This is a genomic window from Streptomyces sp. NPDC088910 (genome assembly GCF_044749865.1).
Taxonomy (GTDB): Bacteria; Actinomycetota; Actinomycetes; order Streptomycetales; family Streptomycetaceae; genus Actinacidiphila.
In genome coordinates this window covers 112,739-170,409 of record NZ_JBIVIV010000014.1, presented here as the reverse complement: position 1 = coordinate 170,409, position 57,671 = coordinate 112,739, and the positions used below count along the sequence as shown (strand labels likewise).

The 57,671-nt window shown below is 71.2% G+C and carries 47 protein-coding genes (2 of these 47 running past the window's edge); 22 read left to right on the top strand and 25 right to left on the bottom strand.

Features of this window, described 5'->3' with window-relative positions:
- From ACIP4Z_RS28945 to ACIP4Z_RS28930, 4 genes are all read left to right on the top strand, one after another.
- A protein-coding gene (locus ACIP4Z_RS28945; RefSeq protein WP_401313025.1) for an ABC transporter ATP-binding protein crosses the window boundary here: on the top strand, window positions 1–910 show its 3' portion. The gene continues 116 nt to the left of window position 1, outside the view; the window shows 910 of its 1,026 coding nt (coding positions 117–1,026); the start codon falls outside the window, past its left edge; the stop codon is at window positions 908–910.
- 10 nt (window positions 911–920) lie between these two features.
- Window positions 921–1,973 carry a dipeptide ABC transporter ATP-binding protein gene (locus ACIP4Z_RS28940; protein WP_355348357.1) on the top strand — a complete coding sequence of 351 codons (1,053 nt, stop codon included), beginning with the start codon at window positions 921–923 and terminating at the stop codon, window positions 1,971–1,973.
- 90 nt (window positions 1,974–2,063) lie between these two features.
- A complete protein-coding gene (locus tag ACIP4Z_RS28935) occupies window positions 2,064–2,447 on the top strand; it encodes a VOC family protein (RefSeq protein WP_391049273.1) in 384 nt (127 codons plus the stop codon).
- 28 nt (window positions 2,448–2,475) lie between these two features.
- Window positions 2,476–3,273, top strand: coding sequence for a DUF5984 family protein (locus ACIP4Z_RS28930; protein ID WP_401313022.1), 798 nt, complete (start codon window positions 2,476–2,478; stop codon window positions 3,271–3,273).
- A 70-nt stretch (window positions 3,274–3,343) separates the two neighbouring features.
- Here ACIP4Z_RS28930 and ACIP4Z_RS28925 read toward each other — a convergent pair whose 3' ends face one another.
- The 7 genes from ACIP4Z_RS28925 to ACIP4Z_RS28895 all read right to left on the bottom strand — a co-directional run bounded on the left by ACIP4Z_RS28925 (window position 3,344) and on the right by ACIP4Z_RS28895 (window position 13,344).
- Window positions 3,344–4,420, bottom strand: coding sequence for a dipeptide ABC transporter ATP-binding protein (locus ACIP4Z_RS28925; RefSeq protein WP_355348275.1), 1,077 nt, complete (start codon window positions 4,418–4,420; stop codon window positions 3,344–3,346).
- On the bottom strand, window positions 4,383–5,411 hold the full coding sequence (locus ACIP4Z_RS28920; RefSeq protein WP_355348278.1) for an ABC transporter ATP-binding protein: 1,029 nt from the start codon (window positions 5,409–5,411) through the stop codon (window positions 4,383–4,385). The genes ACIP4Z_RS28925 and ACIP4Z_RS28920 overlap by 38 nt, the downstream gene beginning before the upstream one ends.
- 11 nt (window positions 5,412–5,422) lie before the next feature.
- Entirely contained in the window at window positions 5,423–6,394 is a 972-nt protein-coding gene (locus ACIP4Z_RS28915; protein WP_391161663.1) for an ABC transporter permease subunit, read from the bottom strand.
- Entirely contained in the window at window positions 6,387–7,310 is a 924-nt protein-coding gene (locus ACIP4Z_RS28910; RefSeq protein ID WP_188285682.1) for an ABC transporter permease, read from the bottom strand. Before ACIP4Z_RS28910 ends, ACIP4Z_RS28915 begins: the two co-directional genes overlap by 8 nt.
- A 140-nt stretch (window positions 7,311–7,450) precedes the next feature.
- Window positions 7,451–9,094: an ABC transporter substrate-binding protein gene (locus ACIP4Z_RS28905; RefSeq protein ID WP_391049267.1), complete on the bottom strand. Its 1,644-nt coding sequence runs from the start codon at window positions 9,092–9,094 to the stop codon at window positions 7,451–7,453.
- A 440-nt stretch (window positions 9,095–9,534) separates the two neighbouring features.
- Entirely contained in the window at window positions 9,535–11,400 is a 1,866-nt protein-coding gene (gene typA, locus ACIP4Z_RS28900) for a translational GTPase TypA (protein ID WP_391161664.1), read from the bottom strand.
- A gap of 186 nt (window positions 11,401–11,586) precedes the next feature.
- A complete protein-coding gene (locus tag ACIP4Z_RS28895; RefSeq protein WP_355348288.1) occupies window positions 11,587–13,344 on the bottom strand; it encodes an ABC transporter family substrate-binding protein in 1,758 nt (585 codons plus the stop codon).
- A gap of 352 nt (window positions 13,345–13,696) precedes the next feature.
- Between ACIP4Z_RS28895 and ACIP4Z_RS28890 the strand changes: the two genes are divergently transcribed.
- The 6 genes from ACIP4Z_RS28890 (at window position 13,697) to ACIP4Z_RS28865 (ending at window position 20,729) form a co-directional block, all read left to right on the top strand.
- Window positions 13,697–13,984: a hypothetical protein gene (locus ACIP4Z_RS28890; protein WP_355348291.1), complete on the top strand. Its 288-nt coding sequence runs from the start codon at window positions 13,697–13,699 to the stop codon at window positions 13,982–13,984.
- A 94-nt stretch (window positions 13,985–14,078) separates the two neighbouring features.
- Complete coding sequence (locus ACIP4Z_RS28885; protein ID WP_355348294.1) at window positions 14,079–14,903, top strand: hypothetical protein; 825 nt, start codon at window positions 14,079–14,081, stop codon at window positions 14,901–14,903.
- A 1-nt stretch (window position 14,904) separates the two neighbouring features.
- Window positions 14,905–16,890: a fumarate reductase/succinate dehydrogenase flavoprotein subunit gene (locus tag ACIP4Z_RS28880; RefSeq protein WP_391161666.1), complete on the top strand. Its 1,986-nt coding sequence runs from the start codon at window positions 14,905–14,907 to the stop codon at window positions 16,888–16,890.
- The gene (locus tag ACIP4Z_RS28875) at window positions 16,887–17,654 is read left to right on the top strand and encodes a succinate dehydrogenase/fumarate reductase iron-sulfur subunit (protein ID WP_355348299.1); all 768 of its coding nucleotides are present in this window, start codon (window positions 16,887–16,889) and stop codon (window positions 17,652–17,654) included. The genes ACIP4Z_RS28880 and ACIP4Z_RS28875 overlap by 4 nt, the downstream gene beginning before the upstream one ends.
- A gap of 177 nt (window positions 17,655–17,831) precedes the next feature.
- Complete coding sequence (locus ACIP4Z_RS28870; RefSeq protein ID WP_401313012.1) at window positions 17,832–19,886, top strand: TPM domain-containing protein; 2,055 nt, start codon at window positions 17,832–17,834, stop codon at window positions 19,884–19,886.
- A 126-nt stretch (window positions 19,887–20,012) separates the two neighbouring features.
- Entirely contained in the window at window positions 20,013–20,729 is a 717-nt protein-coding gene (locus ACIP4Z_RS28865; RefSeq protein ID WP_391049258.1) for a PspA/IM30 family protein, read from the top strand.
- Window positions 20,730–20,766: 37 nt separating this feature from the next.
- On the opposite strand, the gene ACIP4Z_RS28860 is transcribed toward ACIP4Z_RS28865, so the two are convergent.
- The 8 genes from ACIP4Z_RS28860 to ACIP4Z_RS28825 form a co-directional block, all read right to left on the bottom strand.
- Complete coding sequence (locus ACIP4Z_RS28860; protein ID WP_401313141.1) at window positions 20,767–23,310, bottom strand: SpoIIE family protein phosphatase; 2,544 nt, start codon at window positions 23,308–23,310, stop codon at window positions 20,767–20,769.
- Between the two features lie 212 nt (window positions 23,311–23,522).
- A complete protein-coding gene (locus tag ACIP4Z_RS28855; RefSeq protein WP_401313008.1) occupies window positions 23,523–26,051 on the bottom strand; it encodes a SpoIIE family protein phosphatase in 2,529 nt (842 codons plus the stop codon).
- Between the two features lie 725 nt (window positions 26,052–26,776).
- A complete protein-coding gene (locus tag ACIP4Z_RS28850; protein WP_401313005.1) occupies window positions 26,777–27,607 on the bottom strand; it encodes an alpha/beta fold hydrolase in 831 nt (276 codons plus the stop codon).
- Between the two features lie 23 nt (window positions 27,608–27,630).
- The gene (locus ACIP4Z_RS28845) at window positions 27,631–28,023 is read right to left on the bottom strand and encodes a (deoxy)nucleoside triphosphate pyrophosphohydrolase (RefSeq protein ID WP_401313002.1); all 393 of its coding nucleotides are present in this window, start codon (window positions 28,021–28,023) and stop codon (window positions 27,631–27,633) included.
- A gap of 59 nt (window positions 28,024–28,082) precedes the next feature.
- On the bottom strand, window positions 28,083–28,277 hold the full coding sequence (locus ACIP4Z_RS28840; RefSeq protein WP_355348316.1) for an SPOR domain-containing protein: 195 nt from the start codon (window positions 28,275–28,277) through the stop codon (window positions 28,083–28,085).
- Window positions 28,278–28,281: 4 nt separating this feature from the next.
- Window positions 28,282–28,755, bottom strand: coding sequence for an RpiB/LacA/LacB family sugar-phosphate isomerase (locus tag ACIP4Z_RS28835; RefSeq protein ID WP_401312999.1), 474 nt, complete (start codon window positions 28,753–28,755; stop codon window positions 28,282–28,284).
- A gap of 212 nt (window positions 28,756–28,967) precedes the next feature.
- Entirely contained in the window at window positions 28,968–29,720 is a 753-nt protein-coding gene (locus ACIP4Z_RS28830; protein WP_355348321.1) for a GntR family transcriptional regulator, read from the bottom strand.
- 77 nt (window positions 29,721–29,797) lie between these two features.
- Window positions 29,798–30,901 carry a DUF4190 domain-containing protein gene (locus ACIP4Z_RS28825; RefSeq protein WP_401312996.1) on the bottom strand — a complete coding sequence of 368 codons (1,104 nt, stop codon included), beginning with the start codon at window positions 30,899–30,901 and terminating at the stop codon, window positions 29,798–29,800.
- Window positions 30,902–30,993: 92 nt separating this feature from the next.
- Here ACIP4Z_RS28825 and ACIP4Z_RS28820 point away from each other — a divergent pair, with 92 nt between their 5' ends.
- Window positions 30,994–32,364, top strand: a complete 1,371-nt coding sequence (locus ACIP4Z_RS28820) for a glycoside hydrolase family 18 protein (RefSeq protein WP_355348326.1) — start codon at window positions 30,994–30,996, stop codon at window positions 32,362–32,364.
- A 114-nt stretch (window positions 32,365–32,478) separates the two neighbouring features.
- Here ACIP4Z_RS28820 and ACIP4Z_RS28815 read toward each other — a convergent pair whose 3' ends face one another.
- The gene (locus ACIP4Z_RS28815; protein WP_355348329.1) at window positions 32,479–33,426 is read right to left on the bottom strand and encodes a GntR family transcriptional regulator; all 948 of its coding nucleotides are present in this window, start codon (window positions 33,424–33,426) and stop codon (window positions 32,479–32,481) included.
- A gap of 473 nt (window positions 33,427–33,899) precedes the next feature.
- Between ACIP4Z_RS28815 and ACIP4Z_RS28810 the strand changes: the two genes are divergently transcribed.
- Both ACIP4Z_RS28810 and ACIP4Z_RS28805 read left to right on the top strand, forming a co-directional pair.
- On the top strand, window positions 33,900–35,981 hold the full coding sequence (locus ACIP4Z_RS28810) for a hypothetical protein (protein WP_401312991.1): 2,082 nt from the start codon (window positions 33,900–33,902) through the stop codon (window positions 35,979–35,981).
- Window positions 35,982–36,069: 88 nt separating this feature from the next.
- Window positions 36,070–36,960 carry an RICIN domain-containing protein gene (locus tag ACIP4Z_RS28805; protein WP_391049242.1) on the top strand — a complete coding sequence of 297 codons (891 nt, stop codon included), beginning with the start codon at window positions 36,070–36,072 and terminating at the stop codon, window positions 36,958–36,960.
- A gap of 55 nt (window positions 36,961–37,015) precedes the next feature.
- Here the strand turns inward: ACIP4Z_RS28805 and ACIP4Z_RS28800 are convergent, their stop codons facing one another.
- Both ACIP4Z_RS28800 and ACIP4Z_RS28795 read right to left on the bottom strand, forming a co-directional pair.
- Window positions 37,016–38,428, bottom strand: coding sequence for a hypothetical protein (locus tag ACIP4Z_RS28800; protein ID WP_401312988.1), 1,413 nt, complete (start codon window positions 38,426–38,428; stop codon window positions 37,016–37,018).
- A 92-nt stretch (window positions 38,429–38,520) separates the two neighbouring features.
- Window positions 38,521–41,337: a hypothetical protein gene (locus tag ACIP4Z_RS28795; protein WP_401312985.1), complete on the bottom strand. Its 2,817-nt coding sequence runs from the start codon at window positions 41,335–41,337 to the stop codon at window positions 38,521–38,523.
- Between the two features lie 727 nt (window positions 41,338–42,064).
- Between ACIP4Z_RS28795 and ACIP4Z_RS28790 the strand changes: the two genes are divergently transcribed.
- The gene (locus ACIP4Z_RS28790) at window positions 42,065–42,808 is read left to right on the top strand and encodes a hypothetical protein (RefSeq protein WP_401312982.1); all 744 of its coding nucleotides are present in this window, start codon (window positions 42,065–42,067) and stop codon (window positions 42,806–42,808) included.
- 195 nt (window positions 42,809–43,003) lie between these two features.
- Here ACIP4Z_RS28790 and ACIP4Z_RS28785 read toward each other — a convergent pair whose 3' ends face one another.
- The 4 genes from ACIP4Z_RS28785 to ACIP4Z_RS28770 are packed head-to-tail and all read right to left on the bottom strand — an operon-like array spanning window position 43,004 to window position 44,433.
- Window positions 43,004–43,330 carry a hypothetical protein gene (locus ACIP4Z_RS28785; RefSeq protein WP_401312979.1) on the bottom strand — a complete coding sequence of 109 codons (327 nt, stop codon included), beginning with the start codon at window positions 43,328–43,330 and terminating at the stop codon, window positions 43,004–43,006.
- A gap of 40 nt (window positions 43,331–43,370) precedes the next feature.
- Window positions 43,371–43,778: a hypothetical protein gene (locus ACIP4Z_RS28780; protein WP_391049232.1), complete on the bottom strand. Its 408-nt coding sequence runs from the start codon at window positions 43,776–43,778 to the stop codon at window positions 43,371–43,373.
- A complete protein-coding gene (locus ACIP4Z_RS28775) occupies window positions 43,772–44,002 on the bottom strand; it encodes a hypothetical protein (RefSeq protein WP_401312976.1) in 231 nt (76 codons plus the stop codon). Before ACIP4Z_RS28775 ends, ACIP4Z_RS28780 begins: the two co-directional genes overlap by 7 nt.
- 8 nt (window positions 44,003–44,010) lie before the next feature.
- Window positions 44,011–44,433, bottom strand: coding sequence for a hypothetical protein (locus ACIP4Z_RS28770; protein ID WP_401312973.1), 423 nt, complete (start codon window positions 44,431–44,433; stop codon window positions 44,011–44,013).
- 341 nt (window positions 44,434–44,774) lie between these two features.
- Here ACIP4Z_RS28770 and ACIP4Z_RS28765 point away from each other — a divergent pair, with 341 nt between their 5' ends.
- The 4 genes from ACIP4Z_RS28765 to ACIP4Z_RS28750 all read left to right on the top strand — a co-directional run bounded on the left by ACIP4Z_RS28765 (window position 44,775) and on the right by ACIP4Z_RS28750 (window position 52,065).
- On the top strand, window positions 44,775–50,975 hold the full coding sequence (locus tag ACIP4Z_RS28765) for an RHS repeat-associated core domain-containing protein (protein ID WP_401312971.1): 6,201 nt from the start codon (window positions 44,775–44,777) through the stop codon (window positions 50,973–50,975).
- 1 nt (window position 50,976) lies between these two features.
- Window positions 50,977–51,147 (top strand): hypothetical protein, encoded by a 171-nt coding sequence (locus ACIP4Z_RS28760; protein WP_391161684.1) that lies wholly within the window; start codon window positions 50,977–50,979, stop codon window positions 51,145–51,147.
- 50 nt (window positions 51,148–51,197) lie between these two features.
- Window positions 51,198–51,719, top strand: coding sequence for an RHS repeat-associated core domain-containing protein (locus ACIP4Z_RS28755; RefSeq protein WP_401313138.1), 522 nt, complete (start codon window positions 51,198–51,200; stop codon window positions 51,717–51,719).
- Window positions 51,720–51,936: 217 nt separating this feature from the next.
- Window positions 51,937–52,065 (top strand): hypothetical protein, encoded by a 129-nt coding sequence (locus ACIP4Z_RS28750; protein ID WP_401312967.1) that lies wholly within the window; start codon window positions 51,937–51,939, stop codon window positions 52,063–52,065.
- A gap of 49 nt (window positions 52,066–52,114) precedes the next feature.
- Here the strand turns inward: ACIP4Z_RS28750 and ychF are convergent, their stop codons facing one another.
- Window positions 52,115–53,203, bottom strand: a complete 1,089-nt coding sequence (ychF, locus tag ACIP4Z_RS28745; RefSeq protein ID WP_355347978.1) for a redox-regulated ATPase YchF — start codon at window positions 53,201–53,203, stop codon at window positions 52,115–52,117.
- Between the two features lie 229 nt (window positions 53,204–53,432).
- Between ychF and ACIP4Z_RS28740 the strand changes: the two genes are divergently transcribed.
- Window positions 53,433–53,996, top strand: a complete 564-nt coding sequence (locus ACIP4Z_RS28740; protein WP_391049220.1) for a DUF6542 domain-containing protein — start codon at window positions 53,433–53,435, stop codon at window positions 53,994–53,996.
- On the opposite strand, the gene ppgK is transcribed toward ACIP4Z_RS28740, so the two are convergent.
- Together ppgK and ACIP4Z_RS28730 are read right to left on the bottom strand one after the other, a co-directional pair.
- Window positions 53,917–54,654, bottom strand: a complete 738-nt coding sequence (gene ppgK, locus ACIP4Z_RS28735) for a polyphosphate--glucose phosphotransferase (protein WP_355347972.1) — start codon at window positions 54,652–54,654, stop codon at window positions 53,917–53,919. The genes ACIP4Z_RS28740 and ppgK overlap by 80 nt on opposite strands.
- A gap of 30 nt (window positions 54,655–54,684) precedes the next feature.
- Complete coding sequence (locus ACIP4Z_RS28730) at window positions 54,685–55,683, bottom strand: 4-hydroxy-3-methylbut-2-enyl diphosphate reductase (RefSeq protein WP_355347969.1); 999 nt, start codon at window positions 55,681–55,683, stop codon at window positions 54,685–54,687.
- Window positions 55,684–55,771: 88 nt separating this feature from the next.
- Between ACIP4Z_RS28730 and xseA the strand changes: the two genes are divergently transcribed.
- The 3 genes from xseA to ACIP4Z_RS28715 form a co-directional block, all read left to right on the top strand.
- The gene (gene xseA / locus ACIP4Z_RS28725) at window positions 55,772–56,980 is read left to right on the top strand and encodes an exodeoxyribonuclease VII large subunit (RefSeq protein WP_355347966.1); all 1,209 of its coding nucleotides are present in this window, start codon (window positions 55,772–55,774) and stop codon (window positions 56,978–56,980) included.
- A gap of 133 nt (window positions 56,981–57,113) precedes the next feature.
- Window positions 57,114–57,395: an exodeoxyribonuclease VII small subunit gene (locus ACIP4Z_RS28720; RefSeq protein WP_391049216.1), complete on the top strand. Its 282-nt coding sequence runs from the start codon at window positions 57,114–57,116 to the stop codon at window positions 57,393–57,395.
- Window positions 57,396–57,513: 118 nt separating this feature from the next.
- Window positions 57,514–57,671: the beginning of a malonic semialdehyde reductase gene (locus ACIP4Z_RS28715; RefSeq protein ID WP_391049214.1), read on the top strand. It continues 436 nt past the right edge of the window; only the first 158 of its 594 coding nucleotides appear in the window; it begins with the start codon at window positions 57,514–57,516; the stop codon falls past the right edge of the window.

The following is a 57,671-nucleotide window of genomic DNA, read 5'->3' as shown; positions in this document are numbered from 1 at the left end:
CAACGGCGTCACGTACTCGGTGGCCGAGGGCGAGACGCTGGCCGTGCTCGGCGAGTCCGGCTCCGGCAAGTCCGTGACCGCGCAGGCCATCATGGGCATCCTCGACTCGCCGCCCGGCTTCATCACCAAGGGCGAGATCGTCTTCCAGGGCAAGAACCTGCTGACGATGGTCGGCGAGGAGCGGCGCAAGGTCCGCGGCGCGAAGATGGCGATGGTCTTCCAGGACGCGCTGTCGTCCCTCAACCCCGTGCTCACCGTGGGGGAACAGCTCGGCGAGATGTTCACCACCCACCAGGGCATGTCGAAGAAGGACTCGCGGATCAAGGCCGTCGAGCTGATGGAACGGGTCCGCATCCCCGCCGCCGCCGAACGCGTCAAGCAGTACCCGCACCAGTTCTCCGGCGGTATGCGGCAGCGCGTGATGATCGCCATGGCGATGGCCCTGGAACCCGCGCTGATCATCGCGGACGAGCCGACGACCGCGCTCGACGTGACGGTGCAGGCGCAGGTGATGGACCTGCTGGCCGAGCTCCAGCGGGAGTTCAACATGGGCCTGATCCTCATCACCCACGACCTGGGTGTGGTCGCGGACGTGGCCGACAAGATCGCGGTGATGTACGCGGGCCGGATCGTGGAGACCTCGCCGGTCCACGAGATCTACAAGAACCCGGCGCACCCGTACACCAAGGGCCTGTTGCAGTCGATTCCGCGGCTGGACCAGAAGGGCCAGGAGCTGTACGCGATCAAGGGGCTGCCGCCCAACCTGCTGCACATTCCGCCCGGTTGCGCCTTCAACCCGCGCTGCCCGATGGCCCAGGACATCTGCCGCACCGATGTGCCCCCGCTGGCGAAGGTGAGCCCCGACCGGGCGAGCGCCTGCCACTTCTGGAAGGAGACGCTCGGTGAGTGAACAGCCCGTCATGCACAAGGACCCGGTCAAGGCGGCGCACGAGCCGATCCTCGAAGTACGCGACCTGGTCAAGCACTTCCCGCTGACCCAGGGCATCCTGTTCAAGAAGCAGATCGGCGCGGTCAAGGCCGTCGACGGTGTCTCCTTCGACCTCTTCCCCGGCGAGACGCTGGGCATCGTCGGCGAGTCCGGCTGCGGCAAGTCGACCGTCGCCCGGCTGCTGATGAACCTCGAAGTGCCCACCGCCGGACGCATCCTGTACAAGGGCGACGACATCACCAAGCTGTCGGGGCGGGCCCTGAAGGCCGTCCGGCGCAACATCCAGATGGTGTTCCAGGACCCGTACACCTCGCTGAACCCCCGTATGACCGTCGGCGACATCATCGGTGAGCCGTACGAGATCCACCCCGAGGTCGCGCCCAAGGGCGACCGGCGCAAGCGCGTACAGGACCTGCTCGACGTCGTCGGCCTCAACCCCGAGTACATCAACCGGTATCCGCACCAGTTCTCCGGCGGCCAGCGGCAACGCATCGGCATCGCACGGGGGTTGGCGCTGCGCCCCGAGATCATCGTGGCCGACGAGCCGGTCTCCGCGCTCGACGTGTCGGTGCAGGCCCAGGTGATCAACCTGATGGGCAATCTCCAGAAGGAGTTCAACCTCTCCTACATGTTCATCGCGCACGACCTGTCGATCGTCCGGCACATCTCCGACCGCGTCGGCGTGATGTACCTCGGCAAGATCGTCGAGATCGGCGGCGACGAGGCGATCTACGAGCACCCCACGCACCCGTACACCCAGGCCCTGCTCTCCGCCGTCCCGGTCCCGGACCCGGCCGCCCGCGAGCACCGCGAGCGGATCATCCTCTCCGGCGACGTGCCCTCCCCGGCCAACCCGCCCTCCGGCTGCCGCTTCCGCACCCGCTGCTGGAAGGCCCAGGAGCGCTGCACCCTGGAGGAGCCGCTGCTGGCGGTCCCCCCGGCCTTCCGCGGCACGGCGGGCCCGGCCGAGCACGACTCGGCGTGCCACTTCGCCGAGGAGAAGCAGGTCGTCCCGAACGACTGAGCACCGGCCGACCACGCGTACGACGCCTCCTCGTCAGGGGAGGCGCCGAATGCGGTGGCGCCGGGCGCCGGGATCGGGAAGGCTCGGGCCATGGTCTCGGTAGTGCAGAACGTGGCGATCGACTGTGCGGACGCCTACAGCCTGGCTCTCTTCTGGAGCGGCGTCACCGGCCGTCCGCTGGATCCGGAGGACCGGCCGGGCGACCCGGAGGTCCAAGTGCTCCTCGCGGACGGCCCCCTGCTCCACTTCAACCAGGTGCCCGAGCCCAAGACGGTCAAGAACCGCGTCCACCTGTGCCTGCGGCCCGACACCACCCGCGACGAGGAGGTCGACCGCCTCCTCGCCCTCGGCGCCACCCTCCTCACCGACCGCCGCAACCCCGACGGCACCGGCTGGGCCGTCCTCACCGACCCCGAGGGCAACGAATTCTGCGTCCTGCGCAGCCAAGCCGACCGCGAGGCCGCCCACGCCTGAACGCCGCTTCCGCTGGGACACTGGAGCGGTGATCCACACCGACCGGGCGATCCGGTTCCGTTTCGAGCTGACGCCCCTGACGTCGGTCACGCCGTGGGGCCACGAGCGGCCCGTCCTGCACTGGTTCGGGCTGACCGAGGGCTGGTACTGCGTCGACCTCGACGGCCATGAGGTGCTGCGCTACTCCGATTCCACGGTCCGGGCACTGCGGGACGACGGTGACGGCAGGCGAACGCACCCGTATGTGGACTACTACGTCGTCCGCCTGTGGGAGGACATGATCGCGCTCGTGTCGGCGGCGCTGGAGCCCGTGCCACCGGACCTGGTGGACGTCGCGGCCGACACCTCGCCCGCCTGGACATGGCGCGAAACGCCGGAGGCCGAGGCCGCGTTGGCCTGGCACAGCGCGGGCTATCTGTACACCGACTACCTGCGGATCGCCCCGCACGTCCGCTGCTGGCGCACGGTCGTCGGTGAGGAGGACACGGTGACGGTCGTCTGGGAGCATCAGGCCGACCCGGAGGGCGTGATCGAATTCGTCGGCCCGCGGTCGGGACGGGTGGCCATACCGACGAGCGAGTTCCTCGCGGCGGTCACCGAACTCGACCGGGCGCTGTTGTCCGCGATGGACCAGCGCATCAATGAACTGGAGGAGTCCGGCCCGGTGCCCGGCCTCGAAGCGGACATCGAGCAGCTGCGGCGTGAACACCGGGACCGGGCAACCTGGTTGCGGCGCGCACGGGACCGCGAGCCGGGTACGGACTGGAGCGCCGTACGGACCGGGGTGCGCACCCTCCAGGCCCCCGACACAGCCGCCCACGCCTGACGGCCACGCCTGACGCGCGCGAGAGGGGCGCCCCCCGGGGTGGGGGGCGCCCCTCTGGGGTGGGGGGTTGTCAGGCGGCGCCGACGACGTCCTTTTCTTCGGCGAAGTGGCAGGCCGACTCGTGGGTGGCCGGGGTGGAGCCGCCCTGGAAGCGGGCGGGGATCGCCAGCAGCGGGGTCTCCTCGGCGCAGCGGGACTCGGCCTTCCAGCAGCGGGTGCGGAAGCGGCAGCCGGAGGGCGGGTTGGCCGGGGAGGGCACGTCGCCGGAGAGGATGATCCGCTCGCGGTGCTCGCGGGCGGCCGGGTCGGGGACCGGGACGGCGGAGAGCAGGGCCTGGGTGTAGGGGTGGGTCGGGTGCTCGTAGATCTCGGTGTCGGTGCCGATCTCCGCCATCCGCCCGAGGTACATCACGCCGACGCGGTCGGAGATGTGCCGGACGATCGACAGGTCGTGCGCGATGAAGAGGTAGGAGAGGGTGAACTCGTCCTGGAGCTTCTCCATCAGGTTGATGACCTGGGCCTGCACCGAGACGTCGAGCGCGGAGACCGGCTCGTCGCAGATGATGATCTCCGGGTTGAGCGCCAACCCCCGTGCGATGCCGATGCGTTGCCGCTGGCCGCCGGAGAACTGGTGCGGATACCGGTTGATGTACTCGGGGTTGAGGCCGACCACGTCCAGCAGGTCCTCGACACGCTTGCGGCGCGACCCCTTGGGAGCCACCTCGGGGTGGATGTCGAAGGGTTCACCGATGATGTCGCCGACCGTCATACGGGGGTTCAGCGAGGTGTACGGATCCTGGAACACCATCTGGATGTTGCGCCGGACGGCCTTCAGGGCGCGCCCGGTCAGCTTGGTGATGTCCTCGCCCTTGTAGAACACCTCGCCCGCGGTGGCCTGTTCGAGGTTCATCAGCAGCTTGGCGACCGTGGACTTGCCGCAGCCGGACTCGCCGACGATGCCCAGCGTCTCGCCCCGGTAGAGGTCGAAGGAGATCCCGTCGACCGCCTTGACCGCGCCGACCTGCTTCTTGAACAGGATGCCCTGCGTCAGCGGGAAGTGCTTCACCAGGTTCCGCACCTGGAGGATGGGTTCACCCCGGTTCGAGAGGTCACTCACCGAGCGTCTCCTTCCAGAAGTGGCAGGCACTGCCGCGCCCGTCGCCGATCGTGTGCAGCACGGGCACCTCGGTCCGGCAGATGTCCTGCGCCATCGGGCAGCGCGGGTTGAAGGCGCAGCCCGACGGGATACGCAGCAGGTTGGGCGGCAGCCCCTTGATCGCGTACAGCTCCTGGCCCTTCTGGTCCAGCCGGGGAATCGACTGGAGCAGGCCCTTGGTGTACGGGTGCGCCGGGTTCTTGTAGATCTCGTGGACCGGCGAGCTCTCGACGATCCGGCCCGCGTACATCACCGCGATCTTGTCGGCCACGTCCGCGACCACACCCAGGTCGTGGGTGATCAGGATCAGGCCCATGTTGAACTCCCGCTGGAGTTCGGCCAATAGATCCATCACCTGCGCCTGGACGGTGACGTCGAGCGCGGTCGTCGGCTCGTCCGCGATGATCAGGTCGGGTTCGAGGGCGAGCGCCATCGCGATCATGATGCGCTGCCGCATACCGCCGGAGAACTGGTGCGGGTAGTCGTTCACCCGCTCCTTCGCCGCCGGGATGCGCACCCGGTCCATCAGCTCGACCGCCTTGGCCTTGGCGGCCTTGCGGGACAGGCCCTGGTGCACCCGGAACATCTCGCCGAGCTGGTAGCCCACCGACAGCACCGGGTTGAGGGACGACAGCGCGTCCTGGAAGATCATCGCGATCTTCCGGCCGCGCAGCTTGCGCCGCTCCTCGCCGGACATCGTGAGCATGTCGCGGCCCTGGAACAGGATCTCGCCCTGCGGGATACGGCCGGGCGGCATGTCGAGGATGCCCATGATCGCCTGCGCGGTCACGGACTTGCCCGAGCCGGACTCGCCGAGCACGGCCAGCGTCTCCCCGGCGTTCACCGAGTAGTTGACGCCGTTCACGGCCTTGGCGACACCGTCGCGGGTGTGGAACTCGACGTGCAGGTCCCGTACTTCGAGCAGCGGAGCCGTCGGCACGCCGGGCGCCGGGGCGCTCGCGGTCTCATCGATGACAGTCAACGCCGTACCTCCTAGCGCAGCTTGGGGTCGAGGGCGTCGCGCACCGCGTCGCCGAGCATGATGAACGCCAGCACCGTCACGCTGAGCGCGCCCGCGGGCCACAGCAGCATGTGCGGCGCGTTGCGGATCTGGGTGGACGCCTGGGAGATGTCGATGCCCCAGGAGACGGCCGGCGGCTTGAGGCCCACGCCGAGGAACGACAGCGTCGCCTCCAGCGAGATGTACGTGCCCAGCGCGATCGTCGCGACCACGATGATCGGGGCGAGCGCGTTGGGCGCGATGTGCCGCAGCAGCATCCGCGCGTTGCCCGCGCCGAGTGCCCGCGCCGCCTGCACGTAGTCCTGCTGCTTGGCCGTGATGACCGAGCCGCGCGCGATACGCGCGATCTGCGGCCAGCCCAGCAGGATCATGAAGAGCGAAACGGTGGTGACGCTGCCGCCCTTGACCACGGACAGGAAGACGATGCCGCCGAGCAGGATCGGGATGCCGAAGAAGATGTCGCTGATCCGGGAGAGGATCGAGTCCCACCAGCCGCCGAAGTAACCGGCCAGGCCGCCGAGCAGCGAGCCCAGCACGGTGACGCCGAGGGTCGCGAAGATGCCGACCGACACCGAGGCGCGCGCGCCGTAGACGGTGCGGGTGTAGACGTCGCAGCCCTGCTGGTCGAAGCCGAAGGGGTGCCCGGAGGTCGCCCCGTTCTGCGACTTGGCGAGGTCGCAGGAGAGCGGGCTGCCCCCGGCGATCAGGCTGGGCCAGATCGAGATGACGACCAGGAAGAGGATCAGCAGCCCGGACACGTAGAACATCGGCTTGCGGCTGAGGTCGTGCCAGGCGTCGTTCCACAGGCTGCGCGGCTTCTCGCGCTCCGCGTCACGCGACGGCTTCGACGGCTCCACCGGGCCGCGCGGTCCGTCCACGGGCAGCCCGGCGGGCGCTGTGGATATCGCATTCGCGGCGCTCCGGGCGTCGGACATCTCAGACATAGCGAATCCTCGGGTCCAGGACCGCGTAAAGCAGGTCGACGAGCAGGTTGGCGGCCAGGAAGACGATCACCAGGATCGTCACGAAGCCGACGACGGTCGGCGGATTCTGCCGCAGGATGCCCTGGTAGAGCTGGTAGCCGACGCCGTGGATGTTGTAGATCCGCTCGGTGACGATGGCGCCGCCCATGAGCGCGCCGAGGTCGGTGCCGAGGAAGGTCACCACGGGTATCAGCGAGTTGCGCAGCAGGTGGACGGTGACCACGCGGCGCTTGGGCAGGCCCTTGGCCACGGCCGTGCGCAGGTAGTCCGCGCGGGAGTTCTCCGCGACCGAGGTACGGGTCAGCCGGGCCACATAGGCGAGCGAGACACCGGCCAGGACGAGTCCCGGCAGGATCAGGTCACCGATCGGGGCGCCCTCGGCGACCGCCGGATTGGCCAGGCCCCACTTCACGCCCACGAAGTACTGGAGCAGGAAGGCGGTCACGAAGGTCGGGATGGACACGACGAGCAGCGTGAACGCGAGCACGCCCGAGTCCGCGAACCGTCCGCGCCGCAGCCCGGCCAGCAGGCCGAGCCCGATGCCGACGACCGCCTCGATCGCGAAGGCGACCATGGTCAGCCGGATGGTGACCGGGAAGGCCGTGCCCATCAGCTCGGTGACCGGCTGCCCGGTGGCGGCGGTACCGAAGTTGCCGCTGAGGATCTGCCACATGTAGTGCCCGTACTGCGCGGGCAGCGAGTGGTCCAGATACAGGTCGTGCCTGATCTGGTTCGCCGTGGCGGGGTCGGGCGCCCGGTCGCCGAACATGGCGGCCACCGGGTCGCCGAGCGCGTAGACCATGACGAAGATCAAAAAGGTGGTTCCGATGAAGACCGGAACCATCTGGAGCAGTCGTCGAATGACGTAGCGCCCCATCTGTCCTCCAGGGATCGGGGCAGACGTGAGCCGGGGCTTGTGACCCCGGCCGACCTCCGCACCGCGAGCGGTTGCTGTCAGTTCCCCCCGAACGCGCGCCCGCCACGGGGTGCCATGGCGGGCGCGCTTACCGCATCAGGTCAGTTGTTGACCGTGATGTCGGTGAAGACGGGGACACTGAAGGCGTTCTCCGTCACGTTGGACACCCGGGACGACCAGCCGGCGCCACCGTTCTGGTACCAGAGCGGGATGACGGGCATGTCCTTCATCAGGATCTTCTCGGCGTCCTGGTAGAACCCGATCGCCTTGGCGGTGTCCGGCTCCGAGTTCGCCTGCTTGATCAGCGAGTCGAACTGCGGGTTGCTGTAGTGCGAGTCGTTCGAGCTGGCGCCCGTCACGTACAGCGGCGTCAGGAAGTTGTCGATCAGCGGGTAGTCCATCTGCCAGCCGGAGCGGAACGGCTGGGTCATCTCACCCTTGGTGATCTGGTTGCGGAAGTCCGCGAACGTGCCGGTGGGGGCGCCGACGCACGCCTTGTTGTTGCCCACCACGTTGTTGATGCTGTTGCAGACCGCGTCGACCCACTGCTTGTGCGAGCCGGTGTCGGCGTTGTACCCGATGGTCATGTGACCGCCGGGAATGCCGCCGCCCTCCTGGATGAGCTGCTTCGCCTTGACCGGGTCGTACGTGACCGACTCGCCGCCGACGGAGTCGCTGTAACCGCCGGCCGCGCCCAGCACCGGGGAGGTGAGGTCGGTGGCCGGGGTGCGGGTGCCCTGGAAGATCTTCTCGGTGATGGTCTTCCGGTCGATCGCCATGGACAGGCCCTGGCGGACCTTCTCCATGCCGGGGGCGCTCCACGCCTTCTGGTTCAGCGGGAAGGAGACCGTCTGGATGATGCCGGCCGGCTGGTTGAGGTAGCGGCCGCCGAGGTCCGACTTCACGTGGCTGAGCTGCTCGGCCGGAACGTCGTCCAGGACGTCCAGGTTGCCCGCCTGGAGGTCGGCGTAGGCGGTGTTGCTGTCGGTGTAGACCTTCAGCAGCACGCCCTTGTTCTTCGGCTTGCTCGGGCCCGTGTAGTTCGGGTTCGGGACCAGCTTCATGCTGGAGCCCTTGCTGTACGAGTCGATCATGTACGGGCCGTCGCCGACCGGCTTGTTCAGGTAGCCGGCGTGGTCGGTGAAGAACGACTTCGGCAGCGGCGCGAACGCCTTGTAGCCGAGGCGGTCGGGCCACGTGGAGAACTTCTGGGTGAGCTTGACGGTGAAGGTGGTGTCGTCCACGACCTTCAGACCCGACATGGTCTTCGCGGTCGGGGCGGCGCCCTCCTTGTCGGGGTGCACCGCGGCGTAGCCGTCGATGTCCGCGAAGAAGTACGCGTTGAGCTGCTTGTTCGTCAGCAGCGCGCCGTAGTTCCAGGCGTCGACGAACGAGTTGGCGGTCACCGGGGTGCCGTCGGAGAACTTCAGGCCCTGCTTGATCTTGATGGTGAAGTTCTGCTGGTCGGTCGTGGTGATCGAGTCAGCGGCCTCAAGGTTGGCCTTCCCCGTCTTGGGGTCGTACTCCTTGAGGTTCATGAAGATCATGTCCAGGACCTTGCCGCCCTGGACCTCGTTGGTGTTCGCCGGCTCCAGGGGGTTCTGGGGGTCTCCCCACCACGCCCTGACGATGCCGTCGTTGGAACCGCCGGCCTTGTTGTCCGAATCACCGGAACCGCAGGCGGTTGCCGCGAGGGCGACGACTGCCGCGCCTATGACCCACTTGGCGCTCTTGGCACCGCGCATGGGTTTGCCTCCTCAGGAGTCACTGTCGATACGTGAAAGGAAGGCCGGTCGCCGCTGACACTCCTGACACCCCTGACAGGAGAAGGGCCTGGCCTTCCGTGCTCGTGAGTCGGCGCTCCCCATCAGCGCGTGACCCATTGACCCGAGCTCAACTTCGTCCACTATCGGGCACGTTTGAGGTCGCTCGGAACAGGGTCTGGTTTCGCTTCGGTCACGATGGGCAGAGGAGCCTGCTCAAAATTCGGACAATCTGGAACGTACACAGACAGGTTCGAAACGGACAGTGTGATCTTTCTTACGCCGCTGAGCGGAGATGAACGTCCGGATAACGGACAGTGCGAAAAACCCAAAAGGGGCGCGGAGAGCGCGTGACCGGTCCCCGCCGTCCGGCGGCGGAGTCTGGTCGCGCGGCTCCCCGCGCCCCTACGGGCGCTGCGCGGTCAGCGCTTGGCCCGAGCGGCCGAGCGTCCCCGCTCCTTCTGGTCCAGGACGACCTTGCGGATGCGGACCGTCTCCGGGGTCACCTCGATGCACTCGTCCTCGCGGCAGAACTCCAGCGACTGCTCCAGCGAGAGCTTGCGCGGCGGCACCACGTTCTCGGTGTTGTCCGCGGACGCGGCGCGCATGTTGGTGAGCTTCTTCTCCTTGGTGATGTTCACGTCCATGTCATCGGACCGCGAGTTCTCACCGATGATCATGCCCTCGTAGACCTCCGTGGTCGCCTCGACGAAGATCACGCCGCGCTCCTGGAGGTTGATCATGGCGAACGGCGTCACGACACCGGCGCGGTCGGCCACCAGGGAGCCGTTGTTACGGGTCCGCAGGTCGCCGAACCACGGCTCGTGGCCCTCGAAGATGCTGTGCGCGATGCCGGTGCCGCGGGTGTCGGTGAGGAATTCCGTACGGAAGCCGATCAGGCCGCGGGCCGGGACGACGAACTCCATGCGGACCCAGCCGGAGCCGTGGTTCGTCATGGTCTCCATGCGGCCCTTGCGGGTCGCCATGAGCTGGGTGATCGCGCCCAGGTACTCCTCGGGGCAGTCCACCGTCATCCGCTCGACCGGCTCGTGGACCTTGCCGTCGATCACCTTGGTGACCACCTGCGGCTTACCGACGGTCAGCTCGAAGCCCTCGCGGCGCATCTGCTCGACCAGGATGGCCAGCGCCAGCTCGCCGCGGCCCTGGACCTCCCAGGCGTCGGGGCGCTCGGTGGGCAGCACGCGGAGCGAGACGTTGCCGATCAGCTCCCGGTCGAGGCGGTCCTTGACCTGGCGGGCGGTGACCTTGTGGCCCTTGCCGCCCTTGCCGACCAGCGGCGAGGTGTTCGTACCGATGGTCATCGAGATCGCGGGCTCGTCGACCGTGATGAGCGGCAGCGCGACCGGGTTCTCCAGGTCGGCCAGCGTCTCGCCGATGGTGATCTCCGGAATACCGGCCACCGCGCAGATGTCGCCGGGGCCCGCCATCTCGGCGGGCTTGCGGGTCAGCGCCTCGGTCATCAGCAGTTCGGTGATCTTGACCTGGCTGACCGAGCCGTCGCGCTTCATCCACGCGACCTGCTGGCCCTTGCGCAGCTCGCCCTCCTCCACCCGGAGCAGGGCGATACGGCCGAGGAAGTTGTCCGCGTCGAGGTTGGTGACGTGCGCCTGGAGCGGCGCGCCCTCGGTGTACGTGGGGGCCGGGACGGTGGACAGGATCGTGGAGAAGAACGGCTCCAGGCTGTCGCTGTCGGCCGGAACCGTGCCGTTCTCCGGCTTGGTCAGCGAGGCGATGCCGTCCCGCGCGCACGCGTAGACGATCGGGAACTCGATCTGGTCCTCGGTGGCGTCCAGGTCCAGGAACAGGTCGTACGTCTCGTTGACGACCTCGTCGATCCGGGAGTCGGGGCGGTCCGTCTTGTTCACGCAGAGGATGACCGGCAGGTTCGCCGACAGCGCCTTGCGGAGCACGAAACGGGTCTGCGGCAGCGGGCCCTCGGAGGCGTCCACCAGCAGCACGACCGCGTCGACCATGGACAGGCCGCGCTCCACCTCGCCGCCGAAGTCGGCGTGGCCCGGGGTGTCGATGATGTTGATCGTGATGACATCGCCACCGCCCTTGGGGTGGTACTTCACGGCGGTGTTCTTCGCGAGAATGGTGATGCCCTTCTCGCGCTCCAGGTCGTTGGAGTCCATCATCCGATCGTCGAGATGCTGGTGGGCGGCGAATGCGCCGGCCTGCTTGAGCATCGCGTCGACGAGGGTCGTCTTGCCGTGGTCGACGTGGGCGACGATGGCGACGTTACGAATATCGTGGCGCGTGGACATGCTGCGGCGCTTCTCCCGGAATCGTGGATGGACGTCGCGTTCCTCGTTGACGCGCTCGCCTGCCGGGCAAGGTCACGCCGCGGCCTTACCCCATGGTACGGGCCCCAACCCCCCTCGGCCGCCGATGGCTGGCTTCAGAGGGGATTTGGGGCCCGTAATCGCACGGTTTTCCGCGACCGCGCGCGCCTACTTGCGGAAGCCGAGGTTCTGGTAGTCGGGGGTCTGGAAGCCGAAGGCGCCCGCGTTGGCGACGGTGGTGCGCAGCGCGACCAGGCCGGGGCGCTGGTAGAGCGGGATGGAACCGGCCGCGGCCCAGATCCGGGCGTCGGCCTTGGAGGTCAGGTCGCGGGCCGCGGAGGTGTCCAGCTCGCCGCCCGCCCGGTCCAGGAGCTGGTCGATCTGGTCGGTGCCGACCCGCGTGTAGTTCTGCGCCACGGTCAGCGAGCCGTCGGGCGCGGGCACCGGCTTGGCGAAGATCGGGGTGTCGTCGGTGGCCGGGTAGGCCGTGCCGGGCCAGGAGTAGAGCGCCAGGTCGAAGTCGCCCGAGGCGATGTGGTCCTGGAAGTAGCTGTCGCCCGCGACCTTGGTGATCTCGGTGCGGATGCCGATGCCGGAGAGCATCGAGGCGATCCGGGTGCCGACGTCGTCCAGCGTCGGGGAGTCCGCCGGGAGCACGAAGCGCATGGTGAGCTGCTTGCCCGCCTTGCTGACGGCGGCTGCGGGCTCCACGACGGTGACGGCGCCGGAGGCCGCGGTACGGCCGGGGCCGCCGGCCGCCTGGTCGCCGGTCTTGGCGTTGCTGCGCGTCCAGCCCGCGTCGGCCAGCAGCGCCTGGGCCTGCTGCACGTCGTTGGTGCCGAGCGCCGAGCTGTTGTCGCGGTAGCCGTCCTGCGAGGGCAGCACCAGGTGGTTGCCGAGCGCCTCGTCGGGCAGCCCGAGCGGCTTGAGCACGGCGGTGGCGATGGCCTTGCGGTCGATGGCGCGGGCCACGGCGTGCCGGATGCGCTCGTCGGCCAGCGGTCCCGTACTGCCGTTGATGGCGAGCTGCGCGTACGCGGCGTCGGGCGCCTTCCGTACGGCCAGGCCCTTGGTCCCGGTCACGGCGGTGACCGCGCCGGGGTCGATCTCGGCCAGGTCGAGGGTGCCCGCGGCGAGCGCGGCGGGGCGCTTGTCCACCGGCACGGCGGTCAGCACGATCCGGTCGAGCTTGGCGGGCTCGCCCCACCACGCCTTGTTGCGGTCCAGCGTGACGGTGCCCTTCTTGGTGTCCACGGCCTCGACCGCGAAGGGGCCCGCGACGACCGGCAGCTTGGTGCGCACGCCGTCGTTGAAGGTGTCCGCGTCACTGGTCACCGACTTCGGGTACAGCGGGCTGAACAGCGACTTCCAGTCCGCGTACGGGCTGGCGAAGGTGACGTCGACCTGCTGGGCGTCCTTGCCCTGCCGGACGTCGGAGATCCGGTCGTAACCGGCGTTGCGGGCCGTCCAGAAGGCGCTGTTCTTGCCGTTCAGCGCCTTCCACTGGGCGACGAAGTCGGCCGCGCCGACCGCCTGGCCGTCGCTCCACTTCGCCTTGGGGTTCAGGTGGTACGTGACCACCTGGCGCGGTGACTGCGCGACGTCCGCGCTCGCCAGGAAGTCGCTGTCGGCCCGCGGGGAGCCGTGGCCGTCGAGCCGGTACATCGCCGGGAGGGTGGCCCCCGCGATCGTCAGCGTGTCGGCGTCCGCGTCCGCCTGGTACGCGTTCAGCGTGCGGGGCAGCTCATCGGTCGCCCAGCGCAGCGTGCCGCCGTCGCGGACGCCCGCGCGCGAGACGGTCGCGATGTCGGTGCCCGCCGTCCCGGCGGCGCCGCCGCCCGAGGAGCAGGCGGTCAGGGTCATGGCCGCCCCGGCGGTCAGCGCCACGGCGGCGCGCAATACGGGTGGGTTCGCGCTGCGGTTCATGGATCGGACACCTCCGGCGGCCCGGCATAGACCGGGGACATACTCATTTGGCCTGATTTCCGGGTAATCACTTCCCAGTGGAGGGGACGAGGAGCGGCTCTCCGCCCCGACACGACCGCAATGCCCCGCTCTTCCACCCGGACGGCCCCTTGGCGCGGGGGGCGGCCCATGAGGGGCGCGGGGGACTGCGCGGGGTGGCCGGGCGGGCGGCGCGCCCGGAGACCGGCGAACCGCCCGGAGGGGAATTGGTGCACGCGTCTTCCCAACCGAAGGTGTGACGCGCGACACTTCCAGGCGCGGCAGCGTCATCAACCGCATCACCCCCGCACGGCGGAGAAGGTGAGGCATCCGTATGTCCCTGCAAGACGATCTGACGTCGGTCACCCGGCGGCTCGACGATTTGATGCGCTGCGTCGGGCGGCTGGACGAGCACGTGGGCGACAGCCTGGACATGCGCAGGGTGCGGGCCGACGCGGCCCATCTGCGGGAGAGCCTGGCTCTGCTGCACGAGGCCGTCCCGACGACCGCGGGCATCCGCAAGGTCGAGATGGTGACGATCCCGGACGCGCCGTACGACCGCGGCCTGTGGGCCGACGCGGAGGACGAGGGGCTGGGCTCGCCGCACCGGCACGCGCCGTAGCGCGCGGCACCGGCCCGCGGCGGCCGTACCACCCCCGCACCCCTCGGCGCCCGCACCCGGCGGCGTCCCCTCCCCCGTTCCTTCGGAGTCCTCCTTGGCCACCGGAACCACCCCTTCCCCCACCGCGCGCCGCGGCGTCCTGACGCCGGGGCGCGCGGCCATTTCCGAACGGCATCTGCGGACCGACCGGTGGTGGGTGCCACCGCTGGTCACCGCGCTCGGCCTGGCGGCCTTCGTCGTCTACTCGACCTGGCGGGCCTTCGCCAACAGCCACTACTACGCGGCGCCCTACGTCTCGCCGTTCTACTCGCCGTGCCTGGCGTCGAACTGCGCGGACATGAAGGGCGGCGCCAACTGGCCGCTGTTCGGCGACTGGTGGGGCCTGTCACCGGCTCTGCTGGTGCTGGTCTTCCCGCTCGGCTTCCGGCTGACCTGCTACTACTACCGCAAGGCGTACTACCGGGGCTTCTGGGCCTCGCCGCCCGCCTGCGCGGTCGCCGAACCGCACGCGAAGTACACCGGCGAGACCCGGCTGCCGCTGATCCTGCAGAACGTGCACCGCTACTTCTTCTACTTCGCGCTGCCGGTGGCGGGCATCCTCACCTACGACACGGTGCTCGGCTTCCGCGACGAGCACGACCGCTGGGGCCACATGGGTCTGGGCACGGTCGTCCTGCTCGTGAACATCATCCTGATCTGGGCGTACACGCTGTCGTGCCACTCGTGTCGGCACATCATGGGCGGCAAGCTCAGGCACTTCTCCGCGCACCCGGTGCGCTACCGCCTCTGGGGCTGGGTCGGCGTCCTCAACGGCCGTCACATGCTGCTCGCCTGGTCGTCCCTGATCAGCGTCGGCCTCACCGACCTCTACATCTATCTGGTCTCCAGCGGCGTATTCGACGATCCGAGGTTCTTCTGAGATGACACAAGTCGAACGGCACGCGTACGACGTGGTCGTGGTCGGCGCGGGCGGCGCCGGGCTGCGGGCCGCGATCGAGGCCCGGGAGCGGGGCATGCGTACCGCCGTGATCTGCAAGTCGCTGTTCGGCAAGGCCCATACGGTGATGGCCGAGGGCGGCATCGCGGCCAGCATGGGCAACGTCAACTCCGGTGACAACTGGCAGGTGCACTTCCGCGACACCATGCGCGGCGGGAAGTTCCTCAACCACTGGCGGATGGCGGAGCTGCACGCCAAGGAGGCTCCCGACCGGGTCTGGGAGCTGGAGACCTGGGGCGCGCTGTTCGACCGCACCCCCGACGGCAAGATCTCGCAGCGCAACTTCGGCGGCCACGAGTACCCGCGGCTGGCACACGTCGGCGACCGTACGGGCCTTGAGCTGATCCGCACCCTCCAGCAGAAGATCGTCTCGCTCCAGCAGGAGGACTTCGCGGAGACGGGCGACTACGAGTCGCGGCTGAAGGTCTTCCAGGAGTGCACGGTCACCCGCGTGCTCAAGCAGGACGACAAGGTCGCGGGCGTCTTCGGTTACGTGCGCGAGTCCGGGCGGCTGTTCGTGATCGACACGCCCGCGGTGGTGCTGGCGACCGGCGGCATCGGCAAGTCCTTCAAGGTGACGTCCAACTCCTGGGAGTACACCGGCGACGGGCACGCGCTGGCGCTGCTGGCCGGGGCGCCGCTGATCAACATGGAGTTCATCCAGTTCCACCCGACGGGCATGGTCTGGCCGCCGTCGGTGAAGGGCATCCTGGTCACCGAGTCGGTGCGCGGCGACGGCGGGGTGCTGCGCAACAGCGACGGCAAGCGGTTCATGTTCGACTACGTGCCGGACGTCTTCAAGGAGAAGTACGCGCAGTCCGAGGAGGAGGCCGACGGCTGGTACTCCGCCCCTGACACCCACCGCCGACCGCCGGAGCTGCTGCCCCGCGACGAGGTGGCGCGCGCGATCAACTCCGAGGTGAAGGCCGGGCGCGGCACCCCGCACGGCGGCGTCTTCCTCGATGTGTCGACACGGCTGCCCGCCGAGGAGATCAAGCGGCGGCTGCCGTCGATGCACCACCAGTTCAAGGAGCTGGCGGACGTCGACATCACCGCGGAGCCGATGGAGGTCGGCCCGACCTGTCACTACATGATGGGCGGCGTCGACGTGGACCCGGACACGGCCGCGGCGCGCGGGGTGCCGGGGCTCTACGCGGCGGGCGAGGTCGCGGGCGGCATGCACGGCTCCAACCGGCTGGGCGGCAACTCGCTCTCCGACCTGCTGGTCTTCGGCCGCAGGGCCGGGCTGCACGCGGCGCGGTACGCGGCCTCGTTCGTCGAGGGCGCGCGTCCCGTCGTACCCGAGGAGCAGATCGACACCGCGGCGGCCGAGGCGCTGCGGCCGTTCAGCGCGGAGGACGCGGACGCGGCGGAGGCCGCCGGGGGCGCGCAGGCGGGCGGGGGCGCGCAGGCGGGCGGGGCGCGGCCCGCGGAGAACCCGTACACCCTGCACCAGGAGCTCCAGCAGGTGATGAACGACCTGGTGGGCATCATCCGGCGCGGTCCCGAGATGGAGGACGCGCTGAACCGGCTGACCGGGCTGCGGGCCAGGTCGCGGCGGGCGGGCGTCGAGGGGCACCGGCAGTTCAATCCCGGCTGGCACCTGGCGATCGACCTGCGGAACATGCTGCTGGTCAGCGAGTGCGTGGCGCGTGCCGCGCTGGAGCGGACCGAGAGCCGCGGCGGCCACACCCGCGACGACCATCCGGAGATGGACCGCGCCTGGCGCAAGGTCAATCTGGTCTGCGAGCTGACCGACCCCACCGGGGGCCTGGCGGCCACCGACCCCGACCACGGCCAGATCGGTCTGCGCCGGCGCGCGACGGACCCGATCCGGGGCGACCTGCTCGACCTCTTCGACAGGGACGAGCTGCTCAAATACCTGACGGACGAGGAGCTCGACGGGTGAGTTACGAAGCGCACTTCAAGGTGTGGCGCGGTGACGCCGAGGGCGGCGAGCTGCGCGACTACCAGGTCGAGGTCAACGACGGCGAGGTCGTGCTCGACATCATCCACCGCCTCCAGGCCACCCAGGCGGGCGACCTGGCGGTCCGCTGGAACTGCAAGGCGGGCAAGTGCGGGTCGTGCAGCGCGGAGGTCAACGGACGGCCCCGGCTGATGTGCATGACCCGCATGTCGGTCTTCGCACCGGAGGAGACGATCACGGTCACCCCGATGCGGACCTTCCCCGTCGTGCGCGACCTGGTCACCGATGTCTCCTTCAACTACGACAAGGCCCGGCAGGTCCCGGCGTTCGTGCCGCCGAAGGGGGTCGCGGCCGGGGAGTACCGGATGCAGCAGGTCGACGTGGAGCGCTCGCAGGAGTTCCGCAAGTGCATCGAGTGCTTCCTGTGCCAGGACACCTGTCACGTGGTGCGCGACCACGAGGAGAACAAGACGTCGTTCGCCGGGCCGCGCTTCCTGATGCGGATCGCGGAGCTGGACATGCATCCGCTGGACGCGGCCTCCGAGGCCGGTCTGACCCGCGCCTCGTCCGCGCAGGAGGACCACGGGCTCGGCTACTGCAACATCACCAAGTGCTGCACCGAGGTGTGCCCGGAGCACATCAAGATCACCGACAACGCGCTGATCCCGCTCAAGGAGCGGGCGGTGGACCGTAAGTACGATCCGCTGATCTGGCTGGGCAACAAGATCCGCCGCCGCGGCGAGTAGCTCCCCTCTCCCCTGCCTGCCCGCCTGCCCCGCACGGGGCGGGCAGGGGAGCAGGCGGGCGGGCAGGCTGGCGGGATCAGAAACGGAACTCCGAGTCGCGCTCCGGACACACCGGACATAGCCTCCGAAAAGGAGCACGCGGCAAGCGGCCGTGGCGCGGCGAAGGGCGCGGTACGCATGCGGCGACTCGCGGGAATCGTTGCGGCGCTCGGCGCCCTGATGCTGCTGTCCGGCACGCCGTCGGCACGGGCGGACGACCCGATCACGCTGTCCAGGTCCGGCCAGATAACCGACAAGGTCGGCGCACTGGGCGACCGGCAGCCGCAGGTCGTCACGGCGCTGGACGGCCTCTACCAGAAGCAGCGCGTCCAGCTCTTCGTGGCGTACGTCCGCACCTTCTCCGGCCGCGCTCCGCAGGACTGGGCGAACGCGACCGCGACCAAGAACGGCCTGGGCCAGCGGGACGTCCTGCTGGCGGTGGCCACCCACGACCGGCAGTACGCGGTCTCCGCCGACCAGGACTCCGGCCTGACCGCGGCCCAGCTCAACGAGGTCAGCAGCCAGGCCGTCGAGCCCGCGCTGCGGCAGAACGACTGGGCGGGCGCCGCGATCGGCGCGGCCACCGGCTACGACGCGGTCCTCAGCGGCCTTCCGGTGACCGTCCCCTCGATCACCCCCGGCACCGCGGACCCGGGCGGCAGCGGGGCGCCCCCGGGCGACTCCGCGGCCGACCTGTGGATTCCGGTGGTGGCCGTCGGCGCCGCGGGCGCGGTCGGGGTGTGGGCGTTCCGCAGGAAGCGCGGCCCGCGGCAGCCCGCCCGACCGGCGCCCGGCGAGCGCGGCTGGGGCGCCCCGCAGCCGACCCCGCTGCCCGAGCTGGACTCGCAGGCCAAGCATCTGCTGGTGGAGACCGACGACGCGGTCCGCACCAGCCAGGAGGACGTGGGCTTCGCGGCGGCGCAGTTCGGCGAGGAGGCCGCGCGGCCGTTCGCCGAGGCCGTCGAGTACGCCAAGACCGAGCTGACCGCGGCCTTCCGGCTGCGGCAGCAGCTCGACGACGCGATACCCGAGGACGACGCGACCCGCCGGCAGATGCTGGACGAGATCCTGTCCCGCTGCACCCAGGCCAACCGGCGGCTGGACGCGGAGTCCGAGGCGTTCGACCGGCTGCGCGCCCTGGAGGCGAACGCGCCGGAGGTGCTGGAGCAGGCCGAGGCGAAGGCGGCGGCGCTGCCGAGCCGGATCGACACCGCCGAAGCGTCCCTGGCGCCGCTGGCGCAGAAGTACGCGGACGCCGCGCTCGACCCGGTCACCGGCCACCCGGCGGAGGCCAGGGACCGGCTGGAGTTCGCCCACGCCAGCCTCGTACAGGCCAGGGCCGCCGTCGGCACCGACCACGGCAAGGTCGCCGTGTACGTACGGGCCGCCGAGGGCGCGCTGGACCAGGCGGTCATGCTCACCGACTCCGTCACCCGAAGGGCCCAGGAGCTGGCGGAGGCCGACGGGAAGCTGCGGGACGCGCTGACCGAGGCCGACACCGACCTCGCCGAGGCCCGCGGCCTGCTCGGCGGCACCGCCGCCGGGGTCTCCACCGCCGACCTCCAGGGCAGGATCGCCCGCGCCGAGACGGTCGTGGCCGACGTACGGCAGGAGCTGGCGGCGGGGCGCTACGACCCGATCGCCGGGCTGCGCCGGGTCGAGGAGGCGGACGCGGCGCTGGACGAGGCGCTGGCCGGGGCCCGCGAGCGGGAGGTCAGCGAGCAGCGGGCGCGCGGGCTGCTGGACCAGGCGCTGCTGGGGGCGCGCAGCGAGGTGGCCGCCGCCCGCGACATGGTCACCACCAACCGCGGCGCGGTCGGCAGCCAGGCCCGTACCCGGCTCACCGAGGCGGAACGGCGGCTCCAGCAGGCCGAGGCGCTGGCCGGTTCCGACGCGGCGGGTGCGCTGGCGCACGCGCAGGAGGCGGACCGGCTGGCCCGGCAGGCGCAGGACGCGGCCCGGCGGGACGTCGGCGGGTACGGCGGGGGCTTCGGCGGACCCGGCGGCCGGCGCTCCGGCGGCGGCATGGGCGGCGCGGTGCTCGGCGGGATCATCCTCGGCGAGATCCTCGGCGGCGGGCGCGGCCGGGGCGGCGGCGGCTTCGGCGGGGGCTTCGGGGGCGGCGGCTCGGGACCCGGCAGCTTCGGCGGCGGCCAGACCCGCGGCCGGATGGGCGGCGGCGGCCGGTTCTGAACTCCCCTGACTCCCCTTCTATCCGCCCCCTTCCTTTCCGGCCCCCTACTTTCCGGCCCCCTACTTTCCGGCCCCTCTTTCCGGCCCTTTCTGGCCCACGGATACGGACACGCAAGGAGTACGACCATGACGAAGCAGACCGTCCTCGGCCGGGTGACCCAGCTCGCCAAGGCCAACATCAACGCCCTCCTCGACCAGGCCGAGGACCCGCAGAAGATGATGGACCAGCTCATCAGGGACTACACCACCAACATCCGCGAGGCCGAGGAGGCGGTGGCCACCACCATCGGCAATCTGCGGCTGATGGAGCAGGACCACGCCGAGGACGTGGCGGCGGCCAAGGAGTGGGGCGACAAGGCGCTGGCGGCCAGCAAGAAGGCCGACGAGCAGCGCGCCTCGGGCAACGCCGCGGAGGCCGACCGTTTCGACAACCTCGCCAAGATCGCGCTGGGCCGTCAGCTCCAGTCCGAGAAGGAGGCGCGGACGGCCGAGCCGACGATCGCCTCGCAGAACGAGATCGTGAGCAAACTCAAGTCCGGCCTGGACTCGATGAAGGCCAAGCTGGGCGAACTCCAGGGCAAGCGCGACTCGTTGGTGGCGCGCGCGAAGTCCGCGCAGGCGCAGAACCAGATGATGGACGCGGTCAAGAACATCGACGTGCTCGACCCGACCAGCGAGCTGGGCCGCTTCGAGGACAAGGTGCGGCGCGAGGAGGCCAGGGCCAAGGGCAAGGAGGAGCTGGCCGCGTCCTCGCTCGACGCGCAGTTCGAGTCGCTGGACGCGCTCGGCGACAGCGCGGAGATCGACGCGCGACTGGCCAAGCTCAAGGACCGCGCGGCCTGACCTCCGAGGGCCGTCCGCCTGCCGCGCGCGGCAGGCGCTAGAACATGCTCAGCAGTTCGTCCACCGAAGGACCGCTGGAGTGGGACTGCTCGCCGGGCAGGGCGAGTTCGAACCAGACGGTCTTGCCGCGGTGGGTACGACGGCTGCCCCAGCTCTCACTGAGCATGGTGACCAGTTGCAGGCCGCGCCCGCCCTCGTCGGTGTCACGGGCGCGGCGGCGGCGCGGCTGCACCAGGGCGCTGTCCCACACCTCGCACACCAGGGTGCGGTCCAGCAGCAGCCGCAGTCGTATGTCGCCGTAGCCGTGCCGCAGCGCGTTGGTGACCAGCTCGCTGACCAACAGTTCCGTGGTGTCGACCAGGTCGCCGAGCCCCCAGCTCAGCAGTTGCTCGCGGGCCAGCTCGCGGGCCCTGGCCACCGACGTGGGGCGCGGTTCCAGCGTCCAGTCGCCGACCTGCTCCGCGGGCAGACCGCGGATTCTGGCCATCAGCAGGGCGATGTCGTCCTCGCCGTGCGCGGTGTCCAGGGTGGCCAGCACGTGGTCGCAGATGTCCTCAAGGGGTCTCGGCGGCCCGGCCAGCGAGTCCCGGAAGGCGTCGAGGCCCTCGTCCAGCGGGTGGTTGCGGGACTCCACCAGACCGTCGGTGTACAGGGCGAGCAGCGCGCCCTCGTTCAGCTCGACCTCGATCTCCTCGAACGGCTCGCCGCCGACGCCCAGCGGCACTCCCCTGGGCACTTCGAGCAGCAGCGGCGACTCGCCCGACTCCACGACGACCGGCGGCAGATGGCCCGCGTTGGCGATCGTGCAGCGCCGGGTGACCGCGTCGTAGACCACGTAGATACAGGTGGCCAGGTAGACCTCGGACAGGTCGGCGCCGCCGCGGTCCTTGGCCCGGCGGGTGCGGCCCTGGTTCGGGGAGCCGAGGCCGTTGGCCACCTCGTCCAACGCGCCCAGCACTTCGGCGGGTTCGAGGTCGAGCGCGGCCAGGGTCCGTACGGCGGTGCGCAGTTCGCCCATCGCGACGGCGGCGCGCAGGCCGCGGCCCATCACGTCGCCGACCACCAACGCGGTGCGGTGGCCCGGCAGTTCGATGACGTCGAACCAGTCGCCGCCGACCTCGGTCTCCATGCTGCCCGGCAGGTAGCGGCAGGCGATGTCGAGGCCCGCGGCCTCGGGGTCGTCGGGGGGCAGCAGGCTGCGCTGGAGGATCAGCGCGCGCTCGTGCTCGCGCCGGTAGAGCCGGGCGTTGTCGATGAACACCGCGGCGCGGGCGGCCAGTTCCTCGGCGAGCATCCGGTCGCGGTCCACGAACGGCTCGCTGCCCTTGGCGCGGGAGAACTGCACCAGCCCCAGAACGGTGTCGCGGGCGACCATCGGCACCACGAGCGTGGACTGCACCAGGGTGCCGCCGAGGTCGGGCCCCCCGTCGCCGTCGATCACCTGCGGCTGCGCGGTGCGCAGCGCCCGCGCGCTGGCGGAGCTGAAGCGGTAGCGGTGCACGGCGCCGACCGCGACCGGGCCGTCCGCCACATCGTCGTCGTCCCCGGCCATCGCTATCGGCGCGTCCGACACGGAACTGGCGAACGCCACCCGGCGCACGTCCCCGCTGCCGTCGGTGGTGCCCGTCAGATCCTCGGCGCCGGACAGCAGGGCCTGGTAGAGGTCGACGGAGGCGATGTCGCAGAAGTGCGGGACGGCGACGTCCAGCAGTTCGCGCGCGGTGGTCTCCAGGTCGAGCGAGGTGCCGATACGGGCGCCCGCCTCGTTGAGCAGCGCGAGATTGCGGCGGGCGTGCGCGGCCTCGCGCTCGGCTCGCTGACGTCCGGTGACGTCCATCGCGAGTCCCGCGACGCCGATCGGCCGCCCGGTGCCGCTGTGCAGCCGGTACAGCGACATCGACCAGCGCCGCCGCCCCGGATCGCCGGGCACGGTGCCGACCAGCGGCATGTCCAGGACGGGCTCGCCGGTCTCCAGCACCTGGCGCAGCGCGGCGCTGAGCCGGTCGGCCTCGACGCGGGAGAGGAAGTCGTGCGGGCCGCGGCCGTGGTTCTCCTCGGCCTCACGGCCGAAGACGGTCGCGAAGCGCTCGTTGACCCGGATCAGCCGCAGGCTGGTGTCGAAGAGCACGAAGCCCATCGGCGACTGCCCGAACACCGCCTGGGAGGCGGCCAGATCGGTCTCGATCTGGCGCAGCGTGGCGACGTCGACCGCGATGCACAGCGCGCCGTGGTCGGCGGGCATCACGTAGACCTCGGCCAGGCCCTGGCCGCCGGAGGCGTCCCGGTACGGCACGAGTCCGGTCCACTCGTGGCCGTCGAGGATCTCCGCGAGGCGCTCGTGCGCGCGCTCGCGTAGGTGCTCGGGCGCGAAGGCGTTCACCGGGTCGCGGCCGAGCGCGCGTTCTGCCGGTACGCCGAAGAACTGCGCGGCCCGCGCGCTCCACTGGTCGATCCGGCCGTCACCGTCGAGCGAGAACGACGCCACGCGTATGTAGTCGTAGAGCGAACCGGGCGGACTCGACTGCCAGACCGCGTCGACCGCGTCCGTGTCGTCTCGGGGCGGTACCGCCCTCGCTGGCATGTCGCTCACTCGCCCGACCCCTCCAGCTCAGCACACATGGACCGGTTGGAGCCGAGTATTCAGCATGAGGACCGTCCAGCACACGGTCTTGTCGATCACAGCATCATCTCGGCTCCTGGGGTACGGGGACCGTCCCCGGGACAGCGCGGTCACACCCCTCGCTCCCGCGTCTTCGGCATACCCGGCACAGCTCCCGTGAATCATCGCGCGCGTCACGGCAGAGCCAGTTCGAACCAGACGGTCTTTCCGAACGGTCCGTGACGCGTTCCCCAGCGCCGTGAGGCCCGTGCGACCAGTTGCAGACCACGGCCGCCCTCGTCCTCCAGGGTGGCGATCCGCTCGCGCGGCGGGTCCGGCAGCGGGTCGGAGACCTCCACCAGCAGCGAGCCGCCGCGCACCATCCGTACACCGATCGGTCCGTGCGCGTACCGCAGCGAATTGGTGACCAGCTCGCTGACCAGCAGCATCGTGACGTCGGTGAGCTGCGCGAGACCCCATTCGACCAGGGTGTCACGGACCCGGCGGCGCGCCAGCCGGACGGCGCTGGGCTCGGCGGGGAACGTCCAGGAGGCGGTGGATCCGGCGGGCAGCCCGCCGAGCCTGGCCATCAGCAGCGCCACGTCGTCGGGCTCGCGGCCCGGCTGCATGATGGCGAGCACGTCGTCGCAGGAGTCCTCCAGTGAGGGCAGCGGGCGGCACAGCGTCTGGCGCAGCCGTTCCAGGCCCTCGCCGATGTCCTGGCCGCGGGTCTCCACCAGGCCGTCGGTGTAGAGCACGAGGACCGCGCCGTCGGCGACCGCAAGCTCCGTGGTCTCGAAGCGGACGCCGCCGACGCCCAGGGGGACGCCGGAGGGCAGCTCGACCAGCCGGGCCTGGCACTCGTCCGGGTGGGCGCCGGTTTCCTCGCCGCCCGGCGCCCGCGTGACGGGTTCGACCAGGACCGGCGGCAGGTGGCCCGCCTGCGCGATGGCGATCCGGCGCGTCGAGGGGTCGTAGACGGCGTAGACGGCGGTGGCCATCCAGCCCTCGGCCTGGCCCTGCGCGAGGTCGTCGCCCAGCTCGTTGACCCGGCGCAGCAGCTCGTCCGGCGGCATGTCGAGCCCGGCGAGCGTCCGTACGGCGGTACGGAGCCGGCCCATGGTGGCCGCCGCGCCCAGGCCGTGGCCCATCACGTCGCCGACGACGAAGGCGACCCGGCCCCCGGCCAGCGGGATCACGTCGAACCAGTCGCCGCCGACCTCCGCGCCGCTGCTTCCGGGCACGTACCGGAAGGCGACGCCGACGCCGGGCGGTTCCACGACGCTCTGCGGGAGCAGGCTGCGCTGGAGCATCAGGGCGCCCTCGCGCTCGCGGACGTAGAGCCGGGCGTTGTCCAGGGCGGCGCCCGCGCGGTTGGCCAGCTCCATCGCGAGGGCCAGGTCGTCGTGGTCGAACGGCTCGCGCTCGCGGGCCCGGCTGACCACCAGCAGGCCGAGGACGACGCCGCGGGCCCGCAGCGGCAGCACGAGCAGCGAGTGGACGCCGAGCGCGATGGCCGCGCGCACCTTCGGGTCGCCGGGGAAGGTGGTGGCCAGCAGCTCCTCCTCCGAACTCACCATCCGGGGCTGCCCGGTGATCAGCACCGTGCCGAAGATCGACTTGCGGGTGAAGCGGATCGGCTGCCCGGTCAGGATCATCCGTTCGACCTCGGGCCCCCAGCGCACCGCGCCCGTGCCGAGCTGCCGCATCGGGGTGTTGTCGCCGTACGGCGCGGTCGGCAGCTCGCCGCCGTCGGCGACCTCGGCGTGCAGGATCACCCCGGAGTAGTCGCTGAAGGTCGGCACGACGGCGGCGGCCAGCGCCTCGGCGCACCGGCGGACGTCCAGCACGTTCGCGATCCGGGTGCCCACGTCGTTGAGCAGCGCCAGCCGCCGCCGGGCCCGCTCGACCTTCGCGGCGGCCTGCACGCGCTCGGTCACGTCGATGACGGTGGCGCTGATCCCCAGCACCCGCCCGGCCCGGTCGACCAGCCGGTGGTACGACAGCGAGCGGTGGCCGCGCCCGTGCGGCGCGTACGTGACCAGGTCGATCACCGGGCGCCCGGTGGCCAGGACGTCCCGCTGGAGCGCGGTGAGGTCGGCGGCCGAGCGCTCGTCCAGCACCTCCTGCACGGTGTGGCCGATGTGGTCGGCGACGGGCCTGCCGTTCATCGCCGCCAGCGCCTCGTTGAGCCGTACGTAGCGCAGGTCGCGGTCGAAGATGGCGACGCCGAGGGGTGAGGAGTCGAAGAGCGAGTCGAGGGCGGCGAGGTCGTGCTCCAGCGTCCGCAGGCGGCTCGTCTCGACCATCGAGGCCAGGACGAAGGGGCGGCCGTCGCCGTCGACCAGCAGCGAGGCGCGGGTCTCCACCTGGACGGTGTGGCCGTCGCGGTGCCGCAGCGAGAGGATGCCGTCCCAGCGGCCCCCTCGCAGCAGGTCGGCGAGGATCTGCTCGGCGGGGCTGGGGTCCGGCATCCGCGGGATCTCGTCCGGCCCGCGCCGCGGGGACTGTCCCGGCGGGCTCTCGGGCGGCCCGAACAGTCCGCCCACCCGGCGGCCCACGATGTGCTCCCCCGCCCAGCCCAGCACTTCCTGTGCCAGGGGGCTCCACAGCAGCACCCGCCCCGACGTGTCCAGCATGACGACCGCCACCCGCAGCGTGTCGAGCAGCGTCCCCGTGCTCTTTCCCCGCCCCTCACCCCACGACTCCGGATCGGGATCCATATCCGGATGATGATGCCGATGCGGCCGCCCCACCCCCGGCTCCCCCTCCCCGGCCCGGTGGCTCTCCCCCGCCGGGGGGCTCTCCCCTGCGGGGACCTGGCCGCCTGCGGCGGGACCGCCTGCGGCGGGAGCCTGGCCGCCCTCGGTGGGGTCCGGGCTGACCTCAGCGGGACCGCCTGCGGCGGGGTCCGGGGCGCGGTTCGGGGACGCCTCAGGGCCATCGCCGCCGCTGGCGCTCATGCGTCACCCCCGACCGGGTCGGGCCGGTTCCGCCCCGGCCACTGTCAGTGGGAATTATCCCTCTTACCCGATATTCCCCCAAACACCCCGATACCGCGCGGGCCACGGGGAGACGGCGTAGCGGCCGGGGTCGGCCGGGAGGCCGGGGCCAGCGGGGAGCGCGCGGCGCGGCGCGGGCGCTGGAGGCGACCGGGGTCCGGAGTCGGCCGGAGCCGGCCAGGCGCGGCGGGGGCGAAGCCAGCGGCGCGGGAAACGCCTGGAGCGGCGCTAGCGACGGGAGCCCGAGGTCGGGAGTCGGCCGGGGCCGGCTGGAGGCCGAGGGTGGCCGGGTTGGCCAGGCGCAGGCGCCAGATGCGACCAGGGGTCGGGGTCGGGGTCGGTGGCACGGAAAGCCCCGGACGCGGCGGGGTCCGCGCCGGGGCAGGTGCGGCGGGGTCCCGCCGGGGGCTGGTGCGGCGAGGGCGGACAGGGGGCGGGCGGGGCCGTCAGGCTAGGGCTAGGGCTTGGGTGAGGGCGGCGGCCAGGGCGGCCGGGCCCTGGACGTGGGCGAGGTGGCCCTGGCCAGGAATGACGTGGACGCGGGCGCGGGGCATGGCGCCCGCGATGCGGGCGAAGGGCTCCCAGTAGGGCCCGGCGCCGTCGTTGTCGCCGCCGATCAGCAGGGTGACGGGCATGTCGAGCTTCCCGTAGGCGGCCAGGTCGGCGTGGTGCTCGTTCAGGGCGGTCAGTTCGCGCCCGAGCGGCGCGGCGAGAGGCCGCAGCACCTGCCAGGCCGGGCTCCGGCGCAGCTCCGCGACGTACTCGGCGGAGAATCCGGACACGTCCCGGTTGACGATCTCCACGGCCCGGTCCAGGTCACCGGCCGCGTCGGCCGCGCGCAGCGAGTCCAGCACCTGCGCGCCGAAGGGCCGCACCACCGGCTCGTAGAGGGTCAGGGAACGGACGCCGAAGTGCCGCGTCGCGGCCTCCAGCGCGATCAGGCCGCCGTAGCTCCAGCCGAAGAGGTCCACCCCGCCGTCGCCGCCGTGCCGCCCGGCCACCTCGTCGAGCACCCGCCGCAGATCCGCGACCTCGGTGCCGACCCCGTATCCGTCACCCAGCTCACCGCTGGGCCGTCGGCCGCGCCGGTTCAGTACGTACACCGGCCGGCCGGCCGGAAGCGCGTCCACCACCGGCTGCCACGACACGGCGTCGGCCATGACCCCGGGAACGATCAGCAGCGGCCTGCCCTCGCCCACCCGGTGGCCGAGCACCAGCACCACACCGTCGCGTTCCACCTGCACCAGCATCGAATCCCCCGTCTCGGTCGCGGACACCGAAAAACCCTACCCTCAGGCCGTCAGCCGACCAGAAGGCGTGTCGCCCACTCGACCGCCGGGCGGTCCTGGTCGAGCCAGTCGACGTCGGAGGTCTGCGCGGGGAGCAGCCAGCGCAGCTCGTCGTGGTCCTGGAGGGGGCTGGGCGTGCCGCTCACCAGGCGGGCGGTCCAGACGTGCAGGGTGAGGCCGTTGGCCAACGGCCAGGCGCCGGGGACGCGTTGAAGGGGCTCCACCGTGACGCCCAGCTCCTCGCGCAGCTCGCGCACGAGCGCGTCCGGCGGGCTCTCCCCCGCCTCGACCTTGCCGCCCGGCAGTTCCCAGCGTCCCGCCAGCGCGGGCGGCGCGGTCCGCCGCGCGGCCAGCAGCCGTCCGGCGTCGAGCACGGCCCCGCCCACCACCACACGTTCGGTCATGCGACGCAGGATACGTAAGACGGAGACCCGCGACCCGCACAGCGCGCGGCGCGAACCCGTTACGAGGACTGCACGGCGCGCGGCGTCAACCGCTCGATCACGTAACGCCGTTGCTGCTGGTCCCGGTTGAGGCCGGGGCCGTTCAGCGTGGCCGCGACGCGCTCGGCCTCGGCGCGGGTGGCGTAGCGCCCGACCCGGTACCGGTTGCCGCTCTCGTCCTGCCGTATGAGGAGCCATACGAGGTCGGTCGTCATCAGCTCAGGCCCCCTCAGGCGAGGTCGCGGCAGCGGAACCGGCTTCCAGGTCCGCCAGGTGCGCGACATTGTCCCGGTCGTCCGCCGCGTCGCTCGCGGCGCTGTCGAACCAGGCGTCCAGGATCTCGCCGAGCACGGCGCCGGACACCGAACGCAGGCTCAGCGCCAGCGCGTTGGCGTCGCTCCAGCGGCGGGCACCCCGCGCGGTGTACGCGTCGGCGCACAACGCGGCCCGGACGCCCGGGAGTTTGTTCGCGGCGATGGACGCGCCGGTGCCGGTCCAGCAGCAGACCACCGCCTGGTCGGCCGCGCCCTCGGCCACCGCGCGGGCCGCCGCCTCCGCGCTCCAGGCCCAGTCCTTGCGGTCTCCGGGGCGCAGTGCGCCGTAGGCGAGCACCGTGTGACCACGGTGACGAAGCTCGTCGACGACCTGCCTGGCCACCGGTTCATCCATGTCCGAGGAAACGGCGATGCGCATATGCCCGACCCTACGCCCGAGGTTCACGGCGCGGGCACGGAATGACACGAAGAGGTACCGTTCCGGCCAGGTGTTCGACCAGAAGTTGACTGTAGGTCACACGTGTCCGACGCCCCCGGCGGTCACGCCGGGCGCACGCCGGAGTGGGCACCAGCGCCCGTACCGCCCGGACCATCCGTACCGCCAGGCTCCGTAAGGGAGTTGACGGCGGGTCAGCGTACCGGCAGGTGGTAGACGGCCCGGTACCGCTCGGCCGGGATGATGACGTCCGCGGTCTCCACCGGCTGCCCCGAGCAGTAGTACGTGCGCTGGATCTCGATGACGATGTGCCCCGGCACTCCGCCGAGCGCCGCCGTCTCCTCCGCGAGCCCCGGCCGGGCGCCGACCTCCTCGGCCATGTGGTCGACCACCAGGTCGATCGCCGCCATCCGCTCCACGACGCCCTGGCCGCCGACCGGCCCCTCTTCCGGCAGCAGCACCGGTGTGCGGGCGGTCAGCGCCAGCGGCTCCCAGGAGGTGGAGAGCATCGAGGGCTCACCCTCGGTGCGGAAGAGGTAGTGGGTGCGCATCACCCGGTCGCCGGGCTCGATCCGCAGCCGCTCGGCGACGGCGGGCGAGGCGTGGTCCTGGACGCTGCGCGACTCCCAGGTGCCCTTGCACCCCTCGTCCCCCTGCTCCTGCCGGAACGGGCTGGCCGTCCCGGCGGGCCGGTAGCCGCTGCGGACGATGCGCCGCGGCCTCGGCCGCTCCCGTACGTACGTGCCGGAGCCGGACCTGCCCTCCACGAAGCCCTCGGCCATCAGCACCTTGCGCGCTTCGAGCGCGACGGTGTCCGAGACCCCGTACTCGGTACGGATCCGGGCCTGCGAGGGCAGCCGCGCGTGCGGCGGGAGCGTCCCGTCGAGGATCTTGCGCCGCAGATCCTCGGCGACGCGAAGGTAGGCGGGCTGCTCACCGAAAGGCACGTGCCCCTCCCAAGGGGTTGACTGTCTGCGACAGCTTGACAACCGTCGGTGCCCGTCCGCAAGCCCTCCCCCGAGCATCACACTCCGAATCCGGAGTTGGTGCCTCCGTCCTTCACCGAGCCGGTCATCGAGCCGTGCGTGGCGCCGAAGAAGCAGGTCACCTTGTGGTCGCCGCGGCGCCAGCCGTCCGCCGGCGGCATGTAGTAGTAGACGTCGGCGCTCTTCTCCCAGGGCGTGCCGTCCGCGTAGTCGTCCGCGTAAGAGGCGCACTTCGACTCCGCGACGGCCGAGATGCGATCCGTTCCGGGGTAGCCGCCGTCGTCCGCCGCGTCGACGGTGAAGATCGCGTACGCCTCCGCGTCGTGCTCCTCGGAGCAGTCGACGACGTCCACGGTGGTGGAGCGCGCGCCGTCGCCGCCGTAGTCGCCCAGCGAGCTGTCGACCGTGTTGAAGCACTGGCCGACCCTGATCCGGTCGACGCGGGTGTTGCCGTCGTCGAAGGCGCCCGCCACGCCGAGCGCGATGAAGACCGCGAGAAGCACCGTGGCGACGCCGTTGAGGATCAGGCCCGCGACGGCCAGTCCCTTGCCGCGCTCGCCGCGCTTCTTGATCTGGCTGAGCGCGACCAGGCCGAAGATCACCCCGAGGACGGGGATGCAGGTGAAGCCCACCACGAGCGAGGCGATGGCCATGCCGTTGGTGTTCGCCTGCGGGTTGTACCAGCCGGCGGTCTGCGGATAGCCGGGATACGGCTGGGGACCGTACGGATTCTGCCCGCCGTACGGATTCCCGCCGTAGGGGGCCTGGCCGCCGTGCGGGGCCTGAGCGCCGTGCGGACCCTGACCGCCGTAGGGAGGCTGCCCGCCGTAGGGAGGCTGCCCGGAATACGGGGCCTGGCCGGGATACGGGGCCTGCCCGCCGTAGGGCGGCGGGGAGCCGGGGGGCTGCTGCCCGCTGTAGGGCGGAGGCACGGAGCCGTAGGGGCCGGGCCCGCCCGATGACGGGCCGCCGTACGTCGGCTGTCCCGGACCGCTGTACGGCGGTCCGCCCTGGTGGTCGTACGGCTTCTGCGGATACGAGGGCAGCCCGGCGTACGGCGAAGTGGGGGCGTCGTGCGGCGGCTGGGACGGGGGCGCGTCGTCGGAGGACGGCGGAGGCGGGGGCGGCGGCGGTATGTCCACTGGGGGATCCTACGGTTCTGCGCCGACGGGTTGTGAACGGGTTGTGCCGTCCCCCTTGACCCTTATTGGTCCAGACCAATACCTTCACGCGCATGCGTCGAAGAATTCTCGGCCGTATGGCCGCAACCGCAGCCACCCTCTCCCTGGTCGCCGTCCTGCCCGCCGTCACGGGCGGCTCCGCCGCCCAGGCGCACGGCCGTGACGACCACGGCTCCTCCGCCTCGTCGTACAAGAGCGTCGGCTACTTCACCCAGTGGGGCGTCTACGGACGCGACTACCAGGTGAAGAACGTCCAGACCTCGGGCACCGCGGCCAAACTCACCCACCTCAACTACGCGTTCGCCAACATCGGCGCCGACGGCAAGTGCTTCGAGGCCAACGTGGCCGGCGAGGGCGACGCCTGGGCCGACTACCAGCGCCCGCTCGACGCCGCCTCCTCGGTCGACGGCACCGCGGACACCGCCGAGCAGCCGCTGGCGGGTAACTTCAACCAGCTCCGCGAACTGAAGGCCGCCAACCCGAAGTTGAAGGTGATGATCTCGATCGGCGGCTGGGGCTGGTCGACGCACTTCTCCGACGCGGCCCGCACCGCCGCCTCGCGCAAGGCGCTCGTCGCGTCCTGCCTCGACATCTTCGTCAAGGGCAATCTGCCGCTGCTCGACGGCAAGGGCGGCCCCGGTTCGGCCGCCGGGCTCTTCGACGGCGTGGACATCGACTGGGAGTGGCCCGGCTCCTCCGGTGACGTCGACACCGTCTACCGGCCCGAGGACAAGCGGAACTTCACCGCGCTCGCGGCCGAATTCCGCGGCCAGCTCGACGCGTTGGGCCGCAAGGCGCACAAGCACTACGACCTGAGCGCCTTCCTGCCCGCCGCACCGGCCAAGATCGACGCGGGCTTCGAGGTCCGGAAGATCTTCAAGTACCTCGACTTCGGCACCGTCCAGGGCTACGACTTCCACGGCCCCTACGAGGCCACCACCAACCAGCAGTCCGCGCTCAAGGCCCCGCGCAACTCGCCCGTCCCGCACGACTTCAGCGACACCCAGGCGGTCGGCGACTGGCTCAAGCGCGGCGCACCCGCCCGGCAGCTCGTCCTCGGCGTGCCCTTCTACGGCCAGGGCTGGACCGGTGTCCCCGACGGCGGCACCGCGGGCCTCTTCCAGCCGTCCACCGGCCCCGCCCCCGCCACCTGGCAGGCGGGCAACGAGGACTACCACGCCCTCAAGGCCCTTGCCTCCTCCGGCACTTACACCGTCCACCGGGACGTGCGGAACGGCTTCGCCTGGCTCTACGACGGCACCAACTTCTGGACCTACGACGACCCGCAGGTCATCGCCCAGAAGACCGCCTACATCAAGCGGGCCCACCTGGGCGGCGCGATGGTCTGGTCCCTGGACGGCGACACGGCGGACGGCGAGCTGATCAACGCCGTTCACCAGGGTCTCGCCGCGCACCACCGGTGACCCGGCGCCTCGGGTGACCCGGCGCCTCGGGTAACCCCACCCCTCACGCCCGGTGCTCCCCAGCCCTCCCTCTCCGCGGGGGAGCACCGGGCCTCCCCACACGCGGCGGATACGTCAGCCGCGCGCGGCGGAGGCGGCGGCCCGTTTGGCGGCCAGCTTGGCCGCCTGCATGTCGCCGACGACCTGCGTCACCATCCGGACGGACGCGGCGTCCAGCACATTGCCGAACTCGACCACCTCGACCCGCTCCTCGAAGCGCGCCTTCAACTGCGGCATGTCGCTGGGGATCACGACGAGGTCGAGGTCCCCGACATCCTCCCCCTCGTCCCCGTGCAGCACCCTGACGTTGCTGATCCCGGACTGCGTCAGGGAGTCCCGGATGCTGACGGCCTGGCCGTAGGTGGAGTAACAGATGCCCACCGTGCCGCTCCTGGCGGCGGAGGCGATCCGCACCAGCGTCTGCACATGCGGCGCGGCGACGATGGCGACCACCTCGGTCGGCTCCCCGCGCCACAGCCGCCGCACCTCGGCCAGATGGAAGAACGTGGTGAGGGCGAGGTCGTCGTGCTCCTCCTCGGGCGAGAAGTCCCCGAGCACCAGGGGCTTGACCTTGAGACCGAGGTGCAGGCCGAGTTCGCTCGCGAAGTAGCCGGCCCGGTCGGCGTTGCACTCCACGAACGCGACCTTGAGGACGTCGTCCTCGGCACGCAGGGCGAGGCTCGTCACGAGTGACTGGATCTCGACGGCGGACAGGCCGAGCGCGACGCACTCCCTGGCCGCCGCGTCCAGTACCGCCCACGCCCGGTCCCTGGCGGGCGAACTCGTACGCGCCAGGCCCGTACCGACCACGGTCGTCCCGCTGCGGCCCCGGCTCTCGACCAGGCCCAGCTCGCTCAACTCCGCGTACGCGCGGGCCACCGTGTTGCGGTTGATCTGGAGGTTGTCGGCCAGCAGCCGGGCGCTGGGAAGGGTCTGGCCGACCGCGAGATCGCCGGTCTCGATCATGAACGACACCTGGGTCACGATCTGCCGGTAGATGGGTACGTCCGAGTGACGACTCACCTGCACGTCGCTGTCCACCAGGTGCCCGGCCTTCCCCGTTGCGCATCTCAGCCAAACCACCTTATCCACGCGACAGGCAGTCAAGCATGCCCCGTGCACTCTCTTGTCTTCGGCTTGAATTGGCCCAACCGGCTAGGCAGAAAGCACGTCAGGCCGTCCCGCCCCGGCGGAGATCGACAGCGCCCGCACCCCGCTTCGCCTGCGCAAATGCGCCGCAACAGCACAACGGGACATATATCTCTGGCCGTCGCCCGTCCGTGAATCGATGGGTCTAACATCGACCCACCAGGGTAGGCAGTACCCCGCCGCCGAGTGACGGCCCCGGTCGCGCCGGCCTGTGCCGCCCACCCCCATCCGCGACGGGAGCGATCAGTGACCCTTCTCGTTCGAGCCCACGGCGCCGGAGACCGGCGCGGGACCGGACGTCCCGGCGCCCGGGGGAACCGCACCCGCTCCCGAGGACTCATCAATAGATGATGCGCATATCCCCCACACCCCTGCCGGCCGACTCCCACGGGTACACGCTGGCGGCCCGCAGGAGAGCGGTGTTCACCGGCAGGACCGCGGAACTGCGGCTGCTGCGGGACCTGATGCTCAGCGACCGGCGCTCCTGCTTCGTGGTGTGGCTGCACGGCATGGGCGGCTTCGGCAAGAGCAGCCTGCTGCACCGGTTCGCCGACGAGGCCGAGGCGCACGGCAGGACGGTCCGCACCGTCGACATGCGCGCCACGGCCGCGACACCGGAGGCGTTCCTGGCCGCCCTCGACGCGCAAGGCCCGTCGCAGGAAGCCCAGTTGCTGCTCATCGACTCCGGTGAGGCGCTCGGGCCGCTGGAGCAGTGGCTGCGGGACGAGTTCCTGCCGCGGATGCCCTCGCACCTGTTCCTGGTGGTCGGCAGCCGGCGGCCCCCGTCGGCCGAGTGGCGGGCCGACGTGCAGTGGTGGCAGGCGCTGCGGAGTGTCGAACTGCGCGGCATGGACACCGCGGAGGCCACGAAGCTGCTGCGCAACCGGGACGTGCCGGAGGCGGACATCCCCGACATCGTGCGGGCCGCGCACGGCGTGCCGCTCGCCCTGGCGCTCTTCGCCGACGCGCGCGAACGCGCCACGGACTCCGTGCAGCCGCGCACCGCCTGGGAGTTGGCCGACTCCCCCGACCTGGTGGGCGAACTGCTGCACCTGCTGCTGCGCGAGAGCCTGTCGCCCGGTCAGGCGGAAGCGCTGCACGTCCTGGCGCTGGCCCGGGTCACCACCGAGGACCTGCTGCGGCACACGCTCGACGTGCCGTCAGCGGAGGCCGGAAAGCTCTGCGCCTGGCTGCGCGGACTCTCCTTCGTCCGCAGCACCGCCGAGGGCCTGGTCCCGCACGAGCTGGTCCGCGAGGCGCTCCTGGTCGAGTTGCGCTGGCGCGACCTGTCGGCGTACGAACGGCTCTTCACCCGGCTGCACGCGCATCTGGCCGAGCAACTGGCGTGCCGCACCGGCAGCCGCTGGGCGTTCGGCGCGGGCCTCGCCTATCTGGGGCGCTCCGGCCGCTTCCCGCGGGAGACGGTCGACTGGCGCGGTACGGACCGGCTGCGGCTGCGCACCGCCCGCCCGGAGGATCTGGACGAGGTGCTGGCCGCGATCGGCAAGGAGCACGGCGACGAGGCCGCCGCTCTGGCCCGGCAGTGGTGGGACCGGCAGCCGGGCGCCTTCTGCGTCGCCGAGGACGGCCGCCGCGGCGTCACCGCCGCCCTCGTCGCGCCCTGCCTGGACCCGGGGGCCACCGGGCTGCCCGACGACCCGACGGCGCGTGCCGCGCTGGAGTACACCGCCGGCCACCGGCCGCTGCGGCGCGCCGAGCGGCTGCTGCTGGCGCGCTGGAGCACCGGCGGCGCCGCCGCCGCGGCCTTCGCGCTGACCACGCTGTGGGCGACCACACCGAACCTCGCGGTGAGCTGGACCTGCGCGGCCCCTGACCGGCCGGGTCTCGCCTCGCTGCTCGACCTGTACGGGCAGCAGCGGGTGGCACCGGCCGAAGGACCGTACGGGGAAGGACCGTACGGCGAAGGGGCTTACGGCGAAGGGATGCTGGCCTTCGTGCAGGACTGGCGCAGCGCGCCCTTCGACCGGTGGGCGGTGGATCTGCGGGTCCGGCTGCTGGCCGACGAGCCCGCGCCGGGCCCGGCGCCGGTGACCGTCACCGCGGAGGCCGCCATGCCGTGGCCGGAGTTCGCCGAAGCCGTCAAGCACGCCTACCGCAGCCTCCAGGACGCGCGGCAGCTCGCGGAGAGCTCGCTGCTCGGCACCCGGCTGGTGGCGCCGGACGGGGACGCGGCGGCGCTGCGCGAGGTGCTGACCGAGACGGTGGCGTACCTGCGCGCGCAGCCGGGACGGCGGCAGTTGGGCAACGTCCTGGAGATCACGTATCTGAGCGGGCCGCGCAGCCAGCAGGCCGCCGCGAGCCGGGCGGGACTGTCCTTCAGCACCTACCGGCGCCGCCTGTCCACCGCGCTGGCGACGGCGGCGGAAGTGCTGCGCGAGCGCGAGCTGTACGGATCGGCGTCGCGGTGAGCCGCGCCCGTCCCGGCCGGCGTGAGCGGGCGGCGCGAACGCATCTGCGTACCCTGCCAGTTGGACCTTCCGCGAGTGGGGAGCGGCGTTGAGCGAGAGTGACCACGACGAGGCGAAGCGGCGGCAACGGGCGCGGTTCGTCGAGGCGTTGACGACGCACACCCGTCAGCCCGGCGAGCACTCGCGTGTGGGCAGCAGGGTCGCGGGCGCCGTGGCCGTACTGGCCCTCGTCGCGGGCGCCACGCTGGGCATGGGCGCCTGGCGCAGCCACCAGGCGGACGAGCACGACAAGAAGCGGGACCTGGCGGCCCAACGGACCGCCGCGTACAAGAACATCGCGCACTCCGCGTCGCCGTCGCCCACCCCGAAGCCGACGAAGACCGTGCCGAAGCGGACCGGGAAGCCCGTCCCGCACACCGCCTCGCCCAAGCCGCACAGGACCCCTTCCACCACGCCGACGCCGAAGCGGACGGCCGGGTCGGGCGGCAAGGACCCGCGGGCGCTGACCGCGCACGACCGCAAGGTGCTGATCATGAACGCCTACAGCGGGATGTGCGTCGACATCCCCTACAACGGACCGGGCCAACTGGGCCTGGAGATCGACCAGTACCACTGCGACGGCACCGACCAGGACAACCAGTTCTGGAACATGACGGTCAAGCTCCCCGCGAGCGGCCCCGGCGGCACCGATCTCGTGCAGTTCTCCAACACGATGGACGGTCTGTGCATCGACCCGCCGGAGCGCGGGGCGCAGCCGTCGGGGACCGAGCTGTCCGAGGCGAACTGCACCGGGACGCTGGCGGACAACCAACTGTGGTGGCTCGCCCCGGCCGGGGGCGACACCGTGTGGATACGCAACTACGCGAGCAACCATCTGTGCCTGCGCGTCGAGGGCGCCGACAAGAAGGCGCCCTCCGCCCGGCTCGTGATCGGCTCGTGCGGCACCGACGACGACAGCCGCTGGCGGCTGCTCGGCTGACCCGGACCGTCCGCGGACGGCCGACGCACGGCCGTCCCCTGCCCGCCGACGCCCGTCAGACGGTGAACCGCACCGCGTCCAGCCAGCGCGTCTCGTCCAGCGTGCCGCCGAAGATGTAGTTGTCAGCGGTCTGCGGGGTGTCGCAGGCCATGCTGCCCCACGGTCCGCCGCGGCTGTACGTGTTCTGGCAGACGGTGCCCGTGGCCCTGCCGACGCTGATGCCGAAGCCCGAGATGTTGGGCGCGTCCTGCCTGGCCGCGCCGAGGGTCAGATCGGCGCCGTCCTCCACGGTGACCCACGACTTGTTCACCCACCCCTTCGCCTGGAAGTAGGCGTTGGCGGAGGTGCCCTTGGTGCCGGACACGGCGATCTGGATGGCCTTGATGCTCCGCGCGTCCACCTCGGAGCCCGCCACGGACCCGTCGCAGACGGCGAGTTGCCAGCCGAAGGTCGCCACGTAGACCCGGTAGCAGATGTGGCGGCCGGGTTCGCGCGCCGCCTGCCGGAGGACGGTGGCCGAGGCGGTCCTGTCGTCGCCGGGCATCTGCGGGCCGGGGCCGAGGTACGGGGTCGTCGCCTTCCTCGTCGGTGTCGCGGTCGGCCGGGCCGTCGGGCTCGGCGGCGCGGGCGGGCGCGGCGCCACGGCCTTGGTCCTGGCCTTGGGCTTCGTCGTGGGCTTGGCGGCGGGCGACGCCGAGGACTTCTGGGGCAGGGGGATGTGCGGGACGGTCGCGGGCGGGTCGGTGATCCGCCCGGCGGTGCTGGCCGCCGTCGTCAGATGGTCGTTCTTGTGCCCGGAGCCGCTGGTCGCCCAGGCCACCAGGGGCACCGCGAGGATGACCACGCCGACCACGCCGACGGCGGCGAGCAGCGGCTTGCGGGACGGGCCGGAGGGCGGTCCCTCGGCCGGGAGCGCGGCTCCGGGGCCGGTCTCGCGGGTGAGTTCGCGGGTGGATTTCGCGTCGGGGGTCTCGGCGGGTGTTTCGCCCGCTTCGGTGGTGGGGGCCGGGGCGGAGGTCGGGGCGCTGGCCGATGCGGTGGTCAGGGCCGTGGTCGGGGCGGAGGCTGAGGCAAGGGTCGGGGCCGGGGCAGGGGTCGGGGCCGGGGCAGGGGTCGGGGCCGGGGCCGGGGTCTCCTCGGCCGATCCCTTTCCGGGAAGCGTCGGCTCCTCGGACGTACCGCCCGCCTCCGCCGTACCGCCCGCCACGGGCTCAGGCCGCGCGGCGGCGGCCGTCACCGGGGCGGACGACGTACCCGGGCGCGAGGAGGTGTCGGGGATCGAGGGCACCGCCGCACCGGTGGTCCGCGGCACCGCGGGCGTCAGCGCGTCGCCCGGATCGGCCGCCACGGGACCCAGCGTGACCGCCCGGCGCACGGACGAACCGCCCCTGGCGGAAGCCGAGTTCGCGCCGCCTTCGGTGGCGCGGGGCGTTCCGTCGGGATCGGGTCGGGTCTGACGGCTGCTCATGGTTCTCCTTCGGCCTGGTGGTCAGTCGGTCGTGCGGCGCGGTGTCCTGCCCTGCGTGCCGGGCGTGCGGCCCGGATGTGCGATGCGGGCGGCTACCCGCTGCCGCCCACGGGCCCGACACAGCGCTCGGGCCAGCTCCGGCCCTCCTCGGCGGGCGGACCACCGGCGAGCGCGTCCTTCAGTTCGGTGAGCGCGGTGAGGTCCCGTGGGCTCAACTCCCGTGCTCCGTCCATGTACGTGGTCGCGTGCGCGGGCAATTCCCGCAGCAGTACGACCGAGGTCCCGGCGGGTGCGGTCCACGTCCCCAGCACGCGGAATCCGGTGCCCGGCGCGAAGACGACCTCGCCGTCCGCCGCCGCCAGATCACCCACCTCGCGGCCGGTCGTCGACCAGATCGCGTAGCGCACGGCGGTCCCGCCCGCCGCCGGGATCCGGGCCAACGCCCCTATCGGCGCCGGGTCCTGGAGCAGCGCGCCCAACCTCGGCTCGGCACCGCCCGCCGCGCCGCCGCGCAGGGCAACGCCCCGGTACGACGGCAGCCGCCGCAGCCCGGACGCCACGCACCCGGCGTACGCCTGCGACCGCGCCTCGCCCGCCCGCAGGCCCATCGCCAACTCCCGCTGGCTCAGCGGCCCTTCGTCAGCCGACAGATACGCGCGCACCGCGACCAGATCGAGCCGCGCCGCCTCCCGCTCGTCCCCGCGCAGCGCGAGCTTCCGCTCCAACAGCCCGTCCACGGTTGCGGCGTGCCCCTCCCAGCCGTCCCCCACCAGCTCGCGGAACGCCGCCCGTTGCGCGGCGGTGCTGACATGTCCGGGCAGCACGAGGCGGGGCTCCTCCCGGCTGACGGCCAACGGGGCCGGTGGCTGGGGCTGTTCGGGCTGTTCGGGCTGAGCGACCTGAGCGACCTGAGCGACGGGTGCGGGGTCGGGCTCGGGGGTGAGGTCAGGCTCGGGGTCGGGTGAGACGACGAGTGCGCGGACGAGTGCGGAGCCCCGCAGGGGCGCGGTGATCGCGGGTGCCGACCGCGTCGGACCGGGCCCCCGGCTGTTCGTGCGGGGGCCGGGGGCGGCCGTACCGTCGGGCCTTTCACCGCCCCGCTCCCCCGGAGCGCCCGGCGCGGAACGGTCGCGCGCGGCGACATCCGTCTCCGTCGTCGGCGTGCGGACGAGCGTTCCGTCGGCGCCGCTGTCCCCGGCCGGGGACGCGCTGTCGGTGGGCACGCTCGCGGCGGCCGGACGGCGTACCGGCTCCGCCCCCGGCGCCGGAGCCGGTGCCGTACCGGTCAACTCCCTTACAGAGGAAGGTCGTTCACGGGGAGCGTCGGGCGGTACGGCCACGGGCGCGGGTGGGCGCGGGGACGCTGCCGGTCCCGGGCGGTCAGGTCCTGGGCGGTCAGGTCCCGGACGGTCCTGGTTCGGGCGGGGCGGGGTCTGCCAGGGGGGCGGGGCCGGGCGGGCGGCGGTGACGTAGCGGATGCCGCGTACGCCGTGTTCGGCCGCGAGACGGCGCAGTTCGGCCTCCCCGCTGGTGAGCCGTCCTCGTACGAGGAGGGTGGTCCTGGCGCGGGCCGTCGCACCGAGGCCGGTGAGCAGGCGGGCCAGCGCGGTGAGCAGGGAGGCGTCCAACCGCTGTCCGGGCGCGCCGAGTTCGATGGCGCAGGTCTCGGGGTCGACGGCGGTTCCCACGAGCGGGGGGCGGGGCGTGCCCTGGGCCCACAGGGCGAGGCCGGAGCGCGTCACCGTCGCCTGCCAGCCGTCCGTGAGCCGTACGGTGCCCGGTTCTGTGCCGCCGGGGAGCCAGTCGGGCGGGAGGCTGCCGAGCAGCCGGGGCAGGGGCGTTCTGCCCCGCGCGTCGGTCGGGAGGCACGCGACGGCGGTGACGTACGGCTGCCAACTCGGTTCGCCGTCACGGCCGATCAGGGTCGGGCGGGGTACGGCGCCGGGCGGCGCGTGGTCGGCGAGCAGGGGCAGGCCCGTCAGGACGTCGACCCGGCTGTCCAGCGTGTCGGCGACCGTGTGGGCCAGACGCAGCAGGTCTGCCTGTCCGCCGGGTGCGAGGCACACGCGGGCGCGGTGTTCCGCCGGGAGCGCGGACAGGACGGCGGCGACCTCGTCGGCGGCGACGTCCTCCGCGTGCGGGGCGCCGACCAGCACGACGGCGTGCGCGGAGTCGAGCGGCACCGCGAAGCACAGGTCGTCGGGGCGCGGCCCGGGCGCGTCGGCGGGGCGGATCACCAGGCCCGCCGGAATCTGCTCGACCACACAGCCGCCCGATGTCCGCGTGGGCACGCGGCCGACGGCCTCCTGCCAGGCCGGTGCGGGCGCGCGGGGGCCCAGCTTCCGGGGCGCCTCACCGGGCGCGAAGCGCCACCAGCCGCCCTCGGGACGGTCGTCGCCCCGGACGAAGAGGCTGCCGCCGGGCGTGATGAGGACGACGCCGTCCGGCGCGAACACCTCGAAGCCCCAACCGTCGGCGATCCTGCGGGCGGTGCCGGGGCGGCCCGGCCGGTCGTCGCCCGCGCCGGACAGGACGAGGCGGACGCGGCGGGTGCCCTGCGCGCGCAGCGAGTCCAGGAGGGTGACCAGGCGCGGCCAGTGGCCGCCGCCGTTGCCCTGCCCCGCGCCCTCCGAGCCGACCATGACGGTGACGATGTCCGCCTCGGCGCCGAAGGTGTGGGCCACTTCGGCCAGGACGGCCATCGGGAAGGAGTCGTCGTCCACCGAGCGGACCAGGAGGACGCCGTCGATGTCCTCGACGAGGGGGGCGGGGACGGACTCCGCCGCACCGGCGCCGCGGCTCGTACCGGCCGTAGCGCTCGTACGGGTCGCGCCGCCCGTACCGCTCGCGCCGCGCGTACCGCTCGCGCCGCCGCCCTTGCGGGACAGGCGGGAGGCCCAACGGCTCATGCCTGGCCCTCCCCGTGGTCCCCGTACCGTGCCGTCGTGCGCGACGGCGACCGCGGCCGTCCCGCGTCCTGCTGGCTCATCACTGTCCTCGTTCGGTGAGTCGTTCCCGGCCGGTCACGCGAGCCTGCGTGCGCTGGCGGGTCTCCGCGGTCCGGGCGGATGCGTCCTCATCTCGCGCCACGAGAGACCGGCCCGCGCGGTGTCAGCGCGGGAGCGACGGGACAACGATGTCCGTCACCTCGCGCCGTACCGGACGCGTACCGCTCGCGGACGTGTGGGAGACACCCCACCACCTGCCCTCCCCTGCCCAATCCCGGCCGACCGGAACGACGTTGCTCGGCGGCCGGTGCACTGCCTATCCCTGTGGAGCGATAATCGGCCCTATTGGTTGGGTCATTCAGGCATCCAGATATATCAGACCCCAATGGCACCACGGTGTCGGACCGGCCAACGCCGCGTTGCCGCCCACCGTATGACCCGGGCGGGAGCACGGCGGCCGACCGCGACCGACGGCCCGGCCGGCCTTCCGGCCCTTCTCCCGCCTGCCCCTCCGCACGCTCAGCACGGGGCCCGATCGTGCTCAGACGGTAACCAACCCATGCTCAGCCACGGGGAATCGGGGATCGCCGTCAGTAACATCGCGTCCCGTCCCCCGCCTCCCGCACCCGAGTGCCGTCCCCGGCTCCCGTGACCGTCCACAGGAGAGGTCCGTGTCAGCGGCATTGCCATGCCTATTGACCTGTTTGGCGAGAAGTTAATTCGCTCCGTCCCGGCCGAGGAGCAGTTCACGTATCCCGTGAGCGTCGTTCTCTCGCTGCACCGCGAGCGGACCCCGGCCCTGCTGCGCGCCCTGCGCACCCACCACGTACTGCCCGCGCTGTGCCATCCCTGGGGCTCGGAATCCGCCTACCGCACGCTGCTGCGCAGGGCCGGGACCCCCCTCACCGTGCTGGACGTCCCGAGCCCGCGCGGGACCGGCGATCTGGGCCAGCGCGTCCACGCCCTCAGCCACCTGTCGTCCGTGGTGGTGCTGGTGCCCGACCGTACGGACTCCGCTGACCTGCTGCTGGCCGGCGCCGCCAACGTCATCCCGCGCGACACGGACCCCCGTGAACTGGCCGGCCGCATCCTCGCCGAACGGCGTTGGCTCGACACCAGGTCCTCGCCCCGCCGGCCGCCGGACGCACCGCGCCACGGATCGCCGCGCCCCCAACGCGGCACCCAGCAGGTCCTGTTCGACATCCTCCGCACCACCGCGCGCCCCTGGTGCTGCCACGACCTGTGCCTCCTGCTCGGCGCGGCCGACGAGCCGATGACCCGCCGCGCCTTGCAGGCCCGGATCGTACGGCTCAACGAGCGGTTGGCGCCTGACGGCATATCAGTCGACTGCGCCTCCCAGTGGGGCCGCACCACCTTCAGGGGCCTCACCGCCGAACCGCCGCGAGACGAAGCCCCATTGAGGCCCGCGTGAGGCCCTGACGTCGTGGCCCAGGCGGGCAAGGACGATCCCTCCCTGCGTAATCTCGCGGGTTACGCCTTCCTCGGCGGGGTCTTCTTCCTCGTCTCCGCACTGCGCCTCAAGCGCGCCGGCTCTCCCGCCTGAACGCCCCTGGCCCGGCTGCCCGTTGGCGCTCCCGCCCGCTTTCCTGACGACGCGTCGTCGTGGCTACGCGTCGTCGCGCCGTGCGGCCAGGATTCCGATCAGGCGCGCCCGTTCGGCCTCGGTCGCCCCCGGCAGCGTGATGCGGTCCCCGCCGACCTCCCACACGACCGTCGTGTCCGGCCGTTGCCGCGCCGGCCAGCCGCTGACCGCCGTGATCAACGTCGTCAGCACTCCCCCCGACGCCGCCGGCGTGATCACCAGCGCCGCCCACGCATGCGCGTCCCCCTTCGCCCCCTCCGGCACCGCCCCGCCCCGCGGGCGCACCTCCCGTACCCCGTCCTCGTCCCCCGCCAGGAGCTCCGCCCTCAACCCCCGCGCGGCCCACTCCACTTCCCCGCCATCCGCCCCGTCCCCTGGCCCACCGGCCGAGTCACCGCGAGTGCGAAGCGAGCGAAAGCAGCAGATGCGAGGACTCCGGATGCTGGAAGTCCGAGTGCGCCCCGGCGGGCGACAGCCGGGTCCCCCAACCACCCCGGTAGAGCCATCCCGCGTCCACGTTCACGATGCGGTGGTCGAGATCGTCCAGCCGGTACGCGGTGCGCGTCGTCCGCAGCCGGATCGAGGACTGCGGTACGGGCGTCCTGCCGACGCCCGAGTGGCCGATCCCCGACGCCCCTTCCGCCCGCAGATGCCAGAAGCCCGTCGCCCGGTCCCAGCGGGAGTGGGTGAGGACCAGCGGACCCCGCAAGGGCGCGCCCGCCCGGCCGGGGGCGGGGAACAGCGAGGTGAAGGAGTCGGTGAACGCGTCGCGCGGCGCGGCCATCTGGAAGATCAGCATGCTGTCGACGGTGAAGGGCCGGGCACCCCGTAGGACAGCCCGGTGACCGGCGCGAAGACGCCCCGGGCCGCCGTCTCGTACGGATCGATCTCCTCCCACCCCCGCCACGGCTGCCCGCTGGGCTCCGGGTCCACCGTGAACGTGCCCCGCGCCATGAGCACCGGGAGCTGCACCGCGTTCCCGTACCTCTGATACGCGTCGACCGGCAGCTCAACTTGCGCCACCGAGGCGGTCAGCTCACCGCCACATCCCGCGCACGCAAAACGAACAACCACCCTGCAAAACAGCCGCATCGTCGCATTTCAGCGGCAACCGCCTCACCGGTTTTCCGCGCCGCGACGGCCGCCATGCGGTGATGCTCGCTTGCCGCTCGCAAGCGGACTACGGGAGGCGGGGGGATAGCCTTTTCGGCCTCAGCCGAGCCGTTCCAGGCGAAGAGTGCGTGGTGCGCGAGAACGTCCCGGATGCCGCGCTGCGACGCGCCGTCCTGGGTGGCGCCGCCGAGGCGTTGCCCAGGACGGTTTCGAGGCCGCAGCCATGGCGCGATGAAGGGCAGTGCGCCGCACAGCAGAACGGATAGCTCCCGGCGTCCGAGGAAGTGCCCGGCTTCTTCTGCGGAGGTACAGCGGGGCGGCGAAGGTGTGATGACGCTCACTTCGTCAAGTGTTTCAGGTGCGATACGCGGCTTTTAGTTGCTACGCAAGCGGTGATTCGTGACGGTCTGCAGTTATTTGGCGAGCCGACTGAGCCTTCGGCTCACTCAAGTCGTCTATGCCTGCCCTTTAGCTCCACATGGCAGTTCCTTTGAACTACTCCCCTCCGTGTGATGGATGTGTGAAGATCCGACCGTTTTCTAGTCGCGGGGGCAGCTCTGCGCCTTGGGGGTTCTGACGAGGAGGGGTCGTGGGGATGTTCTGGGGGGGTGCTCGGCGTTCCACGCCGGGCGGTCTGAGACACGCACGTTCATCGTCTTGCTCGTCGTTGTGGTTGCGGCGGGTGTCGGTGCTTGTGGTGATGGCGCTGGCCGTTGAGGCGGCGACGGTCGCGGCGGATTCGGGGGTGGCGTTCGCCGCTCCTCGGTCGGAGCGGGAAGGGACCGTCGCGTCGGCGCCGTCGTACGGGGTGGCGGAGGCGCGGGATGTGCTGTCGGCGCGGCTGATGGCACGGTTGCAGGGTCGGCGGATCGAGGCGTTGAGCGAGCGTACGGATGCTTCGCAGACGTTCGTGAACGCCGACGGAACGGTGACGTACACCGCGTTCGCGGAGCCGAAGTGGACCCAGCGCGGCGGCTCGTGGGTGAATCTGGACCCCACGCTCCAGTTGCGGGCCGATGGCAGTGTCGTGCCGGTGGCGGCCGAGACGGATCTGGTGCTGTCCGGCGGTGGTTCGGGGCCGTTGGCTTCGTTGACGGTCGACGGCAAGAACCTGTCGCTGACGTGGCCGACGGCGTTGCCGATGCCGGTGCTGTCCGGTGCCAAGGCGACGTACGCGAACGTGCTGAAGGACGTGGACCTTGAGTTGACCGCTTCGCTGAAGGGCGGGGTGGAGGAGACGCTGGTGGTCAAGTCCGCCGAGGCGGCCTCCGGCCCGGGGCTGTCGGATCTGGTGCAGAGCGTGTCGACCAGCAACGGCGTCATCGCGGCGACGGACGCGGGCGGGAATCTGACGGTGACCGACGGCACCGGCCGTCTGCTGGTGAACTCTCCGGCGCCGGTGATGTGGGACTCCGCGACCAGTACCGAGCCCGCTGTGGCGGGCGGCGGGAACAGCATCGCCGGGCTCGCGCCCGCGGAGGCGGACAAGGCGAAGCCCCGCGCGGGCACCCGTTCCACCGCCCAGGGGCCGGGTTCGCACGCCCACCATGCGGCGGTGAAGACCACGTTGAAGGACCGCAAGCTCCATCTGACGGCCGACCGTGGGCTGTTGACGGCGAAGAGCACCGTCTTCCCGGTCTACATCGACCCCGCCTATGTGCCGCATCCGGCCAGTGGCAGCCGCCTGCACTGGAACGAGGTGCAGCAGGCGTACCCGAACACGTCGAACTACGACTCCAGCCCATCGAACGGCAACGGTGTCGGGTACCAGGGGTTTTCCTCGCCGAAGGGAATCGAGCGGACCTACTACCGCGTCAGCATTCCCCCGGCGATCTGGGGTGGCACGGTGCTGAGCGCCGACATGAAGATGACGGAGAGCTATTCCGCGTCGTGCGGCACCACGTCCTACGGTGTCCAGGCGTGGTCCACGAATGTCTTCGACGCCTCCACCACGTGGGCCAACGCGCCGGGGAAGGTCGCCCAGCAGAGTTCGGTGAACTTCGGTCCGGCGTGTACGTCCAGCCCGTCGGGGACGTTCAGTTTCATGAACCAGGTCACCAACGCCGCCGCGAACCACTGGCAGACCATCTGCTTCGTGCTGGTCGCCAGCAGTGAGACCAACGAGGTCCAGTTCAAGCGGTTCTCCAGCGCCGCGTCACTGTCGATCACGTACAACACCCCGCCCACCACGCCGACTTCGCTGGCGGCCTCGCCGACGGCGACCGACGGTTACGCGGCCAGTGCGACTCCGACGCTGTCGGCGAAGGCCACCGACGCCAACAGTGACACCGTGCGGCTGGACTACCAGGTGCTGTCGGGTACCACCGTCAAGGCTTCGGGGAGTTCGGCGTTCGTCAACTCCGGCACTGCTGGTACGTGGAAGGTGTCCACGGCTCTGGCGGACGGCTCGTACACCTGGAAGGTCAGGGCGTACGACGGCCGCGACTATTCCGCGTGGACGGCGGCCAAGTCCCTGATCATCGACACCACGGCACCGGCCAACACTACGGTCTCGTCCAGCGACTTCCCTTCGAACGTGTGGTCGGGAACCCCGGACTCCAAGGGGAACTTCAGCGGTGCGTTCACTTTCGCACCGCCCACCAGTGACGTGGCGCAGGTGGCGTGGACGCTGGACAGCGGCACGTGGACGTACACCGCGACGAGCGGGGCGGCGTTCACCAAGACTCTGACCTTCGGGGCGGGTCGGCACGTGATCAGTGCCAAGACCCACGACAAGGCCGGGAATATCGCCACTGGGACCTCGTACGTCTTCTACGGCGGTGACGGCGCGGCGTTGACCGCCCCGGCGCCCGGTGACCGTCCCGCGCGCAGGGTTGCCCTGACCGCCCAGGGCAAGCCCAACTACACCGGTGTCACCTACCAGTACCGTGTCGGTGAGACCGATACCTGGCACGACGTTCCCGCCTCGCATGTCACCAAAGCGGACGGGACGACGCTGGCGGCCTGGCCGGTCGCGCTGACCGTTTCCAACGGGCTGGCCACCCCCGCCCCCTTGACGTGGAATATCACCGACACGCTCGGCGACGGGCCGGTGGACGTACGCGCGAACTTCACTGACGGCACCACCCCGGGAGCCTCCCCGGCCACCACGATCACCGTGGACCGCAACGCGGGCACCGCCCCCTTGCTGAGCGCGGGTCCGGCCTCGGTGAACGCCCTGACCGGTGACGCCTCGCTGTCGGCCACGGACGCCTCCGGGTTCGATCTCACCGTCACCCGTAGCGCCTCCTCCCGCCGTCCCACGAACGGGTCGGCGCAGGAGGGGCAGGCGGCGATCTTCGGTCCGCAGTGGACGGCGGGCACCACCGCCGAGATCACCGGCTCGGACTGGTCCTACCTCCGTAAGGCGTCGGACAGGTCGGTGGCGCTGGTCGATGCGGACGGTGATCCGACCGGGTTCACCGCGGCCTCCGGCGGCGGGTGGAAGCCCGAACCGGGCGCGGAGGACCTGACACTGACCGGCTCCCTGCTCACCGGCACCTTCACCCTGAAAGACAGCGAAGGCACGACCACCACGTTCGCGAAGGTCGACCCCTCGGCCACGACGTGGCAGGTGACCTCGACGTTCCTGCCGACCACCAACTCCACCACCCAGGTCGTCTCGGAGAAGATCCCGGTCGGCAACACGTTCCTGGCCCGCCCGAAGTACGTGATCGCGCCGACGTCCGCGGTGACGCAGTCCACCTGCGCCACGACTCCCGGAACCAAGGGCTGCCGCGTACTGGAATACGTGTACGCCACGGCCACGACCGCGACCGCCTCGGCGTTCGGTGACTTCACCGACCGGGTCTCCCAGATCAGACTGTGGGGCACCGACCCCGGCGCGTCCGCGGCGACCGCGGTCACGGTCTCGCAGTACGCCTACGACACCACCGGCCGCCTGCGCCAGCAGTGGGATCCGCGTATCAGCCCGTCGCTGAAGACGGCTTACGACTACGACAGCGCGGGCCGGATCACCACGCTGACCCCGCCCGGTGAACTGCAGTGGACGTTCGCCTACGGCAGCGCCGGGAACACCGCGACGGCGGGCGACGGGATGCTGCTGTCGGCCTCCCGGCCGACGCTCACTCCCGGAAGCGCCACCCAGACCAACGGCACCGCGAGCACGAACCTGGTCTACGACGTGCCGCTGAGCGGCGGTAAGGCGCCCTACCCGATGTCCGGCGGCGACGTGACCGCCTGGGGGCAGAGCGACGCGCCCTCGGACGCGACGGCGCTGTTCCCCTCGGACGCCGTACCCGCGTCGCACGACGGCGCCGCGCTGACCGCCAACGCCTACCAGCGCGCGATCATCGCCTACACCGACGCCTCGGGCCGTCAGGTCAACACCGCCAACCCCGGCGCACACATCACCACCACCGAGTACGACCGGTACGGTCACACCGTCCGTGAGCTGACCGCAGCCAACCGTGAACTGGCCCTCGCCACCGACGGCGACAGCCTGGCCGAGCAGCAACAACTCGGCATTGACGCTCTGCCGTCCGCCGAGCGGGCCCAACTGCTGTCGACCGTATCGGTGTTCAACACCACAAGCGTGGCGGCCGACGCCGGTACGAACAAGGACACCGACCCGGCCAACGCCGGCCAGCGGGAGCTGGAGAAGTCCGGCCCCCTGCACATGGTCACCCTTGCCAAGGCCCGGCCCGCGACCGCGGGCGGCACCAGCCTGCCCGCAGGGTCCTTCGCCCCGGCACGTGCGCACACCGTCACCGCGTACGACCAGGGCCGCCCGACCAACGGCACCGCCACCGTGACCAACCAGCCGACCACCGTCAGCATCGGCGCCGACGTCCACGCGGGCGACGCCTACACCAGTGACGGTGACACCCGGACCAGCACCACCGGATACGACTGGACCAAGGGCCTGCCCACCACTACGGTCACCGACCCGGCCGGACTGAACCTGGTCAGGACCACCGCCTACGACGCTCAGGGCCGCGTCATCAAGACCACCCTGCCAAAGTCCACCGGCACCGACGCGGGGGCCACCGTCACGACCTACTGGTCCGCCACCGGCACCGGCGCCTGCAACGGACGACCTGAATGGGCCGACCTGCTCTGCTCGACCGGCCCGGCCAGTGCGATCACCGGCGGCGGCACCAACCCGTCCCAACTGCCCACCACAACCACGACCTACGACCGGTGGGGCAGCGCCGCCACCGTCACCGACACCGCGGGCGCCTACACCCGCACCACCACCACGAGCTATGACGCGGCCGGACGTACCACCGGCACCTCGGTGACCGGCGGCGTAGGGACCGCGGTCCCCGCCACCACCGCCACGTACGACCCGGCCACTGGCAAACAGGCCACCGCGAGCGCCGACGGCAAGACCATCACCCAGGGCTACGATGCGCTGGGACGGCTGATCTCCTACAGCGACGGTGCGGGCAACACGGCCACCACCTGGTACGACGCCCTCGACCGGCCCATCAGGGTGACCGACTCGGCCCCGTCGACCACCACATACACCTACGACACCGCCAGTGATCCGCGGGGTCTCGAAACCGGCCGCGCCGACTCCGTCGCAGGCACCTTCAACGCCACCTACGACTCCGACGGCCGCCTGGCCACAGAGGCCCTGCCAGGCGGTTACACCGTGACGTTCACTCGGGACGAAACCGGCGCCGACACCTCACGCACCTACGCCAGTGACAACGACGGCCTGATCGTCACGGCTGACTCGGCCACCCTGACTGTCCATGGCCAGCAGGTCACCCACACCACCGACACCGGAAACCAGGCATACACCTACGATGCCGCAGGCCGGCTGACTAACATCGAAGACGTCCAAGACGCCACCATCACCCACCGCGCCTACGCCTTCGACAAGAACACCAACCGCACCAGTCTCACGACAACAGTCGACAACCCCGACGGCACGGCCGGAACCCCGGCCACAGTCAACTACACCTACGACAGCGCCGACCGTCTCTCCACAGCGGGCACGGTCTACGACGCACTGGGCCGGACCACTGTCCAGGCCACCGGCACTACCCTCGGCTACTACGCGAACGACGTCCTCCAGCAGGAGACGATCGGCGGGAAGCGCGAGCGCTGGAGTCTCGACGCTGAGAACAGGCTTTCTCTGTCCACCGTGGAAACCCAGCAAACAGATGGCAGTTGGACAGCAACGAGCAGCACGGTCAGTCACTTCGGCTGCGGTTGTGACAGCCCAACCTGGTCACAGAGCGGCGGCACTATCGCCCGTAACGTTCAGGACTTGGAAGGTCGGTTGAGTGCCATCACTACCGCGACCGGTGGTGTGAGCCTCCAGCTCACCGATTTGCACGGCGACGTCACTGTCCAGCTTCCCTTGGACGCAAGCCAATCGCTCTCGGTCTACCGTTACGATGAATTCGGCAACGCCATCGGAACATCCGCAACCCCAACCTACGGCTGGCTTGGCGCTTACGAGCGGGGCAGCGATCACATCGGGGGCGTGATGCTTATGGGCGTGAGGGCGTACGACCCCTCCACGGGTCGCTTCCTCCAGACGGACTCCGTGCCCGGCGGCAACGCGAACGCCTATACCTACCCTTCGGACCCGATCAGATCCTTTGACCTCACAGGCCAGTTCAAGGTCACCTGGGGGTGGGTCAGCGGGACGATCTACCTCAACAGAAGGGAAACCAAGAAGGCGGGCCGCGCCGCCGCTGCGGCCACCATCGTCAATGCGGCGTCCACAGTTCTCGTTGGCTCGGGTGTCGGGGTCATCGCGAAGTGGGTCTTTATGAACGCCGGGACCATCGCGGTGAAGGCCCAGTGGGCATACGCGGACCACAAATGCCTCAAGCTGAAGTGGCCTTTTGGATATCCTGGGTTGATTCCAGGTAGCTACAAAAAGGGGTACTGCAAGTAACATGCGCAATCTGAGTGCATTCAGCATGCTATTGAGCGGCCTCGTCCTCGTAATCGCGACAATCGCCATGATCACGACGGACGACATGTGGGTGCGTATCGGGTTCGGCGTGGCGGCGGTGTTCGTCGTGGTGGGCACCGTGCGGGAGATTCGGAACTCTCGACGAGACTGATAAGCCATCTCGGCCAGGTGCCGGGTCACGCCCACATGGCGTGACCCGGCATTCGGTGCGCCGCCGCGATCGACCAACGCCTCACCTACGACGAATTCGGCAACCCCGAAACCCTCACCGCCGCCACCCTCATGGGCGTCCGCCTCTACGACCCCACCACCGGCCGCTTCCTCCAAACCGACCCCATCCCCGGCGGCAACGCCAACGCCAACGAATACTGCAACGGCGACCCCGTCAACTGCTACGACCTCGACGGTAAATTCGGCAGTTGGCACTGGCGCAACCCGATCCACGTAAGCCGCTGGAGCCCTCTCCACCGCGGCTGGGGAAGCGTTGCCAAGAATTCCTGGAAATGGACGAAGCAGCGCACTCGTCACTATTCCCCCGCACCCTTTAATAGTGCCCTGCGCTATACAAGCACAGCCTTTCGAAATCACTATTTCCGGGCCTGCCTCTGGGGCGGAGCGTCGGGGATAGGTATTTCCGCAGTGGCCAAGGTGGCCAAAAAACTTCTGCCAGGCGCCCTGCTGGTTGGCTGTGCGGTCGGAGCAGGGCAGTATCGATGGAACTAAAGAGGGCCAATCGTATGGAAAATAAGCAAAGCAGAAATCAGGGGAGGTGGCGGGTGAACGAACCTCTGAATTTCATCGGGTTCACCTGCTGCATGGTGTCCATGGTGGTCATACGGGCAGCGTGGCCGCGTTCTCCCGAGTGGGTACCTCCGCTTGCCTCAGTGGCGATTGGCTACGTCTGCTGGTTGACGTATCGCCTACTGAGAAGGAGAGGGGAATGAAAGAAGAGCGAGAATTCGGAACTCTCGACGAACGGACCCGCGCCGCCGTCGGCAAGGCGTACGCGGACAGCCCCGACGAGGGCGACGAGATGTCGGTACGCCTGCGGATTCGGTGCGGGCCCTGAGGCCGCGCACCTCCTCCGCCGCAGTTCAGACGGCCCTCCGCGCAAGCGGCTACACGTTAAAGCGGAATTCGACCACGTCGCCGTCCTGCATCACGTATTCCTTGCCCTCCATGCGGGCTTTGCCCTTGGCGCGGGCTTCGGCCACGGAGCCGGTGGAGACGAGGTCGGCGAAGGAGATGACCTCGGCTTTGATGAAGCCCTTTTGGAAGTCGGTGTGGATGACGCCGGCGGCCTCGGGGGCGGTGGCGCCGCGCTTGATGGTCCAGGCGCGGGATTCCTTGGGGCCGGCGGTGAGGTAGGTCTGGAGGCCGAGGGTCTCGAAGCCGACGCGGGCGAGGGTGGCGAGGCCGGGCTCCTCCTGGCCGACGGACTGGAGGAGTTCGAGGGCTTCGGCGTCGTCGAGCTCGACGAGGTCGGACTCGAGCTTGGCGTCGAGGAAGATCGCCTCGGCGGGGGCCACGAGGGCGCGCTGCTCGTTCTTGAAGTCCTCGTCGGCCAGCTCGTCCTCGTCGACGTTGAAGACGTAGAGGAACGGCTTGGTGGTGAGCAGGTGCAGCTCGTGGAGGAGGGTGCCCTGCTCGGTGCCCTTGGTGATGCCGCGCGAGAAGAGGGTGTCACCCGCGGCCAGGATCTCCTGGGCGGCCTCGGCGGCGGCGAGGACCGCGGCCTTCTCCTTCTGGAGGCGGGCCTCCTTGGTGAGGCGCGGGATCGCCTTCTCGACGGACTGGAGGTCGGCGAGGATCAGCTCGGTGTTGATCGTCTCGATGTCGTCCTTCGGCGAGACGCGGCCGTCGACGTGCACCACGTTGTCGTCCTTGAAGGCCCGGATGACCTGGCAGATCGCGTCGGACTCGCGGATGTTCGCGAGGAATTTGTTGCCCAGGCCCTCGCCCTCGGAGGCGCCGCGGACGATGCCCGCGATGTCCACGAAGTCGACGGTGGCGGGCAGCACCCGCGCCGACCCGAAGATCTCCGCGAGCGTGCCGAGGCGGGCGTCGGGGACGCCCACGACTCCGACGTTCGGCTCGATCGTGGCGAACGGGTAGTTGGCCGCCAGCACGTCGTTCTTGGTCAGGGCGTTGAAGAGCGTCGACTTGCCGACATTCGGCAGACCGACGATTCCGATGGAGAGCGACACGTGGAGACTTCCCGGAGCGGTGGGCTGGTGGGTGTTCGGACGGCCACCAGTCTACGGGCCGCCGCCGTACCGCCCGGCCGCCCGTCGAACACCGGCCCGAGGACGTCACCGCACCCGGTACGGCGACCGCCCCGAGGAGGCGCGCGCCAAAAAGCCCCGCCCCGCCCCGGAGGGGCAAAGCGCGTGTCCCGCCGTGCGATCACCCGACTGCCGTGCCTACTGTAAGTAGGTGGACCAACACAGTGCGCGTTCAGGTGCCGCTCCGGGACCCGGCGGAGAGGCCACAGTCGGGGTGTACCGCGCCCCGCGCCCCCGGCAGGCCGTCATGGCCACCGCGGTACGGCAGACCGTCCACCGGCTGCGTACCGCCCAGCGGCCCAGGCCACGGCTGACCGGCCTCGGCACCGGGCTGCTGACCACCGCCGTGACGGTCGCGGGCGGCGGGATCGACGTCCTGCTCTTCGACGGCCCCGGCGTCTTCTTCGGCCTGGTCTTCGTCGCGGTGTGCGTGGCGGCGGCGGTGTACGTACGCCCGTACGACCTGGTGGCGGCCCCGGTGGCGGCGCCGATCGCCTTCGCCGTGGGCATCGCGCTGACCGCCGACAGCGGGGGCGGCGGCCTGGCCGGTCATCTGCTCGGCGTCTTCACCGGGCTGGCGCTGATGACCGGCTGGCTCTACGCCGGGACGGTGCTGGCCGCCGCGATCGTCGGGATCAGAGCTTTGCGGCTGCCATCGCGGCGCCGACGATCCCCGCGTTGTTCTGCAGTTCAGCGGGAACGATCTCGGCGCTGATCCCCTTCACCAGGGGCAGGAACTTCTCCGACTTGCGGCTGACGCCGCCGCCGATCACGAACAGGTCGGGCGAGAAGAGCATCTCCACGTGCGCCAGGTACTTCTGGAGCCGGTGGGCCCAGTGCTCCCAGCTCAGGTCCTCGTCCTCGCGGGCCTTGACCGACGCCTTCTTCTCCGCGTCGTGCCCGTGCAGCTCCAGGTGGCCCAGTTCCGTGTTGGGCACCAGATTGCCGTCCACGAACAGGGCGCTGCCGATGCCGGTGCCCAGCGTCAGCATGATGACCGTGCCGCCCCGGCCGCGGCCCGCGCCGAACGTCATCTCCGCGACACCCGCCGCGTCCGCGTCGTTGAGCACCACCACGGGCAGGCCGAGGCGGTCGCCGAGCATCCCGCGCGCGTCCAGGCCGACCCAGCCGCCGTCCACGTTGGCCGCCGTACGGGTGGTGCCGTCCACCACCACCCCGGGGAAGGTCACGCCGACCGGGCCCGACCAGCCGAAGTGCTCGATGACCTGGTGCACCCCGTCGATCACCGACTCCGGAGTCGCGGGCTGAGGGGTGTCGATCTTGTAGCGATCGTCCGACAGGGCGCCCTGGTCCAGATCGACCGGAGCGCCCTTGATTCCCGTACCACCGATGTCCACACCGAACATATTCATGGCCCCCAGGTTAGAGGTGACGGGAAAAAGTCACCTCTTGGCGGATTCCCCGGCGGCGGCCTCGGCACGCAGATCGCGGCGCAGTTCCTTGGGCAGCGAGAACTGGATGGACTCCTCGGCGGAGGTCACCACCTGCACATCGGCGTAGCCGCGCTCGGCCAGCCAGTCCAGGACGCCGTCGACCAGGATCTCCGGGACGGACGCGCCGGAGGTGACACCGACGGTGGTGACGCCGTCCAGCCACGCCTCGTCGCACTCCTCGGCGAAGTCGACCAGGTACGACGCGCCGGCGCCGGACTGGAGGGCGACCTCGACCAGCCGGATGGAGTTGGAGGAGTTGCGGGAGCCGACCACGATCAGCAGGTCGGCGTCGGCGGCGATCTGCTTGACCGCGACCTGGCGGTTCTGCGTGGCGTAGCAGATGTCGTCGCTGGGCGGCGAGAGCAGGTTGGGGAAGCGCTCCTTGAGCGCGTCCACGGTTTCCATCGTCTCGTCCACCGACAGGGTGGTCTGGGAGAGCCAGACGACCTTGGACTCGTCGCGGACCGTGACCTTGGCGGCGTCGGCGGGGCCGTCGACCAGGTGCATGTGGTCGGGCGCCTCGCCCATCGTGCCGACGACCTCTTCGTGGCCGTCGTGGCCGATCAGCAGGATGTCGTAGTCGTCCTTGGAGTAGCGGACGGCTTCCTTGTGGACCTTGGTCACCAGCGGGCAGGTCGCGTCGATCGAGGCGAGGCTGCGCTGGGCGGCCTCCTCGTGGACGACGGGGGCCACGCCGTGCGCGGAGAAGATCACGATGGCGTTCTCGGGCACCTCGTCCGTCTCGTCGACGAAGATCGCGCCCTTCTTCTCCAGCGTCTGGACCACGTATTTGTTGTGCACGATCTGCTTGCGCACGTAGACCGGGGCGCCGTACTGCTCCAGCGCCTTCTCGACGGTGATCACGGCCCGGTCCACGCCCGCGCAGTACCCGCGGGGGGCGGCGAGGAGGACGCGGCGGGGGCTCGTAGCGGCAGTCATGGGGTCCATCGTACGGGGGCGCTGATCGCACGCGCGGGGGCGTACGGGGGTGCGGCCGTTCGGCGGCGGTGTCGGTCGCGCCCACTACGCTGCGGGCATGGCTCTGAACACCTCGGCGCAGACGCCGATCCCCGTCGGTGAGGTGTCGCGGCTGATCGGCGGCTGGATCGACCGGCTGGGCGCGGTGTGGGTGGAGGGGCAGATCACCCAGTTGTCGCGGCGGCCGGGCGCGGGCGTGGTGTTCATGACGCTGCGCGACCCCTCGCACGACGTGTCGATCACGGTGACGTGCTTCCGCGGTGTCTTCGAGCAGGTCGCGGACGTGGTCGGCGAGGGCGCGCGGGTGGTGATGCACGCCAAGCCCGAGTGGTACGGGCCGCGCGGCCAGCTCTCGCTGCGCGCGGTGGAGATCCGCCCGGTCGGGGTGGGTGAACTGCTGGCGCGCCTGGAGCAGTTGAAGAAGACGCTGGCGGCCGAGGGGCTCTTCGCGCTGGACCGCAAGCGGCCCATACCGTTTCTGCCGCAGCTCATCGGCCTGGTGACCGGCCGCGCCTCGGCGGCCGAGCGGGACGTGCGGGAGAACGCGCGGCTGCGCTGGCCCGCCGTCCGCTTCGAGGTGCGCAATGTGCCGGTGCAGGGCGCGAGCGCGGTGCCGCGGGTGATCGAGGCGGTACGGGAGCTGGACGCGCGTCCGGATGTCGACGTGATCGTGGTGGCGCGCGGCGGCGGCAGCGTCGAGGACCTGCTGCCGTTCTCCGACGAGGAGCTGGTCCGCGCGGTCGCGGCCTGCCGGACCCCGGTGGTCTCGGCGATCGGCCACGAGCCGGACTCGCCGCTGCTCGACCTGGTCGCCGACCTGCGGGCGTCCACCCCGACCGACGCGGCCAAGCGGATCGTGCCGGATGTGCGCGAGGAGCTGGCGCGCGTCCAGTTGGTACGGGACCGGGCGCTGCGGGTGATGCGCGGGCTGCTGGACCGGGAGGAGCGCGGCCTTGAGGCGGCGCTGAGCCGTCCGTCGATGGCGGCGCCGTACGGGATGATCGACGGCCGCGCGGCGGAGGTGGCCGACCGGGTGGACCGGGCCCGCCGCACGCTGCGCCATCTGCTGGAGCGCGCCGACGCGGATCTCTCGCACACCCTGGCGCGGGTGGTCGCGCTGTCCCCGGCCGCGACGCTGCGCCGCGGGTACGCGGTGCTCCAGCGCGAGGACGGCTCGGTGGTACGGGACCCGGCGGAGGTGGCCCCGGACGACGCGCTGCGGGCGCGGGTGGCCGAGGGCGACTTCACGGTGCGCGTCACGGAGTGATGCCGGGGTGGGCGTGGGCGGCGCGCGGTGCGGCGGCGCGCGGTGATGTCGTCGTCACGCGGTTCGGTGTCGCGCGCTGATGTCGGTGTGCGCGTCGCCTGACCTGTCCCACCCCGCGCCTAGGCTTGCCCCCATGGCAGACACGGCAGGCACCACCGATACGGCGGACCGGGAGAGCGGCAGCGCGGCCCTCGGGTACGAGCAGGCGCGCGACGAGCTGGTGGACGTCGTACGGCGGCTGGAAGCGGGCGGCGCGACCTTGGAGGAGTCCCTGGCCCTGTGGGAGCGGGGCGAGGAGCTGGCCAAGGTCTGCCGCCGCTGGCTGGAGGGCGCGCGGGCCCGGCTGGACGCGGCGCTGGCGGCGGAGGAGGACGACGAGGAGGCGGAAGACGTCACGGGGGCCGCACAGGAGTGACAGGGGTCACGCTTGCCCCAGGGAATGGTTGAACGTTCACCCAGGTTGGTCGGAGTGTTCCGACGCGCCGCTCCCCGGCGCGCCCCCCTCGCACGACCGAAAGACCTGAGGATCCCGCATGACTCTCGTGCTCGACACCGCCGCCCAGGACCTGCTCTTCCGTGAGGCCCGCACCGCCAACACGTTCACCGACGAGCCGGTGACCGACGAGCAGGTCCAGGCCATCTACGACCTGGTGAAGTACGCGCCGACCGCGTTCAACCAGCAGCCGCTGCG

Excerpts from the sequence above, each read along its gene's own strand:
- ACIP4Z_RS28910 (WP_188285682.1), bottom strand. The coding sequence starts at position 7,310 with ATGGGGCGCTACGTCATTCGACGACTGCTCCAGATGGTTCCGGTCTTC.
- ACIP4Z_RS28800 (WP_401312988.1), bottom strand. The coding sequence starts at position 38,428 with ATGAGCAGCCGTCAGACCCGACCCGATCCCGACGGAACGCCCCGCGCC.
- ACIP4Z_RS28870 (WP_401313012.1), top strand. The coding sequence starts at position 17,832 with ATGCGGCGACTCGCGGGAATCGTTGCGGCGCTCGGCGCCCTGATGCTG.
- ACIP4Z_RS28840 (WP_355348316.1), bottom strand. The coding sequence starts at position 28,277 with ATGACGACCGACCTCGTATGGCTCCTCATACGGCAGGACGAGAGCGGC.
- ACIP4Z_RS28835 (WP_401312999.1), bottom strand. The coding sequence starts at position 28,755 with ATGCGCATCGCCGTTTCCTCGGACATGGATGAACCGGTGGCCAGGCAG.
- ACIP4Z_RS28780 (WP_391049232.1), bottom strand. The coding sequence starts at position 43,778 with ATGCTGATCTTCCAGATGGCCGCGCCGCGCGACGCGTTCACCGACTCC.
- ACIP4Z_RS28940 (WP_355348357.1), top strand. The coding sequence starts at position 921 with ATGCACAAGGACCCGGTCAAGGCGGCGCACGAGCCGATCCTCGAAGTA.
- ACIP4Z_RS28810 (WP_401312991.1), top strand. The coding sequence starts at position 33,900 with ATGATGCGCATATCCCCCACACCCCTGCCGGCCGACTCCCACGGGTAC.
- ACIP4Z_RS28865 (WP_391049258.1), top strand. The coding sequence starts at position 20,013 with ATGACGAAGCAGACCGTCCTCGGCCGGGTGACCCAGCTCGCCAAGGCC.
- ACIP4Z_RS28890 (WP_355348291.1), top strand. The coding sequence starts at position 13,697 with ATGTCCCTGCAAGACGATCTGACGTCGGTCACCCGGCGGCTCGACGAT.
- ACIP4Z_RS28790 (WP_401312982.1), top strand. The coding sequence starts at position 42,065 with ATGCCTATTGACCTGTTTGGCGAGAAGTTAATTCGCTCCGTCCCGGCC.
- ACIP4Z_RS28795 (WP_401312985.1), bottom strand. The coding sequence starts at position 41,337 with ATGAGCCGTTGGGCCTCCCGCCTGTCCCGCAAGGGCGGCGGCGCGAGC.
- ACIP4Z_RS28935 (WP_391049273.1), top strand. The coding sequence starts at position 2,064 with ATGGTCTCGGTAGTGCAGAACGTGGCGATCGACTGTGCGGACGCCTAC.
- ACIP4Z_RS28915 (WP_391161663.1), bottom strand. The coding sequence starts at position 6,394 with ATGTCTGAGATGTCCGACGCCCGGAGCGCCGCGAATGCGATATCCACA.
- ACIP4Z_RS28760 (WP_391161684.1), top strand. The coding sequence starts at position 50,977 with ATGCGCAATCTGAGTGCATTCAGCATGCTATTGAGCGGCCTCGTCCTC.
- ACIP4Z_RS28820 (WP_355348326.1), top strand. The coding sequence starts at position 30,994 with ATGCGTCGAAGAATTCTCGGCCGTATGGCCGCAACCGCAGCCACCCTC.
- ACIP4Z_RS28750 (WP_401312967.1), top strand. The coding sequence starts at position 51,937 with ATGAAAGAAGAGCGAGAATTCGGAACTCTCGACGAACGGACCCGCGCC.
- ACIP4Z_RS28880 (WP_391161666.1), top strand. The coding sequence starts at position 14,905 with ATGACACAAGTCGAACGGCACGCGTACGACGTGGTCGTGGTCGGCGCG.
- ACIP4Z_RS28720 (WP_391049216.1), top strand. The coding sequence starts at position 57,114 with ATGGCAGACACGGCAGGCACCACCGATACGGCGGACCGGGAGAGCGGC.
- ACIP4Z_RS28730 (WP_355347969.1), bottom strand. The coding sequence starts at position 55,683 with ATGGACCCCATGACTGCCGCTACGAGCCCCCGCCGCGTCCTCCTCGCC.
- xseA (WP_355347966.1), top strand. The coding sequence starts at position 55,772 with ATGGCTCTGAACACCTCGGCGCAGACGCCGATCCCCGTCGGTGAGGTG.
- ACIP4Z_RS28855 (WP_401313008.1), bottom strand. The coding sequence starts at position 26,051 with ATGGATCCCGATCCGGAGTCGTGGGGTGAGGGGCGGGGAAAGAGCACG.
- ACIP4Z_RS28860 (WP_401313141.1), bottom strand. The coding sequence starts at position 23,310 with ATGCCAGCGAGGGCGGTACCGCCCCGAGACGACACGGACGCGGTCGAC.
- typA (WP_391161664.1), bottom strand. The coding sequence starts at position 11,400 with ATGTCCACGCGCCACGATATTCGTAACGTCGCCATCGTCGCCCACGTC.
- ACIP4Z_RS28895 (WP_355348288.1), bottom strand. The coding sequence starts at position 13,344 with ATGAACCGCAGCGCGAACCCACCCGTATTGCGCGCCGCCGTGGCGCTG.
- ACIP4Z_RS28845 (WP_401313002.1), bottom strand. The coding sequence starts at position 28,023 with ATGACCGAACGTGTGGTGGTGGGCGGGGCCGTGCTCGACGCCGGACGG.
- ACIP4Z_RS28905 (WP_391049267.1), bottom strand. The coding sequence starts at position 9,094 with ATGCGCGGTGCCAAGAGCGCCAAGTGGGTCATAGGCGCGGCAGTCGTC.
- ppgK (WP_355347972.1), bottom strand. The coding sequence starts at position 54,654 with ATGAATATGTTCGGTGTGGACATCGGTGGTACGGGAATCAAGGGCGCT.